We start from the raw sequence: 57,671 nt of genomic DNA, 5'->3' as shown, positions 1-57,671 counted from the left end.
CGGCTTCGGCGGCAATCAGGCGATTTTCGCCCTCGAAGGGCAGATGGACCGACTCGCGGAAGCGGCAGGCCTCGACCCGTGGACGTTCCGCGAGCTGAATTTGAAGCCGGCGGCCGACGGAACGGGGCCGTTCGGACAGCCGATCGCGAAGACAGACGGCGCGGAGCGGGTATGGGCGGCTTTGCGGGACAGCAGGCTGTGGCGGGAGCGTGCCGCCGGCGCTGCCGGCGTCGGCAATGATGCCGGTCAGCCTCCGAACTCCCTGAAGCCTTGGCTGCTTACAGGCATCGGCGCGGCGATGGTCATGCACGGCGCCGGTCTCGGCTTCGGCATACCGGATCCGTCCGGCGGACGGCTGACGTTTCGCAAGGATGGCCGAATCGAAGCCGCCTTCGGCTTCGAGGAATGCGGACAGGGGCTGATCGCGACGCTGGAGCAAATGATGGTCGAACGTCTCGGACTTGCGGGAAGCGACGTGCGCATCGTCATCGGGGATACCGACGCCGTGCCGAACAGCGGCTCCAGCACGGCGTCGCGCGCCACGACGATGATGTGGAAGTCGCTCGAACTGCTTCGCGAGCCGTTCGCCGACCTGGTGCTGGCCGCGGCCGGGCAAGCGGCCGGCGCCGGACCGGAGCTGCTTCGGCTCGGAGAAGGAGGCGTGCGATGGCGGTCGACGGGGGACATGGCCGTCGCTTATGCCGATTTGGCTGCGACGCTTGCGGAGCCGATCGTTTGCGAAGCGGCCGTCCATTACCCGACTTCCGGCACGGAAAGGGTCGGCGCCCATTATTTGTACAGCCATGCGGCCGTTGCGGTCAAGGTGGAGATCAACCGGCTGACGGGAAGGGTCCGCGTGCTCGATCAGTATCACGTTGTTGCGGCGGGGCCGGTCATGAATCCCCAGGGCTATCTTGGCCAGATCGAAGGCGGCAGCTCGATGGCGCTTGGCTATGCGCTGCTGGAGGAAGCGGTTATGGAGGGCGGGCAGTACGTGACGAAGAATCTCGACACCTATCTCGTGCCGACGATCGCCGACCAATCCGGCGCCGTCGAGGTGCTGCCGATCGAGGATTTGCCCGAAGGAGACGAACACGGGCCGAGAGGCATTGGCGAGATCGGCTCGATCGGACTCGCGCCGGCGATCGCGTCGGCGGTCAAGCACGCCGCCGGCCGCTGGATCAATCGCCTGCCGATCGATCCGGCACTGCTGCAGGAGGCGTTTCCCATTCGGCGCTTGGAGGCGATGAACGATGAAGGATGAAGCATTGCCGTTGCGGAAGTTTGCGGCCGTTTCCGATTGGACGGCCGAGGTGAACGGCCTCCCGGTACGGCTGGCGATCGCGCCGGCCAGGCGGCTGCTCGACGTGATTCGCGACGATCTGGAGCTGACCGGGACGAAACGGTCCTGCGAAATCGGCCGCTGCGGCGCCTGCATGGTGCTGATCGACGGCCGTCCGGCCAATGCCTGCCTGACGATGGCGTATCAGTGCGAGGGTAGGCCGATCCGAACGATCGAGGGCATCGCGGACGGCGCCATGCACCCTGTCCAGCGCGCTTTTCTGGAGGAGGGCGGTTACCAGTGCGGGTACTGCACGCCCGGGATGGTCGTGTCCGCAACGGCGCTGCTCGACGCGAATCCGGACCCTTCTCCGGAAGAGGTGGAGGAGGCGTTATCGGGCAATTTATGCCGGTGTACCGGCTACGGGGGCATCATTCGCGCGGTGCGGCGGGCGGTCGAACTGAGGAGGGAAGGTAACTGAAGAGGGAAGGCGGATGAGCGACTCCGAGTACGAGGGGATATCTGCGCAGGCACGTCGCGATCGCGAAGCGGGCGACTCTGTCGGCCGGCACGTCCCTCCGTTGTCCGCTGGCGGGACTGGGCGGTGCCGAGCTCCGGGAGCAGGACATCTTCCAGATCGAGGAAACTACGTGCGGCAATCATTTCGATGTGCGAGGAGAACTGGACATGAGCAATTTCATTGGCGGAAGAGTGACGATCGAGCAAATCAACGGCATGAACGAAGCGCGCTTCACGGAACTGCTCGGAGCGGTCTTCGAGCATTCGCCCTGGGTTGCGGAACGGTCGTGGAACGAAGGGCCGTTCCGCGATTCGGGTCATCTGCACGAGACGATGATGCGGCAAGTAGAGGAGGCCGCGCCGGACGAGGTGTTGTCGCTGCTGCGCGCGCATCCCGATCTTGCGACCCGGCTCAAAGTTACGGCGCTGTCGGCCGCAGAGCAGCAGGGGGCCGGTCTGGACGCGCTGACGCAGGAGGAATACGACTATTTTGCCGAGATGAACCAGGCTTACAAAGAAAAATTCGGCTTTCCGTTCATTCTCGCGGTCGCGGGTCGGACGAAAGCGGACATCGCCGAGGCGATGGGCCTCAGAGTCGAAAGCTCCCGCGAAGCCGAAAGGAAGCGGGCGCTGGCCGAAATATCCCGCATTGCCGAACATCGTATTTGCCGCATCGTCGGCTGAGTTGACAGAGAGAAAGGACGGGATTGCCATGCTGAAACTATCGTGCGGACGCACGCTTTATTATGGAAAAGGCGATGTTCTCGTATACCGAACCTATGCCGGGCCGCTCGAAACGCCGCCGATTCCGGAATCGACGTTCTCCGAATCGCGCAACGTCATTTTCGCCCATAACGTCAAATTCGCCGTCAGCGGCGAATCGCTGCTGACCTCGTTTACCGAAGGGGACAACCGGCAGATCGTCGCCACGGATTCGATGAAAAATTTCATTTTGCGCCATGCGGCATCGTTCGACGGGAGCACGACGGAGGGGCTGCTCGCCTTCCTGGCCGAACGGTTTCTGGCGGCTTATCCGCATATCGACCGCGTGGAGCTGAGCGCGGACCGGATTCCGTTCGAGTCGCTCGTCGTCCCGGGACCGGGCGGGTACATGAACAACGATCTCGTGTACCGGCGTTCCCACAACGATCACGCGAGCGCCGGCATGGAAATCGTGCGCGGACCTTCATTCGGCGCGGAGATCGCCTCGCATTGGTGCGGATTGTCGGAACTGCAGCTGATCAAGATAAGCGGCAGCTCGTTCGCCGGCTTCATACGCGACGAATATACGACGCTGCCGGAAGCGCATGACCGGCCGCTGTTTATTTTCCTCGATCTGCTGTGGCGCTACGAAGATCCGGAGGACGCCTTGCGGCCGGAGAGGGGGCGTTACGTCCCGGCCGAGCAGGTGCGCGACATCGCGCATAACGTGTTCTACGAATTCGCGACGCCGTCCATCCAGTATCTGATCTGGCTGATCGGCCAGCGGCTGCTCACCCGGTTCCCGCAACTTGCCGAGGTGCGGTTCGAATCGAACAACCGGACATGGGAAACGATCGTGGAGCCGAAGGGCGGCGATGCGCCCGGGGTGTTCACGGAGCCGCGCCCGCCGTTCGGCTTCCAGGGCTTCTCGATGACGAAGGACGATCTGCTGGCCGTCCGCGACGAAGCGGCGGAGGCACAGGCATGAGCGGGGGGCAGCTGACGACGCATGTGCTGGACATGTCGCGCGGACGGCCCGCCGCCGGAGTCAAGGTGCAGCTCTGGCGGCTGGACGGAACCCAGCCGGGCGTGCTGGTGACGGAGGCGGAGACGAACGCCGACGGCCGGCTCGACCGGCCGCTGCTTGCGGACGGCCTTCTGGAACGGGGCGTGTACGAGCTGTTGTTCCATATCGGCGGTTATTTCGGAGGGCTGATCGATAGCGGCGGCGGAGCCGGCGCAAGGACCGCGAATGAGGACGGTCCGGCGGGCGCGCAAACATCCGCACCGGCGCAGCTGCTGGAGCAGGTGCCGGTGCGGTTCCGGATTACCGATCCCGAGGCGCATTATCATATTCCGCTGTTGGCGGCGCCCGGGGGCTATAGCACTTATCGGGGGAGTTGAGCGACATGGGGGAACGCTACGATTTGATCATTAAGCGAGGGACGGTCGTGCTTCCGTCCGGGGCGAAGGCAGCGGATATCGCCGTCAAGGACGGGCGGATCGCGGCCATCGCGGCTGCGGGCTCGCTCGACGGCGCCTGCGAGGCGGCGGAAACGATCGATGCGGACGGCCTGCTCGTCATGGCGGGCGCCGTCGACGTTCACGTGCATTTCAACGAGCCGAAATTCGGCCATTGGGAAGGCTTCGCGACCGGCTCGGCGGCGCTTGCGGCCGGCGGCTGCACGACCTACGCGGATATGCCGCTGAACGGCAATCCGCCGACGGTCGACGCGGGCGCTCTGGCGCTGAAGGCGTCGCTCGCCGAGGGCGCGTCCGCCGTCGACTACGCCTTCTGGGGCGGGCTCGTTCCGGGCAACGCGGATCGCCTGGAGGAATTGGCGGCCGCCGGCGTCGTCGGGTTCAAGGCGTTCATGTCGAACCCGGGCGGCGAAGGCGAAGGGCGATTCCGCGAAATCGGCCGCGAGGCGCTGCGCGAAGGGATGCGCCGGATCGCCGCGTTCGGCGGCCTGCTCGCGCTGCATGCGGAGAGCGAGGCGATCACCTCGCGGCTCGCGGCGAAATTCGCGGACGAGGGCCGGACGGGGGCGCGGGACTTTGCCGCATCGCGTCCGGCCGTGGCCGAGCTGGAGGCGGTTTACATGGCGCTGGAGCTGGCGGCGGAGACATGCTGCCGTCTTCATTTCGTCCATATCAGCACGCCGGAGGCGATCGACATGATAACGGCCGCCAAGCGGCGGGGCATCGATGTCACTGCGGAGACGTGCCCGCACTATTTGACGCTGACGGAGGACGACATGGCGCTGATCGGTCCGGCCGCAAAGTGCGCGCCGCCGCTGCGCGGCGAAGACCGGCTGGAAGGATTGTGGACCCGCCTGCTGGAAGGGGCGATCGATCTGGTCGCATCCGATCACTCCCCGTGCCCGGAAGCGATGAAGACGGCGGCGGGCCTGTCGTTTATCGATGCGTGGGGCGGTATCGCCGGCGCGCAGAATACGCTGGAGCTGATGCTGGAGGAAGGATGGCGCAAACGAGGCGTGCCGCTGCAACTGCTGTCCGCGGCGCTCTCGGCCAATCCGGCGCGGCGTTTCGGCCTTTACCCGCGCAAGGGAGAAATCGCGGAGGGCTTCGACGCCGATCTGGCGATCATCGACCCGAACCGGACGTACGCGTTGGCGCGCGAGGATCTGTATCATCGGCATAAGCACAGCCCATATATCGGACGCCGATTCACGTGCAAGGTCGTTCGCACGCTGTGCCGCGGGAAGACGGTCTACGCGGAAGGGGCGGGCGTTACCTCCGGAGGAGGGGTCAGGCTGACGGTTCCGGCATCGAATGTGCCAGCGGTCGATGCGCTAGATGCGCAGGCGGCATTAGGCGCTGCGCATTTGTCCGCCGGCCTGACGCGCACGCCGGGTTCGGCTTCGCAGCAGTGCCGACCGTCTGCGCCCTCGTTGCCGGTCAACGGGGTGCAGCCGTCATGAGGCCGCTGCTGGACATGGGAGCCCTCGCGGAACTGCCCGGCCTGCTCGACGAGCTTGCCGGGTTCGGAGCCGAGGAAGGCGGCGGCGTCACCCGCCTGCTGTATACGGAGCCGTGGCGCGCCGCGCAGCTGTTCCTTGCGGAGCGGATGCAGGCTGCCGGACTCGAGACGCGCTTCGACCGGGCGGGCAATCTGTACGGACGGCTGCAAGGTTCAAGCCCCGCCGAGCCGGTCGTGCTGACCGGCTCGCATATCGATACCGTCCGTTCCGGCGGCCGGTATGACGGGGCGTACGGCGTGGCGGCCGGGCTGCTCGCGATCGCCGCGCTCAAGCGCGTCTGCGGCACGCCGGTTCGGACGCTCGAGGTCGCTTCGTTCTGCGAAGAGGAAGGAAGCCGGTTTCCGCTGGCCTACTGGGGCTCCGGCAACGCGACCGGCGTCTACGATATCGGCGGCGGCGAAGACATTGCCGACGCGAACGGGATTACGCTCGGAGACGCGATGCGCGCAGCCGGGTTCGGCCTGGTGCTGCAGCAACCGTGCCTTCGCCGGGATATCGGCGCCTTCGTCGAGCTGCATATCGAGCAAGGCGTCGCGCTTGAACGCACGGGCCGGCAAATCGGGCTAGTCGAGGCGATCGTCGGCCAGCGCCGCTATGCCGTCACGCTGGTCGGGGCGAGCAACCATGCCGGTACGACGCCGATGTCGATGAGGGCCGACGCGCTGGCAGGCGCCGCCGAGATGCTGGCGCTGCTTGAGACGCGGGCGAGGGCGGCAGGCGATCCGCTAGTCGCCACCGTCGGCCGTCTCGAGACGCTGCCCGGCACGCCGAACGTCATCCCCGGCGAGGTGCGGTTCACGCTCGATATCCGGCATGACGAGGAAGCGGAGCTGGACGTCTTCTGCCGGGAGACGCTCGCCGCCTTCGAGTCGGTCGCGAGAAGCCGGGGACTCGGCTTCGAAGCGCGCTGCTGGCTGGCGACGGAGCCGGCGCCGATGGACGCCGGGCTGACCCGCCTGCTGGAGCGCGCCTGTCTGGCGCGGAACTTCTCCGCGCGAAGGATGGTCAGCGGAGCGGGGCATGATGCCCAGTTGTTCGCGCCCGTTTGCCCGACCGCGATGCTGTTCGTGCCAAGCCGGGGCGGCGTCAGCCATTCCCCGGGCGAATATTCAACCCCCGCGCAACTGATGGCAGGCGCCGCCGTTCTGGCGGACTGCCTGTACGAATTAGGCTATGAACAGGAGGGACGGCAATGAACGCATTAAACGGCCTTGCGCCTTTCAACCGATCCGCTTATGCGGAGTTGTCTCCTTCCCCGCGCATCATAATGACCCCAGGTCCCGTCGAAGCCGAACCGCGCGTGCTGCGCGCGCTCTCGTACCCGATCCTCGGCCAGTTCGATCCCGAGTTCACGCTGCTGATGAACGAGACGATGGAGCTTCTGCGCTGTCTATTCCGAACCGGCAACGAATGGGCTTATCCCGTTGACGGCACGTCCCGTTCCGGCATCGAGGCGGTGCTGAACAGTTTGATCGAGCCGGGAGACCGCGTGCTTATTCCGATCTACGGCCGGTTCGGCCATCTCCTGCATGAAATCGCCCAACGCTGCGGCGCTGAAGTCATCGTCATGGAACGGGAATGGGGGAGCGTCTTCGACCCCGGCGAGATTGCGGCCGCCGTCAAGCGCGAGCGTCCGAATCTTGTAGCGATCGTGCACGGAGAGACGTCGACCGGACGCATGCAGCCGCTGGAGGGCATCGGCGCCGCATGCCGCGAGGTCGGTGCGCTGCTCGTCGTCGACGCGGTGGCGACGATCGGCGGCGTGCCGGTGGAGACGGACGCGTGGCAGCTGGACGCCGTCATCGGCGGCACGCAGAAATGCCTGTCGATTCCGTCCGGCATGGCGCCCGTCACGTACAACGCCCGGGCCGAGCGCAAGCTGCTGGCGCGCAAACGGATCGAGCGCGGCCTTCGCGCCGGCTCGGAAGACCCGCCGACTTCGCGGCCCGTGCAAAGCAACTACCTCGACTTAAGCCAGCTTCAGGATTACTGGAGCCCGGCGAGACTGAACCATCACACCGAAATGACCTCGATGCTTTATGCGCTTCGCGAAGGCGTGCGGATCGCGCTTTCCGAAGGGCTGGATGAGCGCTTCGCCCGTCATCGGCTGCACGAACGGGCGCTGACGGCAGGCCTGGGGGCCATGGGGCTTGCGCTGTATGGCGATCCCGGCTGCAAGCTGCCCGTCGTCACTTGCGTGAACGTGCCGGAAGGCATCGACGGCGAACGGGTCCGCGAGCGGCTGCTGCGCGTCTTCGGCGTCGAAATCGCCAGCTCGTTCGGACCGCTGAAAGGGAAAATATGGCGGATCGGCACAATGGGCTACAGCTCCCGGCAGACGAACGTTCTGCATCTGCTCGGCGCGCTGGAAGCGTCGCTGCTGCGCGAGGGCTATCGCCTGCCGGCAGGCGAAGCCGTGCAAGCGGCGCTTGCTGTTTACGATCCGGCTTGAACGCGAATCGCCAAGGGGAGGTACGGGAATGACGGAGAAATTGATCTATAACGGGACGGTGCTGCCGATGGACGAAGCGGGCAGCGTGCTGAAGCCCGGCTACGTGTATGTATCGGGGGACGAAATCAAGGAGGTCGGTCTGTGGCGCCCGGGCGACGAACGGCTCGAAGCGCTTCGCGAGACGTGTCCATACGTCTTCGACGCGGAAGGCAAGGTCGTTATTCCGGGTCTCGTCAATGCCCATACGCATCTGTTTCAGACCTATATGCGCGGCGTGTCCGACCATCTGCCGCTCGCGGACTGGCTGCGCGAAATCATCTGGCCGCTCAGTCTCGCCATGGAGCCGGAGGATTTCTATTTGGCTGGTCTCATCGGCTGCATCGAGAACCTGAAGTCCGGCGCTACCTATCTGATGGATCACCATTACATCCATACGTCCCCGGACAATACGTCCGGCGTGCTGCGCGCGTTCGTCGATTCCGGCATCCGCGGGCATCTCGCCCGAGGCGGAGCCGACCTCTCCGGCGAGCATCGTCTGCGCGAAACGGCGGAGCGCGTGTTCGCCGCGACGGACGATCTGCTGGACGATTGGGAAGGCGCGGCTTCGGGGCGGGTGAGCATCGCGCTCGGTCCGCTTAACTTGTACGGCTGCTCGCGCGAATTTCTCGAACGAGCGGCCCGTTACGCCGAAGAGCGAAGCCTGATCTCCCATGTGCATGTCGCGGAGACGAGCGGTCAGATCGTCAACACGATGGAACGGTTCGGGCTGCGCAATCTCGAGCTGCTGAGCGAGGTCGGTTTGCTCGGCGAGCGCACGCAGGTCGTACACGGCATATGGCTGGACGACGGCGAGCTGGAGACGATCCGCGACCGGAAGGCTTCGGTGGTGCATTGCCCGATATCGAACATGTATCTCGCCTCGGGCGTCGCGCGCGTGCCGGAAATGCGGCGCATGGGCATCAACGTGGCGCTCGGCACGGACGGGCCCGGCAGCAACAACTGCCAGGACAATCTCGAGGTATTGAAATTCACCGCCTGCCTGCACAAGGTCGACGCGATGGACGCCACGCTGCTGCCGCCGATGGACGTGCTGCGGATGGCGACGATCGGCGGCGCGAAGGCGATGGGCCGGGAAGCCGATCTCGGCAGTCTGGAGCCCGGCAAGAAGGCGGATCTTGTCGTCGTCGATCTGTTGAAGCCGCACATCAGTCCGGTTCATCGCGCTTCGTCGGCCCTCGTATATAACGCGAATGGCAACGACGTGGAGCTTGTCATGGTCGGCGGACGCATCGTCGTCGAGGACCGGCGGTGCGTCCTTGTCGATGAACGGGAGCTGCTGCGCCGCGCCCAAGCGCGCGTCGACGCGCTTCGCGCCAAGCTGGCGGCGCGTTATCCGGTGTTCGCCGCTTGCCAATAAATAATATTTCCCCCGAAGGACGGTGTTGTGACAATGGAAAGACTGCATGATCCGGTTCTGGAAAACGATTGGCATGCCGTATATTTGACTTCCGAACTGAAGGAGAAGCCGGTGGCCGTTACGCTGCTCGGCGAAAGGGTGGTCCTGTACCGGAATAGCCGCGGCGTTCAGGCGCTGCGCGACCTGTGCATTCACCGCGGCGCGATGCTGTCCAAGGGCTGGGTGAAGGACGATGCGATCGTTTGCCCGTATCATGGCTGGCATTACAACGGCGAAGGGCAGTGCGTCTGCATCCCGGCCCAGCCGGCGGGGGAACGGATTCCGCTGCGGGCGAAGACCGCAGCCTACGCGTGCGAGGAGAAGTACGGCTTCGTCTGGATTTGTCTCGGCGAGCCGACCGGGCCTGTGCCGCATTTCGAGGAATTCGCTAACCCGGCGTTCCGTCCGCTGCCTTGCGGACCGTACAAGGTGAAGGCGGCGGGGACGCGGGTCATCGAGAATTTCACCGATTTCGCCCATCTTATGTTCGTGCATCAGGACTTGCTCGGCCATCCCGACTATGCCGAGCTGCCGGACATTCAGGTGATCAAGGAGAAAAACCGGATCTATATCGAGAACATTCCGATCTTCCAGCCGGTCGCCCATTCAGGCTCGGACAAGAGCGAGGGGACGACGTACGTGTACCGCAAAGAGGTGTACCGGCCTTTGTCCGGCCGGTTGTCGAAGACCGACCCGGGCAACGGCCAGACGCTATGGATTCTGCTGACCGTCGCGCCGGTGGCGGCGGACGAGTGCCTCGTGTTCATGATGGTCGCCCGCAATTACGGGTTCGACGTGGACGACGAGAATTTCATCCGCTTCCAGGACATCGTCTTCGACCAAGACGCGCAGGTGATCGAGTCGCAGAAGCCGGAGCTGCTGCCGCTCGACCTGCAGGCGGAGCTGAATCATCGGGTCGACGTGTTTTCGGTCGCCTACCGCCGTTGGTTGAACGAGCTCGGGGTTAAGGTAGGAACGATCTGATTTCTAGCGGCTCTTCATGTCAGGTAAGAGTTATAAATAGTCGAATATGTGAGGTTTTCACCAGGTCGTAAGTTCGTTTGACAATCAAAACTCCGAATATTGTGCCGGATTACAAACTTAATGTTAGGATTATTGACCTTCATGTAACATCTGAACTATGATGAGCCTAGCAACAGAAAAACAAATAAAGAAGCTTGTCGGAGGGGAGCATGACCATGAAAACTGTGAATGCGAAAAGAGGCACTGCTTTTACCGCGATTATGGCTTTATCCGTCGTCTTGATGTCCGCGTGCGGTTCGGACAACAACGCCGGCAGCGGGAACGAGTCTTCCGCTTCGGGCAACGCGACCGCGAACGCCGGCGGTTCGTCCGGCTCGGAAACGAAGGAACCGGTCAAAACGACGCTCGTGCTGAACTGGTTCGCGGAGCCGGAGCATGGCGGCAATTTTGCCGCGCAAGAGAAAGGCTTCTATAAAGACGGCGGCCTCGACATGACGCTCTTGCCGGGCGGTCCGTCGGTTTCGGCCACCCAAATCGTCGCATCCGGCAAAGCGGAGTTCGGCATGGCGAACGCCGACGACATTCTTGTCGCGCGGCAGGAAGGCATTCCGGTCGTGGCGATCGGCACCGCGTTCCAGAAAAGCCCGCAGGCGCTCTTCTACCACAAGAATTCCGGCATCAACGGCTTCGGCGACCTGAACGGCCACAAGGTCTATGTCGCCTCGACCGCAAGCTTCTGGCTCTTTATGAAAAACAAATATAAACTGGGCGACGCACAGGAAATGAAATATACCGGATCCCTCGTCAATTTCGTTAACGATCCGAAGGCGGTCACGCAGGGTTACGTCACCTCGGAGACGTACACGCTCCAAGAGCAAGGCGTCGACTTCGATGTTCTGCTGAACGCCGATTCCGGCTACAACATTTATGCGGGGGTCTACTTTACGACGGAGGACATGATCAAGAAGCATCCGGACGAGGTAAAGGCATTCATGGCGGCGACCGTAAAGGGCTGGGACTACTACAAGGACCACGCCGATGAAATCAATCCCGCCATTCAAAAGCAGAACCCGGACATGAGCCTCGACATGATGAAGTTCAGCGCCGAGAAGGAGATGGACTTCGCGTTCGGCGGCGACGCCGCGACGGAAGGGACGGGGACGATGAGCGAAGCGCGCTGGACGGAACTGCAGCAGCAGTTGATGGACGTAGGCGTGCTGAAGAAGAAGGAAGACATCGCGAACGTCTTTACGAAGGATTTTTTGCCCGGCAAATAAACGGATTATAACGAAATGGCTGCCTGCCGGACGCATCCGCGGGCAGCCGTTCTGCTAATGGGACTCTTGCTTGTGATATCGGAGAGGAGCGGTCGACATGTTTCAGACGCAGCAACCCGTATTGAAAAAATTTTATTATCCGGTCATGCCGGCGTCGATGTTGGCGGAGGGGCCGCGGAGCGTGACGATGTTCGGCGAGCCGGTCGTGCTCTGGCTGGACGAGGCCGGCAGGCCGTCCGCTGCCGTGGACCGCTGCTGCCACCGCACCGCCAAGCTGTCGAAGGGGACGGTAAATCGCGGCAGCATCGTCTGTCCGTACCACGGCTGGCAGTTCGACGGGACGGGAAAATGCACTTATTTTCCGCAATCGGAGCTGGAGAACCCGCCGAAGGTGTACAAAATCAAAGCGTACCATTGCGAGGAGCGTTACGGCCACGTCTGGGTGGCGCTGGACGATCCGATCGCGGACATTCCGGCTTTCAAGCGCGCGGGCGAGCCCGGCTTCCGGCAAATCGAGGAATTCTATCACCCGATCGGTTGTTCGGCGCTGCGGCTGATGGAGAACTCTTTCGACAACGCGCATATTGCGTTCGTGCATCACAATACGTTCGGCGAGAACACCGATCCCGTTCCGGCGGAGATGAACATCGTGCCGTTTGACGGCGGGTTCGACATGTATGCCGAAATCCGAGTCACGAACAAGCTGAACAACGTCGTCAAGGTCATCGACACGGAGGAGACGGAGACGGTTCGTAGGACGCATTCGCGCTGGTTCATGCCGTTCATTCGGCAGACCGACATTACTTATCCGACGGGACTCGTCCATTCCATCGTCACCTGCGCGACGCCGATCGACGACGAGAGCTGCATGCTGACGCAGTTCGTCTTCCGCAATGATACGGAGGCGGACGTGCCGGCGGAGAAGGTCATTGCCTTCGACAAGGCCGTCGTCGACGAAGACATGGCCGTTCTCGAATCGACCGAGGCGAACGTGCCGCTTGACCTGAAACTGCGGATGGAAACGCATATGCACTCCGACAAGCCCGGAATTCTCATGCGGGAAATGCTGCTGGACCTGCTGGAGCGCTACGGCGAGCGGGAGGTGCTCCCGCAGTTCGGCACGCCTCAGGTCTACAAGATTGAACTGAAGAAGTAGCGCAGCCTGCGCGGATCGTAATGAATCGGGGGACAAGAACATTTTCTCATTAAAGGCCGCGTATATCGCGGCTTTTGTGTTGTATGGGATAAAGTTCTTGTCTAAACCACCCTAAAATACTAAAAACCTATGTAATTATGAAACATTGTTGACGTTACGAAGGGGAATTACCCATCATGACGTTATTCCGTTTATAATAAAGTCGTGGACGTTATGGAATGTCTATTGTTAACCTGTAATGAGGTTTGAACATTGGTACACGGACAGCAAGTATTTTACTATTCTAAGGACAACGATTGTTCTGGTAGGCATAGAGGGGTTTTAAGGATGAAAGAAAACTTTTGGCGCGATTTACCACGACCTTTTTTTGTACTAGCACCCATGGAAGATGTGACAGATGTTGTGTTTCGCCATGTGGTAAGCGAGGCAGGCAGACCGGATGTGTATTTTACGGAGTTTGCGAATACGGAGAGTTATTGTCACCCGGAGGGGAACAAAAGCGTACGCGGGCGCTTGACTTTTACCCCGGATGAACAGCCCATCGTAGCGCATATCTGGGGTGACAAGCCGGAATTTTTCCATGAAATGAGCATCGGCATGGCGAAAGAAGGATTCAAAGGCATCGATATTAATATGGGCTGTCCAGTGGCGAACGTAGCAGAGAATGGAAAGGGCAGCGGCCTGATCTGCCGTCCTGAAATCGCAGCGGATATCATCCAAGCCGCCAAAGCCGGAGGACTGCCAGTCAGCGTAAAAACAAGGCTCGGTTTTAGTGACGTAGACGAATGGCGTGACTGGCTAACCCATATTCTGAAACAAGACATTGTTAATCTGTCCATTCATCTTCGGACCAGAGAGGAAATGAGCAAAGTAAGAGCGCATTGGGAACTGATTCCGGAGATAAAGAAGCTTCGCGATGAGGTGGCGCCCGATACGCTTCTGACCATTAACGGGGATATCCCAGACCGTCAGACCGGCCAGCAGCTTGCCGAGCAATACGGTGTCGACGGTATTATGATTGGACGCGGTATTTTTCAAAATCCATATGCGTTCGAGAAAGAGCCGAAGGAGCACAGCAGCGCGGAATTGCTTGACTTGCTGCGGCTCCATCTGGATCTGCATGATCAATACTCAGAAGTGGAACCGCGTTCGTTTAGTGCGCTTACCCGTTTCTTCAAAGTCTATGTCCGCGGGTTTCGAGGGGCAAGCGAACTCAGAACCAGCTTGATGAACGCCAAATCAAAAAGTGAAGTGCGTGAATTGCTGAATACATTCAGAAGCATGGAGCATGATGGGGCTGAGGAACCTGGAAATTAACAAGCGCAACACTAACGCTCTACAGGAATCCTAAAGGGACACGCTAGTTGTATAAATGACGAGGAAGAAGCTGCCGGCGTGAATCGGCAGCTTCATTATGTTAACGGGATAATATCGCAAGTTTAGGATTAACTTTCCTATGAAAGGTTCACCTACTAAGAAACTGATTCGGCTTCACAATAACGACTAGACTGGACAACCAGGAAATTGGCTGCTATACGCGAGAAGTATCTGAATTATGCGTTTTCGGTCGGGTTGTTGCCTTGCGCTTCGTTCGATACAGCCTCCCATGCTTCCCAAGCGGCTAATCGATCCGCATAAGCTCCGCGTACTAAAGGCAACACCCCAGCGCCGACCGCAAAACGCAGAGGAGGTTCTTGGGCATCTGCGATTTGAAGAATCGCTTCGGCTGTTGCCCGAGGGTCGCCTCGACGTTCAGTCGATAAACGGCCAAACACATCCCTTCGAAGTTCATCATAGACTTCCAATCCCTGTGATCTCTTCATGGACAAGGGACTTCCAAAATCAGTTGCATAGGCGCCGGGCTCGAGCAACGTAACCTTAATGCCGAAGCCTTTAACCTCTTGCGCGAGGCTATCGTGCAGTGCTTCGACCGCCCATTTGGATGCACAATAGAAGCCGATTAGAGGCGCCGCAACAATGCCCATGGCGCTTGAGACTCCGAGAATGTGCCCGCTGCCCTGCAGTCGAAGCAGAGGCAGCGCAGCTTGGATAACACGAAGAGTACCAAAGTAATTAGCGTCAAATAGCTCGCGGACGTCGGATTCGTCAGCCTCTTCAGTCGTGCCAACCAACGTGTATCCGGCATTGTTAAGGATGACGTCCAGCCTGCCGAAATGCGCATGTGCCAGCTGAACGACATGTTCGACCTGACGGGCATCCGTCACATCAAGGGCTAAGGGTAGAACGGCGTCTCCAAAACGTTCCTTAAGATCGGAAATGCTTTCCGGTGTGCGAGCAGTCGCGGCAACTTTATCCCCGCGCGAGAGAGCGGCCTCGGCCCAAATACGCCCTAATCCGCGAGAGGCTCCTGTAATGAACCAGACTTTGTTTTCCATCGTTTTCTCCTCCAATATTCCTGCGTGTAGTGTTTTTTGTTCTCTGTCGTTCTTGTCTAATGTTACGGTTTAACTGCTTGATAAGGAACTTCAAATAGGTTAGCATGGTGTGAACGATTGGTTTATGCAAATGGAGGGGCTTTCTGAATGAATGAACAACTGAAGACGTTTGTTCAAGTGGCGGAGACTGGGAGCTTCTCTAAAGCAGCCGAAAAGCTCTTTATTTCTTCAACCGCAGTGATGAAGCAAATGAATGTATTGGAAAAGCAAGCCGGAATCCCTCTATTGAACCGTACCAACCACGGTGTCAGGCTCACGGAGGCAGGAGCAGCCTTTATCAAGGATGCGAAATTCATGCTGCAATATTATCAAGAATCTCTGATCCGCATGCGTCAGGCCGCGCAAGCAAATCGGTATATTGTTCGGGTCGGAACTTCTATGCTTAACCCATGCAAGGTTTTGATTGATCTGTGGAATGGAATCAGCAGCTTGTCCCCGCAATTCGGAATAAGTATCGTTCATTTCGAAGATGACGCCCATACACTCCCGGCCACTTACCGTACGATCGGTCAATCGTTCGATATCATGGTAGGGCCATTTCTTGCAGACCGCTGGAAGGCTCACTACCGGATGCTCGAATTGGGGAGTTACCGTTTGTGCTTTGCCGTATCTCGGCACCATAGGCTGGCTTCTAAGAAGACAATTTCTGTAACGGATTTGTATGGGGAAAGATTGGCTGTGGTGAATGGAGGGAACTGCTCGGTCATACATGAGATTCGTGATTTCCTGATAAAGAATCATCCTCAAATACGAATGAAAGAGGTGCCGCGGCTCTACGACCTTGATGTATTTAATCGCTGCGAGGAAAGCAATACGGTTATGCTGACGTTGGAGGCGTGGGCAGATATTCATCCATCCTTGGTGACGATCCCCAGTGATTTGGATTTTGCACTTCCATATGGATTGCTGTATCCATTACATCCATCGGAGGAACTCCATCAATTCATAGCACTCATACAAGAAATGAACGTTGACAGACTGGGCGAACCAAAGTAAGAAAAAGCAGATGGGAAGCACTGTCGCCAGTATTTCTCCGTCTGCTTTTTTTCTCGTTTGCAAATACTGGACTTATCGTTCCAGAAAAGGATATACTATACCCACGGAAACGGAGGGAGAACCATGGGACGCTATAAAGAGTTTGATAAAGAAGCCGTGCTTCATAAAGCGATGCTCGTTTTTTGGAAGAAGGGCTACGAAGCGGCTAGCATTCCCGATTTGCTGGAAGCCATGGAGCTGAGCAGATCAAGTCTCTACGAAACGTTCGGGGACAAACAAACGCTTTATATCGAGGCGTTCAACTGGTACAAGAAGTGGAAGCAAGCCAAACGGGACATCCTTCTGAATGCGACATCCGCAAAATCGGGAATCCGGCAGTACTTCGAGGTCCACATCGATTCCGCTTTGGACGGCGAGACGCCGAAGGGCTGTCTCATTACTAACGCAGCAATCGGCATGGATTCGCCAGATGAACAGCTGAATGCGTTGGTCAGGGAACGGTTCGACGAGTTGGAGAAATCGTTCCACGAGCTGCTGCGTAAAGGTCAGGAGACGGGAGAAATCAAGCCTGAGAAAGATATCAAGACGTTATCATATCTGCTCTCGAACCTGAATCATAGTATAAATATCGTCGCGAAGGTGCAAGGCGACCGCAGCAAGATGCAGCAGATGGTAGACATGGTGATGGAAATGCTATAAAACAATTTTTTTTACACATTCCGGAACGATTGTTCCGGAAAATTTCCGATAAGCAAAGGGGACTTTCTATGCATTCATCTTCCATTCCAAAGGAAAAATCGGTTTCGCCAGCGCTGATTATTATCCTGGCAGCCGCTTGCGGCATCATAGCGGCAAATCTTTATTATGCTCAACCCTTGATAGGCTCGATCGGTTCGGCCATCGGGCTCTCCTCCGGGGCTGCCGCACTCATCGTTACGTTGACCCAAGTCGGCTACGGGATCGGCTTGCTATTTATCGTGCCGTTGGGAGATATCCTGGAGAATCGCAAGTTGATCCTTTCATCACTGCTCCTTACAGCCGCCGTATTGACAATTGCCGCAGTAGTCAAAAGCGCCATCCTGTTCCTCACCGCTTCACTCGCGATCGGAGTAGGTTCCGTAGCAGCACAAATCCTTGTGCCGTATGCGGCTCATCTTTCGCCCGAAGCCGTCCGCGGTCGCAATGTGGGCAACGTCATGAGCGGGCTGCTTCTGGGGATTATGCTCGCGCGTCCCGTTTCAAGCTTGGTGGCTGAGTATATGGGCTGGCGCGCCATATATTTCATCTCCGCAGCATTGATTTTCGCGCTGGCACTTGTATTGGCAAAGGCACTACCCTCAAGGAAGCCTTCGACCGCCACAGCTTACCCGGCGTTGCTGCACTCCATGGTGCATCTGCTGAAGGCGACACCGTCATTGCGCCGGAGAGCAATTTATCATGCTTGCGTATTCGGAACGTTCAGTTTATTTTGGACTACAGTTCCGTTGGTATTGACAAGTCCTCAATTCCATTTTACTCAGAAGGAGGTCGCCCTGTTCGCATTGGTCGGGGTAATGGGGGCAATTGTGGCTCCAGCGGCGGGCCGTATGGCAGACCGTGGATGGGTTCGCCCGGCTACAGGATGGGCATTGGGCATCGTCATCTTATCCGGGCTGCTTCCCTTGCTGGTTCCATCAAGTTCCGCACTCGCGGTTCCCATCCTCGTAGTTGCGGCCATTTTACTTGACATGGGGGTTTCCGCCAACATGGTTCTCGGACAGCGGGTGATTTTCTCTTTAGGAGCGGAATTTCGCAGCAGGCTTAACGGTTTGTATATGGCCATTTTCTTTTTAGGGGGCGCTATCGGCTCAGCGGCAGGTGGATGGGCTTACGCAGCCGGGGGCTGGGAGGCGGCACTGCTGATCGGAATCGCCTTACCGGCCATCGCCATGGCGTATTATGCGACGGAGTTTTCGAGATTAAGGAAGGAAGATCTTGAAATCCATTAAATCTCTTTCAATAAATAAAGAATGAAGATATGTTTGTGACTAATTTGTCCTGCGTTATCCTTTTTATGCAGATTTTTCTAAACCTAAAGGCCTCAAATTCTGCATAGTAAACATACAAGGTGGACATCTTACCCATGAGGAAAGGGGTGTCTTTTTTTGCCAACATGGGTTGAAATTATGCTGCGCACGCTATCTGCCGTATCCATACTGTTCATTATGACGAAGATACTCGGCAAACGGCAAGTTTCACAGCTGTCACTGTTTGAATACATTACGGGTGCTTCTCTCGGTAATATCTCGGCATACATCGCACTAGATAGCGATCAAAAATGGTATCTGGGTGTGCTCGCGTTAGCTACATGGGTTCTTGTATCGGTACTCATGGAGTACGCAACGCTTTGGAGCAGATGGGTTCGCGGCATTGTAGACGGAAAGGGAACAGTGTTAGTCGAGAAGGGGACTATAATCAAGAAAAACATGAATAAGGTTCGCGTAACGCTCGACGAATTCATGATGCAAATGCGCGGCAACAGTATCCAACAGCTCGCCGATGTAGAGTATGCAGTCATGGAAGCTAACGGCGAAATCACGTTTCTGCTTACAAAAGAACAGCAGCCGCTCACTGCTAAAACACTTGGTTTAACGGTACAGCCAGAACGTGAGCCGCAAAGCGTAGTCATGGACGGTTTTGTGATCGAAGACACGCTTCGCCGTTCGGGATTCAATCGGATATGGCTCAGCAAACAGTTATCCGAAAATGGTGTGGACCTCGATGAGGTCTATCTTGCGCAAGTTGATGACACAGGCAAAATCACGATACAAACCGGAGACCGTGCGATACCGTAGATGTGCTTGGCAGGTGATGTTTTTATAAAAGGCGCCCTTGTGGCGCCTTTTTGTTTGGAGACGCAAAGCACCTTTAGATGGTGTTTTTTTGTGTTTTCAAGGATTTTTTACTGGTGCAGTACATGTAACATTCAGTGATTTATTTCGTCTTGAAGGTAAATGTAGGTTAAGTGGGGGATTCTTGTTGAAGTATTTAACATGTTTAGCACTGCTATTCGTATTCTTGGGTGCTCAGGTTATTTATGCATGTGATCCGGGATGGGATTCCGATGAAATGTCCGAAAAGTCCATTGCTATGATTAAAGGGACAGTAATTAGCACTGACAACCATGGCAGAATTGCACACGTGAAAGTTATTCAATATATAGGACCCGGAGACGCTCCGAAGCTTGTACATTTTCCAGCTACAACACCAAGTGCTGTAGGGATTTGTGAAGACATGTCGACCCGTTATAAAGCAGGAAAGACATACTTCTTCTATTTAAAGAAAGTGGGACCGGATCCGGAAGTTTTATTTCCAGGTGCTAAATCGGCTTTGCCGGTAGAGGATAATAATACTGTGAGGGTCGATATCGCACATAATGAATCTCCCTCCGCTGTAGCGCAGGAGTTTGCTTCAGCCCACCATGAAGAGATAAAGACACCAGGTCAAGCTGCAGAAGTATGGGGAAAAGACAATTCGTTGAGTCGATTAACTATCGTCTTATTGTCTTCTGCCGGATTCATTATCGTGCTATTAGTCGTTGGAGCGATAGTATTCCTCAAGCGCAAAAAATGAAAAGACGCATTGCTAAGTTGGAGCTTGCTGCTTATTCGACATAACTGAATCGCTGGTAGAGTGACTATTGACACGCGAATATTCGGCTTGTAGACCGTTGAAAGAAACCGGTCTCATTGGTGGGGCCAATATCCTGCCTGTCCTATTCGGATACGCCTCGAAGGAACAAGAAGCACACATCACGGCGCTTGTCGAAGAGCATATCGATCCATTCCAGCGTTTCCCTACGTTCCTTGCCGCTCATATCGATCAGTATACGCAAGCCGAGATTGGCGACGGAGGTCCCTATGATTTATGCGCAGCGGGACGTTATTGGTGCTGGGATGCTGCGTACTGGACATGGAAGAACAATCGGAAAGTATTGTGGGTCAGTTAATGCGCGTGGCGGAGCAAGCTGCCAAAGAAGGCTATGTCATGGGCGAGCGGTATGATATGAATTATGTTTATTATATCGACGACAAAGATTGGCATGGAGCAGCGCATTATTACGAATATCCGTGCGTATATTCCTGGGTCCTTATCCATGAATACTTAAGCATTCGCCAGACGTTCGAGGCTGATTTGCAGATCTCTCCACGAGTGATGAATTACGGCAGCGTCGTTCTTGAACAGAGCGGCTACCAGTTAAGTTACAGATACGAGGAACAGGCCTTCCAGCTGACGAATTTGGGGTCGGAGACCCGTTCCTTTGAGGTTGACTTGACGGCGATTTATCCGGCATGCAAGAAATGGAAGTTTTCTTGCGAAGGCGTTGAAGGCGTAGTTGAGCCGGGGTCTATCGTAACGATAGACGGGGGATTGACAGGTACATGGGGGGCAGACATTGTAAATCTTGAAACATCGGCCTTATTTGCAGCCTGTGAATCGTGCAATATTGCGAGTACTTGGATTGGCTTCATTAGCGATTGTTTAGTAGATGAAGTTTGGGATGATTGGCACATTGATAGTTTAGAACTATCAAATATTGCGTCAAAAATCTGTCTCGAAGTAATTAGAACCATTTTTGAACGTAATAATAAGGATCAAGTTACATATAGTTCCTGAATCGTAGAGATTTTAAGACCTTATGGGAGGCAAAGCATGACAATGAGGATTGACGAAGTGAAAATAATAATTGATAACCTCTAGCAATACCTTGACTTGTACAACAGCTACGAACCCAATGGTGATCTGATTAAGCAAACCTATAAATATTACGCTGAGATCGGGAACACAGCGAAAGTCACAGAAAAGCTAAATGATGAGGGTTTCCGATTGACTTCCGCTATAAAAACGCCGACAGAATTGAGGAAAATTAAGGTAGAAGATGTCTCTGAAATGCTCCGACGGCAACCTGAGGATGAGTTCCAAAAGCTCGTGCGTAACGTTTTCCAAGCGAATTATCGCAAATCAATGCAGATTTGAGGCTAATAAACAAAATGGAGGTTCACTTAGGATTCAGTCGCTATTACGGTTGTGCGTACCAGCCGAGGCTTTAACCAATAGCGGTTACTCGGTATTGCCCATACAAAAAACGTATTAAAAGCCTAACGAGGTTCTATAAATTCATTGATGATATGCGGCAGCTGGTCAAATGATCAGCTGCCGTTTTCATTAAAGAATTGGGAGTTCAGCGCAACGGCTATTTTAAATGATCAAACATTTCTGAATACGGTAGAGTATCTTGCAATAAAGACTCATACTTTCCATCTCGAAGTTCCGAGCTAATTCCTTGGAGTACGGCAGTGATCTTTCTAAAGGGAGCAGAACCGGTACTTAATCGAGCTACGCCTATCTGTGTTAAGGCCTCTTGACTTGGTGTGTTTTTTCCTAGCAGGAAATTTATCGGTCCATTTATTCGGGAAATCAATTGTTCCATTAACTTTGGGTCGTCAACCGAAGGGATAAATATACAATCTGCTCCTGCAGCAAGATATGAATTCGCCTTTTCAATCGTGTGTATGAATCTATTCTCTTCAGAGAGTACTTTCAGCCAGTAGGTATCTACGCGTGCGTTAATAAACATAGGCTCGCCTATTCGGTTACTATGCTGTTTAATTGTCTTTATTCGATCTACCATACTAAAGACATGTTCACTCTCACTATCTAAGTAATGAAACCCATCCTCAATATTAATTCCTACGGCTCCAATTTCAATTAAACCGTTCATATTCTGAAGCAACGTTTTATCATCCTGGGCATAACCCTGTTCAATATCAACTGTAACTGGAATAGATAAAGATTTAATCATTCTACTTGCGATGCCTAGAACGTCTGCAAAAGGAATTTGTTCTCCATCCGTATAGCCAAGAGCTGCGGAGATTCCAGCACTTGTCGTACCGAGTGCTTTGAAACCAGCGGCCTCAAACAATTTTGCACTATTTACATCCCATGCGTTTGGCAAAATAAACGTGCTGGCTTGATCATGTAACTCTTTAAAGAGCTTAAACTGGTCTTTTCGGATATTCATGCTATATCACTCATTTCTTTTAAATTTGCAAGTTGAATATGTGGTGACGGATTCAGTATTTATCCCTCGCTACTCCTATTATAGATTGAAATATTGCAGATGAGGTTGCAAATGCAGCTGGTATTTTCATTTTCATTTCAGAATTCACTGGTATATTTGTAATCGATGAGCGTTTTTGAAAAGGGGAAGTGACTGTGCGTATTTTACTGGCTGAAGATGATGAAACGCTTGGGGAACTAACTGAGCATCAATTGAAACGACAGTATCATGTTGTTGATTGGATGAAGGATGGCCTTCAAGCTAGAGCGGCGATTTCAGCTGGTCGTTATGACGTATACGTTCTTGATTGGATGCTGCCCGAGATGACAGGCTTAGAGCTTGTAAGGGAGATTCGCAGGAAGGAAGATCATACTCCGATTCTCCTGTTAACGGCACGAGATGCCGTTCAAGACAGAGTGGAAGGTTTACGAGCCGGGGCAGATGACTATATGATAAAGCCTTTTGCATTTGAAGAGTTGGAGGCTAGGCTAATCGCCTTATTCCGAAGGCAGGATCGGGGCTACCAATCGTCGGATATGCTTACACTAGGAGATGTTTCTGCGCATTTAGACCGGTTTGAGGTGAGCCGAAGAGGAACCGCGATCCTACTAACAAGACGAGAGTTTCAGTTGCTCATATGTTTGATGCGCCATGCAGGACAAGTCCTTTCGCGCGAACAGCTGCTTGATCATGTATGGGGACTCGCTTCGGATGTGACCTTAAACGTTGTCGATGCTACAATTCGTTTGCTGCGAAAGAAAGTGGACGGGCCATATGAGACAAAATGCATCCAAAGCGTTTATGGCGCTGGCTATAGGTTCATTATAGGTGGAGAGTGAGATCCATGTTCAAACGGACGCGAACAAGACTAACGCGAGAATTCTCGCTTACCATTGGCATTATACTGATGATCTCTGCCTTCTTTTCTTTATGGATGGTTCAGCAGATGTTGACTTCTACAGAAGATAATCAGCTCACATCATTGACCGGTCAGTATAAGGCTGAACTGCAGAAGTTGATTGAGTCGCCAAAAGGGGCTGTTTTGTTCGATCCAGCGTTCGATAAGAATAAGCTAAACTCATTTTATGAACCAGGCGGGCTGCAGCTAAACCAAATGGCGTGGTTGTTCGATCCTAATGGTGAAACGGTCTTTCAATCCTCGATTTCCGACAAGAACCCGCTAGGCGTGAACTTTCCGCTTAGCGCCCTCTTACCTAGCATGCACGGGGATCCAGATAACGAATATAGAAACATTAACGCTGATGGACGAACATTCCGTGTTGGCGGAACAATCATTACTACTGGTAAACTTATGGATTACAAAATTGTCGTCGCGCAAGAAGTGACCAATGATTACAAGCTGATTACCCAATTGCGATGGGCTTTCGCAGGGTTTGCCTTGCTCATGCTGGCAGCTGGGGGTGCGGCTGGTTTCATCTTGGCCGGACGTGCGATGGGTCCAATCGCGCAGGCATTCCACCGGCAGGAACAGTTTACTTCAGATGCGTCGCATGAATTGAGGACACCACTTAGTATTTTGAAAGCGGCATATGAAGTCCTGGATGAAGAGCGCGATAAACTTCCCGATTTCCACCGTAACGTATTGATGAAATCTAGTCGTGAAATCCATCATATGAGCCGATTGGTCGAGAACTTACTTGTTCTTGCCCGAAGCGACAACGGCCGTCTTGACTTGGTTACCTCTGAATTTCCCCTTCGGCATGCGATCCGTCAAGTCATGGAGCAATTGCAGCCGATCTCTGCTTCAAAGCAAGTGGAGTTGAGGTGGGAGGACAATCATAACTTATCAGACGATGATAAAGCATGGATTCAGGCAGACGAAGTGCGGATTCGGCAACTCATCTTGATCCTGATCGAGAATGCGATACAGTACAACCGAGAAGGCGGTAATGTCACAGTCTCGTTATTAAGGAATCAGCAGAACATCATCCTTATTGTTAGCGACACCGGGATAGGGATAGAGGAAGAGCATCTTCCACGTATCTTCGAACGATTTTATCGAATGGATAAAGCCCGGACTCGCCGTTCGGAAGGAACCGGCCTCGGTCTTGCGATTGCTAAACAAATCGTAGATGCTCACCGAGCAAAGATAGAAGTGTGGAGCACCCCTCAGGTTGGCACAACATTTCGTGTCATACTTCCGATCATTTCAGATTCTTTTCAGAATGATACCTTAACTTAAATGATGTAGGCGCCTTCTTCATTTAGAAGGGAAATCCAAACAAGGAAGGGATATCAATGAAGAAGAATTGGAAACTTGCAAGCGCGGCTTTACTAATTGCCATTGCAGTGCCGGTAACTGCATATGCAGCAGACAACCTGAGCGGTAAATCTAGTCAAGAGGACAAGAAGGCAAGCATTGTTGCCGGGGAAGCGGCACCAGCTGGTAAGCAAGGTGAGAAGCCGTCTCCTAACAAAGACGGCAAATTGCAATTAGATTTACAAACCATTGCAAAAACAAAGCTTGGTTTGGATCAAACTGCTTTTGAACAAGCGCAGAAAGCTGGCAAGTCGCTAGCTGATATCGCGAAAGAGAAGCGTATTGAACTTCAACCGCTGATTGATGAGCTGACGAAGGAAATCAATGATGAAATTCTGGTCAATCTCGACTCCAAGACGCTGACGGATGAAGAGAAAGAAAATGTGAAGAAGAAGGCATCCATGGAAGCAGAACGCATCTTCACAGAACCGCTGAATAAAGAAAGTACACGGCAAGAGGGTAGCGATTTGAATTTGGCTGCCGCACTTGAACTGCTCGGAATCGACAAGGCGGCTTTCGCTGATCATGTTCATGCCGGTAAATCGTTAGTCGACATTGGGAAGGATCACAACGTAACTCGCCAGCAGTTGATTGATGCCCTAATATCCACCGTTTTTCTTAAGCTCGATGAGCTTAAGAAAAACGGTGATGTAACGCAAGTGCAAGCAGAAGAGAAAAAACAGGCAGCTCTCCAAGATGTAGAGGATTTCGTCGATCATACGCCGGAGTTGTTTAAGAAGAAGGAGAGCTTCGAAGGTAAGCCAAGTAAAGACGCAAACTCCGAAGTCGAAATGAAGCTAGATTTTCAGCAAATCGCCACAGACAAGCTTGGTCTAGATAAAGCTGCATTTCAAAAAGCGCTAGAGGCTGGGAAGTCGTTAGCTGACATCGCAAAAGAGAAGCACATCGAAGTCCAGCCCCTTATTGACGAATTAACAAAGGAAATTAGTGACGAAATTCAGGCAAAGAGCCCTAACGGACTTACGGATGAGCAGAAGGAAAACGCACACAAGAAGGCAGCTGTGGAAGCAGAGCGCGTCTTCAATACTCCGCTGAACAAAGAGCAAGAAGTGAGAAAGCAGGGTATTGGCGAGTATAACATGATGGCTGCTTTTGAATTGCTCGGTATTGACAAAGCGACTTTCGCTGAACAGGTTCAAGCTGGCAAATCGTTTGCAGACATTGCAAAGGACCATGATGTATCCCGACAAAAGCTAATCGATACGCTCATGTCTGACATCAGTGCAAAGCTAGATGCTGTCCAAGCAAAAGGTGACATCACGCAAGAACAAGTTGACCAGAAAAAGCAGGCTGCACAGAAGGAAGTTGAAGATTTCATCGATCATACTTCATCGATGGTTGAGCTCAAAAATAAGAAGTAGGATTATGAAAAAGGCTGCCGACTTGAACTGCACTCCGTCAAGTAGACAGTCGAAATAATTAAAATCAATTAAGCGGCCTTCGTCCCGTATTCCATCGGACTGAGGCCGTTTAGTTTTGCCTGAAATCGCTCGTTGATGTAAGAATAGGGGTCTAGTAGGGGGTGAACAGATTAAGCTTTGAACATTACATAATAGATGATATGGTGGCAGAAATTGATGTAGCATACCGTACGATTTCAAGCAAGAAGATGAGATCGGTGGCTGGACTATCCATGGGTGGGTACGGGGCTGTTATGCTTGCTCTGCGCAATCCGAATGTGTTTGGGGCAGCAGCCAGTTTATCTGGGGCACTCAGTTCGTTTAATCACATAGAGAAAGAGGTGTTCGATAGTTTAAATTTCCCCCAAATCTTCGGTCCTCATCGAGGTTCTTATGCGAATTCATATGATTTGCATGTTCTTGCAGAGCTACGAAAGAAAGATGCTAAGACAGATTTTCCTGACATCTATATCAACTGTGGTAAAGATGACCGGTTGTATAACTTTAACGTTGAATTTCATGATTATTTAACTAAAATCAATTATGATCACGAATATGCGGAATTTCATGGCGGTCATACATGGGAATATTGGAGCGAGCATTTGAAAGATGTCTTGTTATTCTTCGAGAAAAGGTATAATAAATAATAAGAAAAAAGTCTGAGAACAGGCTGCCGATGCCGCTGAGTAGATTAGGAGGGATATATGATGTTAGAAGAAGTGGATATAGAGGGTTTGCTTGGTTCAGAAAGAGATCCTGAAAAGTCTTTAGTTATATTAATGTGCGGAATAGCGGGATCGGGGAAAACTACCTTCTCTCAAAAAATGGAGGAGTATGGGTATACTCGCCTTTCTATTGACGAGGAAGTATGGTCCGCTAACGGACGATATGGAATCGATTATCCCATTGAAAAGTATAGGGAATTCTTAAATGAAGGACATATTAGATTGCGCAATAAGATCGTCCAGCTCATTCAAGATAAAAACCGGGTGGTGGTTGACTCCAGTTTTTGGAACAAGTCGGAAAGAAATGAATATAAGCGGCTGATTGAGAACGCCGGAGGTACATGGAAACTCATTTACTTGAAAGTGCATCCTGATGAATTGCGAAAGCGCCTTAAGATTCGAAGCCAACGTTTTGATGCAAATGCTGCCTTTACGATTACAGAGGAGTTGTTAACGACTTTTCTCAATGGGTTTGAAGAACCAACGGATGAAGGAGAAATTGTTATAGATAACTAGTACAAAATCGCTGACGCCTCAGATTCGCGTTCGCTAGAGCATAAAGCAGGACAAGGGTCTGAACTAACTTAAAGAGAAAAGAAGGAATGGAAGATGAAGCTTATCGATTTAAGCGTTTCGATCAGCCCGCGGATTCGTGAGCCGCTGCCGGCGAAGATCGAGTACGCCAGTCATGAAGACGGAGCAAGGCAGGCCGCGGCCGCGCTAGGTCTGCATGCGGACGACTTCCCGGATAGCAAAGCATGGGCAACCGAGACCGTAACCTTGAATACCCATGCGGGCACGCATATTGATGCGCCATGGCATTACTGGCCAACCTCGGAAGGAAAGCCCGCACGAACGATCGACGAAATGCCGCTGGAGTGGTTTTTCGGGGACGGCGTTCTGCTGGACTTTAGCGCGAAGCCCCCAGGTTACGAGATTACGAAGCAGGACTTGATAGCGGCGCTCGAACGAATCGGGTACACCTTGAAGCCCTACGATATCGTCCTCATCCGCAGCGACGCGGATAAGCATCTGTTTCATGAGCATTATGCGTTTCTGCATGCGGGCGTGTCTGCCGAAGCTACCGAATGGCTGCTGGACCAGGGCATAAAAGTAGTGGGCACGGACGGCTGGGGCTGGGACATTCCGCTCAACCTTCAAGCTGAAGCGTACCGGAAGGAGCCGAGGGAAGGCGTGCTATGGGCTGCGCATTACGTCGGCAAAGACCGAGAATATTGCCAGATCGAGAAACTCGCGAATTTGGAGCAGATCCCGAAACCGTTCGGTTTTAAAGTATGCTGTTTCCCGATCAAGGTGGAACGAGGCAGTGCGGGTTGGTCAAGACCAGTGGCCATTATTGAAGAAAATTGATGATCGACAAAAACCAAAGGATAGGGTCTGGTGAGGGAGAAGAAGATAATCTTACCGGAGGATAAGTAACTAGAAGAGGAACGTTAGTTCGATATAGGTCCGCCAACCGGAAGTTCGAGTGGCACAATGAGAAAGAGATCGCCATACACCAATCAAGCAGGTGCAGGCGATCTTTTTTAGAATTAATTAAACCCGCCGTTCACGCGAATCGTCTGTCCGGTAATCCAACGAGCTTTGTCGCTTACAAGCAAATCTACGGCATTAGCTATATCGTCTGGTTCCCCAAGGCGTCCAAACGCATTCATCCGGCGGAACGAATCAACAAGCTCCTCGGATTTGCCGTTCAGGAACAACTCGGTCGAAACCTGTCCAGGTGCTATACAATTGATAATGATATTCTTTGGAGCGAATTCTTTGGCCAGTTGACGGGTTAACTGCTCAATTGCGCCTTTTGTTGCGGCATAAACACTATAGGTCGGGAGCATGGCACCGGATACGGATGTCGAGAAATTGATGATCGTTCCGCCGCCTGCCATATGTCTCATCGCTTGCTGACAAGCAAAGTAGGTCCCTTTGACATTAATATTGAACTGCCGGTCAAACATCTCTTCCGTCACATCCGTAATCGGCGTCGTTTCCATAACACCTGCATTATTTACTAAGATATCTACGCGTCCAAATTGTCCAAGCGACTCCGAGAACAAGGCTTCGACCTCGCTCAACTTGCTGATATCGCCGCGAATGGCCGCTGCTTCACCGCCAGCTTGCTCAATCAGCTTTACAACTTCATTTGCTTTATCTTGATTGGAGGAATAGTTAATGACAACTTTTGCGCCTGCTTGCCCCAAATGAATGGCGATTTGACGGCCAATTCCTCTCGAAGCTCCAGTAACGATTGCGACTTTTCCTTGTAAACCCATTTTAAATCTCTCCTCTTTAAGTTCATTCTGATGTTCTATTAGGTGATTCCAAGTGACTGTCTACAATATAAATTATATAAAGTAAAGGATTACAACCGGTAGAACATAACCGTTCGTTCCTTGCCTAATTCTCTTTCATCCAGCTACAATGACATAAACCACTCTTTAAGAAAGGAATTCACGAGCCATGGACGAAACTTTGCGTTTGGAGCAGGCGTTACAGCAAATGTCGGATTTGATACAATGCCACGCTCCAACGAGCGGCACGTTTCCTACTTCTGTTCCTAACTTGTCACTGATGCATGCTACGCAATTGCCAGAGCCGCTGGAATCCGTATATAAGCCTTCCATATGCCTGGTAGCGCAGGGGGCGAAGACAGCTACATTAGGAAATGAAACTTACAGGTACGACCCTATGACTTATGTGGTCATTGCCGCTGATCTGCCGATCATCAGCAAAATTGTAGAGGCAACACCTGACATTCCGTATTTAAGCATGAAGCTGAGCTTCGACCCCGATGTGATTCTGGATATTGTAAAAGAGAGCAGTCTCCCGGTTTCCTCTGAGGCTTCACGCGGCATAACGATGAATCGGATCTCTCCGGAATTACTCGAGGCCTCCATACGGCTCCTGCAATTGCTAAACAAGCCGAAGGACATTCCGATACTTGCTCCGCTCATTATCCGAGAGATTTTGTACCGCGTGCTTCAAGGCGAGCATGGCGCGCTTATCCATCCGTTTGCGATCATCGGCAGCCATTCACACCGCATTGCTCAAGCGATTCAGATGATTAACCAGCAATACGATCATCCGCTCGCAGTCGAGCAGTTGGCAAAGTCAGTAAACCTTAGCACATCGGCCTTTCACAAGCATTTCAAACGTGTCACGGCGATGAGCCCGCTTCAATATCAGAAAACGCTGCGCTTGCAGGAAGCTAGACGATTGATGCTTACCGAAACGGTTCAAGCCTCCGAAGCCGCCTTCCGCGTTGGATATGAAAGCCCCTCCCAGTTCAGCCGGGAGTATACCCGGATGTATGGACTGCCTCCGAAGCTGGATGTCCAAGAGCAGCGCGCAACAGCAGCAACAGGGCCATGACGATGAATCGCCACGGCCCTGTTTATTGTTTGATCTTATAACGATTTCGGAAGAATCATTTCAGTTATTTGATATTTGTTTCACGCTCCTCATTTAAGGTCGCGAAAATCGCGGATTTTTTTATTTATGGGATCAAGTTCTGTCCAGCGACACAAAATTGCCCACTATAAGAATAAATAAAAACCTTGAAATTCAGGCTTTATTTTTATATGTAGGTAAACTTGGACAATACGGTTGCAACGGAAGGTCTATATAACAAGAAGATGCCCATTAATTTCAATCGATCCTAAAATTTTATGGGGCAATTCGACATGGGTGGACAACCATTATCCAAAGTGGCGAAAGCCCGAACTACTGGCTACGGAAGTTATGCCGGTCGTTCGCAGAGAAATCCGCAAGAAACAACAATAGCTTTAATGGGTACTCTAAATGGACAGCAGGCGGCGAATGAGAGGTTATTGTACTGTAATTTAAGGGCAGTATGTAGCTGTCCTTTTTGTCTTATTTAGTGCTACAAAGTAGGCAGAAGTCTATGGTAAAATTTCCTAGAGGGTTTAAGTTATTAAACTGATGAAAGAAAAAAACTGGAGGTGGCGGTTAAGGTAGAAGAAGCTTGGTGATGTGTGGGATATGTTGGATACATAACTTTGACATTTAGTAAGGATATGAATCAAAGGAATTGGAAAGTAGATCGAATGTTCTATAGGAGGAATAAGGTGTGACCAAACCATTATTTGACCAAATGAAACATCCCGATTGGCCCCCACCGCAAACGGCTGAAAAGTATCGTTTTGTTGCCGAAAATACCCAGGATTTAGTTGGTATCGTGGATATGGAAGGTATAGTTCTATACGCCTCGCCGTCCCATGAATTGGTTTTGGGGTTTCCGTCCAGTGAATTTGAAGGGAATTCTGCTTTTTATTTCGTTCACCCTGACGATCTTGCGTACGTTAAGAGGCAATTCGATGACATGGTTACATTAGAATCAAAGTTTGATTTTGAGTGGAGGTGTAAAAAAGCAGATGGCAGCTGGGTATATATCGAGACCAGGGGCACTCCTATACTTGATGAAAATCGTAAAGTAGTGAAATGCGTGTACGGGTCTCGTGATATTTCGGAACGAAAGAAGGCAGAAGAACTCCTTCTACGAACTGAAAAGCTTTCGATAGTAAGTCAAATGGCGGCAGGAGTTGCACATGAGTTTAGAAATCCTCTAACATCGATCAAGGGATTCGCCCAGCTGTTACACCAAGGTAACGAAAAACCTGAATATATTGAATTGATTCTCTCTGAGGTTCAGAGATTGGAAGCTATATTATGGGGATTTCTAACACTCTCCAAACCTCAAGCTCCGAAATTGAAGGAAGTTGATGCGGAGGTAATTTTACAACAGGTGGTGTTGATATTCAGTACACAATCCATATTATACAATATTGATATTATTGAAGAGCACGACTCGGAAGTACCACGTATCTACTGCGATGAGAATCAAATCATGCAAGTGTTTATTAACATACTCCAGAATGCGGTTGACGCTATGCCGAACGGCGGAATCATCAAAACGCAGATTCTATCCCACAATTCAGAGTATATCAAATTTCGATTTATAGACCAGGGAATTGGCATTTCGCCGGAACGAATGAAATCCATAGGAGAACCCTATTATAGTTCCAAAGAAAAGGGGACTGGATTAGGCCTAATGCTCAGCAACAAGATTGTCCACGAACACGGAGGGAGTATTCATATCGAAAGCAAAGTCAACGAGGGAACCATTGTTGATGTGATTTTACCCATCTGCAGTCTTTGAACAAGATTCCAACTTCTTATTTCACCTTTGTCAGAGGCTCCAAATGTAGCCGCACTTTTACATTAATCTTCATAGTAGACCAATGCCGATCCCAAGTATCTCTGGATATTGGTTTGGAGAACGGCTTAGTAGTCATCCCCCCGATTTGAAGGGGGTCAATCTGCAATTTTTGCATTTGGGATAGCAAACGGATGACTTTCTCCTCCAAGTACCGTTCGATTTTTTGTGTGAGAGCGGCAAATTGGAAGGTATCCTCGATTCTTGCGAGCGAATTCAATTCATCAATTCTTCCCTTCACGTCGATATCGATGGTCAGGGATGATAAATCCGGGTTTAGTTTCTTACTGGTATGCGCGCGAATATGCCCTAGTGTAACCGCGAGGTCAGGAAGGACTAAATATCGTACGAATCTGTCCCTATACAACAATTGGTTGATTTGATCGTCCTTTCCACGTATCTCCGCAACCATACTGTCCCGGTCGAAAAAAGCTGTCCCTTCGTACAAGAACTGTTCGCCTTCCGCCCGAAATACGGGTAGCTGGGGATCGGAAACCTGGGAGTATAGCATTTTCATAAACTGATGCAAATTGACGACTGTAATTTCGCCTTGTTTTTTCTTCTCGTAATGTTTGAACATGCGATAAAGGTAATAATCGATATTATCTGTTTCACCTAAGTGCTTGGCGAGGAATTCGTTAAAGTTGCCTTTCGTAATGACTAAGTACAGCCGTTGCGAAATGTTTGGATCGGTAAGAACGGTATTGATGAGACGGGCTAGTCCCCGTTTCGCATAAGCTTCGTCGACGAACAGCAAGCGGATTTGACCGGCCTTCAGTTCGTTATAATAGGTCAAATTAAACCCCTTGTTGCCTTCATTCAATAGAGAGACCTTAAGGGAAAGGACTCGCTTCTTCTCCTTGATAAGAGGAGGGACGAGCGTGCTGATTGTGATCTTTCCGTCTTCTTCTCCTCCACCCTGTACAGCCCAGAATATGATCGGCGTGATTTCTTCAATCATATTGTTTTCCGGTAAGAGGTCGCAACCGCACACGAGTATTAACATAGAAGTCGATAGTAGTACAATCGTTGTTCGAAGGATATATTTCATGACGTAGTCCTAGTTTTGCGCTTGATCGCGATCCAGACGAGAAGAGGCACTAACAAGTAAGTGGCGGACCCTGTCCACATTTGCAGGTCGAGCCAAAAGTCCTGTTGGAGCCCGGGCTCCCAAAACCATTTACTGATCGTAAGGGTGACGGCCATCGCCGCACATCCGCTAACGATTAGCCCAATACGCGTAGTGCTTGTCCTCATCTTGACTAACAAACGAGATGCGCCATATATCATTAACACGAACAAGGCGATCGAGTAAAGGAAGCTGAACATATATGCAGAGATCAGGATTATATCGACCCTTTCGAATATAGGAGATTGCAGATATCGCCCAATCTCCACGTTCGGATATTTGATGGTTGGCAAGTATTTGGAGCCGAAGAAGAGCAAGGACGCAATGGATATAAAGAGATACTCGCCGATTGAGATGGCGTTAGCTATCGTCAAATATTTGAGCATTTTCCGTTGCGGATTCAGCCAATATGAAATAGCGATTAAAAATTCAGGTCCGGAGAACGACGAAAAAACGATCAGTAGGGACTTCCATGCAAACGGCTCAGGTCCAACCGGGATGAGAGGGTATAGATCGTGAATCGAATTAGATTGCAACAAAAAATACGGAATATACATAAAGAAGATCCAAATCGTTCCAATGAACACGACCGTTACGAACCGTACCATGTTTTCCATTCCAAATAGCGCCAAATAGCAGCTAAGGATAAAAGGAAACACGATGTGCCATTCTCGGTCCATAGAAGGAAAAACAAATTGGTGCATGATTTCGGCATAGCTGATAGAAATGAAAGAGATCTTGAGCAGAAGGAGCGGCAAGCTTGCCAAAGCTAATACTTTGATGCCTGTTTTTCCGAATAATCGTTCATAGCCCTGGTACCCTTGGGCAGAGCAGGGGGTTGCGAACCACTTGGACAGCATATATAGGCATAATTGGGAGGCTACGCCCATTGCTACAATCGCCAACAACATATACGGTTGAACAAGGGCTGAGGGCATGACAATCATGTAATAAAGCATTTGAAGCCTATTGGTGAGGAAGAGCGCGTAAAAACCGCTTTCTTGGTGTGAAGTTTTTCGAAATAGCGTTAGAGCTTGCATGGGTTCATTTACTCCTTCGGTTCATACGATACTTGTTCAAAGGGCGCAATGCTTCAGGACGATTGCGCATAGCGTGTAACGGCCCTCGGACGAAGAGATCGACCCAATCTCTCCAATAAAACGGAGAAACCGGCGCCAAGTAGGGCTGGTTCAAGGACGTAAGCCCGTTCAGATGGGCAAACATGGCGACGAGTCCAAGCAAGATACCGGGAACGCCCAAATAGGACGCGAGAATCAAGAATATGAATTGAAGCAGTAAACTGGATTTGGTGACCAGATAGTTTGGAACGAGAAAAGTGGAAATCGCTGAAATGCCTGCCAATACGATTAGCACTTTGCTTGCGAATCCGGCTTCAACCGCTGCTTGTCCTATAACGATTCCTCCAATTACCCCCAAGGTTTGGCTCGTTTTGGTCGGCATTCTTAGGCTGGCTTCCTTGATGATTTCCAGCGTAATAAGAATTATTAACGCTTCCCAGAAGGGGGATAGTGGCAGTTTGCTACGAGACTCGATGATTACATATAAAATTTGAAGGGGAAGCATTTGATAATGATGAGTCGTTAATGCTACGTAAAGGGGTATTATAGTAATGGAAAGAAGGAAACTGAGATAGCGTAACGGCCTCAAGAAGCTAGCTACCAACCAACGGTTTATATAATCCTCCGGCGACTGAAACAAATGAAACAGCGTAATCGGAGCGATTAGGGCGAAAGGCGTGTTATTGACTAAAATGACCAATTTTCCGATGCCTAGTGCATACGCGCAGGAATCCGGTCGATCGGTCTGGAGATATTGAGGAAAGATGCTGTGATAATGGTCTTCCATAAACGCTGCAACGTGCGAAGAGTCCAAGAACATATCGAAGTCGATGCTGGAAAGCTTTTTTTTCGCGACCGCTACAAATTCTGGATTGATTAGTCCATCGATGTACATAAGGACTACGGTTGTTTGGGTTAAGGAGCCTACGGAGTATCTCTCTGTTTTGAGCGCTGTTAAAGGAAGCCTTCTTCTAATCAGCAAGATATTTTGCTCCAGCTGCTCGCTGAAACTGTCTTTCGGACCGAACATTATTGTTTCCGTCTCCGAGGTTTCGATGGACCGGCCAAGAGAGTTGGGGAGCATAATAGCGTTCCATCGCCCGCTGGATGAGTCGTGAATAAGCACTGAACCCTTCAGGAGATACTGGAAGGCTTGCGCCAAATTGGATAAAGATGATATTTTGGCGGTGGTTAGGCTTTTTTCCACCGAACTTTGGAATGATCGAACGAGAGGATCAAGAATCGATTCGTTAAGACGCTCTTGATCGATCAAGGTTCCAAGATAAATAAATGTCAGACGAAGCCCGTCGGTAGTCTCTCGATCTATTATCTCCGCGTCCTCCATTAGGGTGAGGCGCTGCTTTAAAGCTTCTAAAGATATTTCTGTCATCGCTCCCTCGTTCCCTCCTGAATCAGCGCGCACTGAGATCTCCTTTATTATGCTTTTCTGTATCGCGATTTATACTAACGATTGGAAATTCTCGAAACGAAGACATTCACCCTTAATCATGGAAACGGCAGTCTGCTCTTTACTCCGAAAGGCGTATAAGTCCTTCAGCCGCATGCGTCAGCTGTCTCCGATCTCCTTTAGTACTTTTTTTCACTAATCAACTTGGAATCCTCGCAAGTCAAAATTCATGCAAAAAGAAGATATTGCAGAAGATTGTCGAACCATGGCATAATGTGGTAACAATTGAAATGGCAAACCCCGATCCATTCATCCACAATACCACAGGTACTTTGTCATCTCATCAACTACACGAGTAGGGGAATGTAAAATGGGGCTTCAACAATTAGAGAAAGATTTAAGAGGAGCACTGGAACGTCAAGAGTTCCAACTGCACTATCAGCCAAAATTGGATTTGGCTTCGGGGAAAATCACAGGCGTTGAAGCATTGATCCGATGGGAGCATCCATTACAAGGACTGCTTACTCCAACACACTTTATCCCCCTCGCAGAAGAGACTAATCTGATCTCCCTTATCGGGGAATGGGTGTTGCGAACCGCTTGTACTCAGAGCAAGGCATGGCAGGATGCAGGTGTTCCAACACTTATAATGGCAGTCAACCTCTCTGTAGCTCAGCTGTATCAACCAGATTTTGTGGAAAGTGTAGAAAACATTTTGCATGAGACAGGGCTTGTTCCATCGTATCTGGAGCTTGAAATTACGGAGTACATGACGATGGAAATTATCAAAATTGTTCCAATTTTAAGACGTTTAAAAAATATAGGTATAAAAATCAGTTTGGACGACTTCGGGATAGGGTATAGTTCCCTGTTTAATTTCAAAGAATTGCCGATTGACATTATAAAAATTGATCAATCTTTTGTGAATAACTGCCTGATGGACCTAAAGGATGCAACGATTGTCAAGGCAATTATTGCTCTAGGGCATGAATTAAATGTTGAGGTCGTTGCAGAAGGGATCGAATCGAAAGAGCAATTGATATTTCTCCAACAAAACCTCTGCGATTTAGGTCAAGGTTATTTTTTTAGCAAACCTTTGCCGCCATCGGAATTTCTGGTGGCATTCCATCAAATAGAGAAGATTATTAGCAGAGATGGAATACCCGCAGCATTATGCAGAGAAAAACGGTTACAAGAAGCTTTGTACAAAACAAAGCAAGAATTAGCAGATACATTGAGATACCAGCAAGGTATGACTTTTAAGTTGACACGGCTTGATGGAAAATATATACATACTTTGTGTGATGGTGAATTGTTATATCGCATGGGTCTAACACCTGAACAAGTCGTAGGAAAGGAGCCTCATGAATTCCTCCCACTCCATGATGCTGAAAGGAAGTCTCAGTATTACAATAGAGCTTGGAGTGGCGAGGAGAACGTCACTTACGAAGGTCAATACAACGGAATTTGGTATTTGGCTTCCTTACGCCCTATCCATAGAGGGGGACAAGTGGCAGAGGTAATCGGCTCGGCTGTCGATATAAGTGATCGTATCAAAAAAGAAAGGGAAGCGTCTCTCCTCACACAATACCTCGTGGAGCAAGAGTCAAAGTACCGATTGATTACGGAGAATTCACAAGACCTGATTGCCATCATGGATACAAATGGCGTATTACAGTACGCTTCTCCTTCCCACATTCGGGTGTTCGGGGGGGATGCTTCCCAATTTGAAGGAAACTACGCTTTTCCTATGGTACACCCCGATGATCTTGCACTCATCAGAGAACGTCGGGATGAAATGATATCCACCAAGGCTTCGGTACGTCTTGAGTGGCGATTCGTTAAAGTAGACGAGACCTGCATTTGGCTCGAAGGCATAGGGACTCCCATTCTTACGTCCGATGGTAAGATTGATAGCATCTTGGTAACTGGTCGGGAGATTACAGAACGCAAGATACAGGAACAGAAACTCCGTGAGAGCGAACAACGGTATCGTGATATCTCTGAACGTCTCGCTGAAAAAGAGGAAAAGTATCGTTTTATTGCCGAAAATACCCAGGATTTAGTCGGTGTCGTGGATATGGAAGGTATAGTTCTATACGCCTCGCCTTCCCATGAATTGGTCTTGGGGTTTCCGTCCAGTGAATTTGAAGGAAATTCTGCTTTTTATTTCGTTCATCCTGACGATCTTGCACACGTTAAGAGGCAATTCGATGACATGGTTACTTTAGAATCAACGTTCGATTTTGAGTGGAGGTGTAAAAAAGCAGATGGCAGCTGGGTATATATCGAGACCAGGGGCACTCCTATATTTGATGAAAATCGTAAAGTAGTGAAATGCGTGTACGGGTCTCGTGATATTTCGGAACGAAAAAAAGAACTCCTTCTATGGACTGAAAAGCTTTCGATAGTAGGTCTGGCCACAGGGGTTGCGGGTTGCACATGAGTTTAGAATCAGTTTAGAAAAACCTCGATCTGGTGGAATGACACTAATCCCGAAATCGATTAAGAATATGAATGGTCGTGACACAAACTTTATTACAGTAATTTAAGGGCAGCATACAGCTGTCCTTTTTGTCTTATGTAAAGCTATTGATTAGGCAGCATTTTATAGTAAATACTGTGACATATGGGTAAGACTAGTGTCCTCTGGTCCAATTCTACTCACTTTTTAAAGTTCTTTTCGATCGTTCCCGAAGCAGAGAATTAATTGATTTCACTTTGAATTACTCAAAAGAAGGCCTGTTGTGCCATGAAATAGCCGTCGTCGCCCGTTTACGCTGTATCAGTCTGAACCGATTCACTTTCGAATACGCCCCGAATGATGCCCAGCAGGGATGGATCATCTTCCACAGCGAGAACCCTCATTTGAACTCAGCCCCCTTTTTATGGATATCCGTTTAACTGGTACGACTGTTTTTTAAAATTATTTTAAGCTTGCAATTTTATAATAAGTCTTACACTCATCAATGTGAAGTTAGTGAACCTTGTCCAAGAACGGAGGCCTTATAATGGCGAAAATGAACAAAAAGTGGGTGGTGCTATGTTCAACAGCGATTGCTGCTGTATATGCCGCTGGATATTGGACGACGGAGATCGATAACCCTAACATGCTGGCGAACACGGCATTTAGCAGTCCACACGTTTCAGGCAGTACTTCGGAAACAAGCCGTACTTCGGAATCCGCAACAGCGCAAGTGTCAGATTCCAACAGCCAGGTATCCTCCAAGTATAACGACGGAACCTATACGGGAATGGGAAGCAATCGTCGCGGCATGATTCAGGTGACGGTCGCGATCAAGAGTGACCGCATCACGGATGTCGAGATCAGTGATTTCGCCATGCACTATTCGATCGACGATGTTGTGGGGATGCCGGACGAGGTATTGAACATTCAAAACGCAAACGTAGAAAACGTTTCCGGCGCGACCTATAGTACTCGTGCATTCTCGGATGCCGTGCAGGATGCTCTGAATCAGGCGCTTCGAGCATGAGGCAGCACCGATGAAGAAAGCCAAATTATTCATGGACACGATTGTAAAAATCGAAGCTCGACGTGGCAATACGATGTCCGAAGAAGAACTCGATACTTGCACCAGCAAGGCATTCGATGCTTTTCGGCTAGTCGAACAGGCGTGCAGCCGATTCAGTCCAGAGAGTGAGTTGATGCAAGCATGCCGCAGGATCGGCGAAGTGACGACAGTGAGCCCTTTTTTGTTCGAGCCGCTCAGATTCGCACTAGAAATGGCCGAATGGACGGACGGTTTATTCGATCCCACCATTGGTCGGCTATTGGAGGCGAAAGGGTTTAACCGCCATTATTTGACAGGGGAAAGGACGAACAGCATTGTCGACAGCTCTGCCACTTATCGGGACATCGAGTTAAACGAAACGAATCGCACCTTGTGCTTGTACAAGCCGCTTATTCTGGATTTAGGCGCCACTGCCAAAGGGTTCGCCATCGACTTGGCAGCCAGAGAGCTCAGCGGCTGTGCTGGATTCGTGGTAAACGCAGGAGGCGATTTGTATGCAGGTGGTACGAACGAACAAGATGACAAGTGGACAATCGGCATCCGTAATCCGGCGATGGCAAACGGCATCCTGGAGTTGCTCTCCATTACCGATGCTGCAGTATGTACCTCAGGAAGCTATGAGAGAAGAAGCGAAGTAGAAGCAGGTGATCATCATATCGTTCGCCCCGATACAGAACAGTCGCCGAACGAATGGATTAGCTGCAGCGTAATTGCTCCTTACGCTATGATGGCGGATGCATTTTCTACTGCAGCGTTTGCGATCGGTGGAGAAGAAGGGGTCGCCCTGATTGCGGATGCAGGCTTGCAAGGCTTGATCCTGACGTCGGACTTACGCATCAAGAGGATCGGAGGAATTTAGAATGAAAACGACCCAATGGATCAAATCGCCTAAAGCTTATGTACTTATCGCCATCGTGGTCAATCTCTCGATCGCTTCTTGGGCGACGCACAGCCTAATCGGCATTGAAAATGGAGGAATTGCAGCTGGAACAGCAGTAGTCGTCGACGTCATATTCGCACGCGTCAAGAAGCGGAAACGCATTATGCCGGACGGGGCTGCAATTACAGGGCTAATTGTCGCTATGATATTAAGCTTGAATACCGCTTGGCCTATCATTGCAAGCACGGCAGGCCTTTCGATTATTTCGAAACATCTTCTTGTATATAAGAAAAGAGCTATATTTAATCCAGCAGCATTCGGACTGTTCTTGTCTATCCCATTCTTTCATACCGAACAGAGCTGGTGGGGCGCCTTCGGGGACCTTCCCGGCTGGTATATCCCGCTGCTGCTGATCGGAGGATATATAGTAACGAGTCGCGTGAATAAGTATCCTCAAGTATTCGTATTCTTCATGACCACATTTGCGATGCTGCTGGCAATGGCTTATTTTCATAAAGGAGATGCATTCGATGCACTCCGACCGCCATTCATCAATGCGACTTTATTCTTCGGTTGCTTCATGCTGACTGATCCTCCTACGTCACCCGCCAAGCTCAGGGATCAAGTCGTGTTCGGAGTAATAGCTGCTATTACGGGATCAGTCATATATGGGCTTTATGGCGGCTTAATGTATCTCTTTATCGGGCTTTTAGCCGGAAATGTCTTTCATTTGCTGATGCAGCGTTTAACCGCGAACCGGCCTAAGTCGTCCTCGAAACCAACATCAAAACAGAATTCGAAACCTATATCCACTTAACAGAGGTGACTGCCATGAGTAAAAGTAAAAAAGTATGGATTCCTGCGGCCATCGCCCTCGTCGCAGCAGTAATTCTTGTCGTCTGCTATTACGTTTATGCTCCTTCTAGGGGAGGGTTACACTCACGATTTCCACAAGGCGGTAAAGGTGGAATGCCTCCAGGTGGGGGACAGCAGCCGGTAAGAGGAGAAGGAGGTGCATTAGAAGGTTATTTTTCGACTTTCGGCACGATCGCTTTATTCGTCGGAGCAGCGAGCTTCTCCTGGTTTTGGTTTAAGAAAAAACGGAAGTCGCCGTCGATGCTTGTAAGGCAGGCTGGGAAGCTCTTTTATTCGCTCCATAAGCTGCTTGGCTGGGGAACGTTTATTCTGGTTGCGGCCCATGGGATCTATTTCATCTTTACCAAAATCAATGATGAGCATATCCTTTCGGGTCTTGCGGGATTTGCAATCTTACTCGGTTTGGCTGGTTACGGTTATTTCATCAATAAGATCCGGAACAAATGGATGCGAACTGTGCACCGAATACTCGGCGTACTTTGGGTTCCGGTGCTCTGGCTGCATGCCGGAGGCTCAGCTTTCCTTGCCACAGCGGCAACCCTCGCAGTGGGCGGTCTCGTTTATCTGCTGGACAGATCGGCGAATCGTGTAAATCAGACCGTGCAGGAACGATAAAAACCGAAGATTATGCAGCATAATATTGATGTAAACTTATTTAGACTTGGAAACCGGCGCGCTAAAGTAAGGAGAGAATCGATTTGAACCATTTGGAAAATGCTACGCATCGTGAACATCATTTCACCGCATCGGATGCCATTCGAGACATCGTGATTGGAATGTCAGATGGGCTAACGGTTCCGTTCGCTCTTGCCGCCGGACTCTCCGGTTCTGTTTCTGGTACTAATATCGTCGTGATCGCCGGTCTTGCCGAGATCGCGGCAGGTTCGATTGCCATGGGACTTGGAGGGTATTTGGCTGCGAGAACGGACCGAGAGCATTACATGAACGAATTGGAGAGAGAAAAGCGAGAAATCATTGAAGTGCCGGAACGTGAAAGGGAAGAGGTGGCCGAGGTTCTACGGGGCTGGGGGCTGCAGGAGCAAAATGTTGAACAAGCGGTAAGAGAGATAAGCGCTGATCCGAATCTTTGGGTTACCTTCATGATGAAACACGAGCTTGGACTTGAGAAGCCCGAGCCAAAGAGAGCTAGGAACAGTTCCTTGACGATCGGTGTATCTTACATCGTGGGTGGAATTATTCCGTTAATTCCATATATGCTCATCCATCGTGCTTTTTCAGCTTTATTAGTCTCCGTTGTCGCAACCTTAATGGCTTTGTTTATTTTTGGTTATGTCAAAGGAAAATTTACGGGTTCAAAACCACTCAAAAGCGCCATTCAAACTTCACTAGTCGGAGGAGTAGCAGCGGGAATCGCCTTTTTGGTTGCCAAGATTATTTCGTGAATAAAATTCAATATTAAATGCCGGCATGAATGAAATCATTCATTCGGCATTTTTTTTGTTCTTAATCGATAAAAGACAACGGGGATAATTGGGAGGGTTGCAGCCAAAAATAAAAGCATGACTAATTTCCATAATGGCGGAAGGTTAGTCCCCGCAAACCGGCTATATAGATTTCTATGCGGATGGACTAAATAAACCGCTGGAACTATAGTAACCAAGGGTGGAACGAAGCAACGTAACGATGGGAGCGATTCATTAATGTTCCATTACACGGTGGAAACGAGCAAAACACCTGAGCAAGTAATTGAAGTGCTCAAGGAAAACCTGAAGGCTGAGAAGTTCGGCGTGCTCTGGGAGTTGGATTTGAAGGAGAAGCTTCAGGAGAAGGGCGTCGATTTTGACATGCCTTATCATATTCTGGAAGTATGTAATCCGGAGGAAGCCAAACGAGTTTTGTCTGAGAACGCACTCGTTGGATATTTTCTCCCATGTAAGCTAGTCGTATATATTGAGCATGGTGTGACTAAAATTGGTATGCCGAAGCCATCAGCGTTAATTGAACTTGTTGAAAATGAAATCTTGGTGCGTATGGCATCCGATATTGAGAAGCGATTAACAACTTGCATAGATAAAAGTAAATGAACTGACTATTAAAACGAAACAAACCCACATGGTCTTCTGTACCATATGGGTTTGTTTCGTTATTAGATCAGGAATGTAATCATCACACCTGTGTATTGGACCAAGAATTCGACCGATAATGTGCCGGAGCTTGTAATGAGGTAAATGCTTGCGAGTCATTATATACATTACCTAAAAAGGATAAATTAGAATAGCGCTGAGGAATAATACACTTAATCTTGAAACGGAGGGGCTATCTATGAATGATAAGGAAAATATGAAGCAACAGCAGTTGGCTGACTATCGTGTTACAGATAAAGGCGAGGCACTAACGACGAATCAGGGATTGCGGGTCGAGGATGACGAACACTCCCTTAAAGTTGGTCCGCGCGGGCCGACTCTAATGGAGGATTTTCACTTTCGGGAGAAAATGACGCATTTCGATCATGAGCGTATCCCTGAACGTGTCGTTCATGCGAGAGGCTTCGGCGCCCATGGCGAATTTGAGCTGTACGAATCGCTCGCTGAGTATACAAAGGCGAAGTTTTTAACCGATACGTCGAAACGGACTCCTTTGTTTGTTCGATTTTCCACAGTGGCGGGTTCAAGGGGATCAAGCGATACGGTACGAGACGTACGCGGTTTTGCAGTTAAGTTCTATACTGAAGAAGGTAACTACGATCTCGTCGGCAACAATATGCCAGTTTTCTTTATACAGGATGCGGTTAAGTTTCCCGACTTCATACATGCTGTTAAACCAGAGCCGCCAAACGAGATTCCGCAAGCTTCATCGGCACATGATACATTTTGGGATTTCGTAGCTACGAACACTGAATCTGCTCATATGATCATGTGGGTGATGTCAGGACGAGCCCTTCCTCGAAGCTTTCGCATGATGGAGGGTTTCGGTGTCCATACGTTCAGATTCATTAATGAGCAAGGCAAGTCACATTTCGTTAAGTTCCATTGGAAGCCGAAGCTGGGCGTACACTCGCTGGTATGGGATGAGACTCAGAAGGTAGCCGGCAAAGACCCAGACTTTAATCGCCGCGATCTGTGGCATGCGATCGAGCAGGGGAACTATCCTGAATTCGAGCTCGGCGTTCAAATCTTGAAAGAAGATGATGAATTCAACTTCGACTTCGATATATTGGATGCGACGAAACTATGGCCGGAAGAGATTGTCCCGGTACGAATCGTTGGGAAAATGACTCTGAACCGGAATACCGATAATTTCTTCGCTGAGACGGAACAGGTCGCATTTCATGTAGGCCATCTTGTGCCGGGCATCGATTTCACGAATGATCCATTGCTACAAGGGAGGCTATTCTCTTACACCGATACACAGCTGCTTCGCCTCGGAGGGCCGAATTTTCCGGAAATTCCGATTAATCGTCCGATCGCGCCTGTACATAACAATCAACGAGACGGCATGCATAGGATGACAATCAACCAGGGGCAGACGAGCTATCATAAGAACAGCCTGGCAAACAATGATCCGGCGCAAGTGCCTCCGAGTGAAGGCGGTTATCGCCATTACGAGGAAAAAGTGGAAGGGCGGAAGATCAAAGCGAGAAGCACCAGCTTTGAAGATCATTTCAGCCAAGCTTCGATGTTCTGGCACAGCATGTCTTCGATAGAGCAAAGTCAGATCGTGGACGCATTTCGGTTTGAGCTCGCTAAAGTGACGATTAAAGAAATTAGGCAGCGCGTGGTGGATGTATTCAGCCAGGTGGCAGAGGATCTTGCGGAGCGGATAGCCGAAGGCATCGGAGTAACTCCAACCAAGGGCGTCGCTGCTACGCCGACAGCCATATCTCCTGCGCTCAGCATGATGACTAAAGCGAAGACAGCTGCTACACGTAAGGTGGCGGTGATGCTCGGAGCGGGTTATCACACAGCAGAGATACAAGCATTGCTAAAAGAGTTGGCAGCATCGAAAGTAACTGCGGAGATTGTGAGTACAACACTAGCTCCAGTAAAAGGAGCTGACGGTACGATTATTGAGCCTCAGCAATCACTGCTATCAGCTGCATCCGTGTTGTATGATGCTGTCTATGTCACCGGCGGAGCGAAAGGTATGGACGAGCTGCTTAGCGACGTTACATCAACTGGATTCGTTCGTGAAGCGTTCCAACATTATAAGACAATTGCGGCTGTAGGCGAAGGTGTGCGTCTCCTTACTGCTGCAGGCGCTATAAATCTTGCGGGGGAGAAAGAGGCGTCGTCGAATGGCATTCTGATTGCCGAAGAAAAAAACGCAGATACTTCATTCTTCACGTCATTCATTAGAGCGATCGCACAGCACCGACATTGGGATCGGAAATTGCAGTCTCATTTGGGAAAGTAATCTTATCTAAGCAGCCCGCACATTGATGTATAGTGTGGGCTAAATTACGTTACCGGATTATTTTGTGGGAACAATCGCGAAAAATGTGTCGGGTGACAAGAACATTACCTCATTAAGTGTCCGCGTATATCGCGGCTTTTTTATTTATGGGATCAAGTTCTTGTCAAAATCAAATGACAAGAACTTGATCCCATTATCGAAATTGACAAGAACTTGATCTCATTCCCGCGAACAGCTTGGAATTCGCATTTTTAAAGCATCGAGCTAGAAATAACGGCTGTGCTACGTTGAACTCCTAACGGGACACGCTAGTTCAACGTACCAAGAAGCAGCACGCGATCCGCAGCTGCTTCTTTTCATTAAGCTATTCGGCAGGATAGTGAGTGACAGTATTTTTGAGTTGCCGAGGGTCTGAGTGGAAGGATATAATTGGAAAAATAATATTCAAGAAGACTTTATCATCACATAATGGATGGGAGAGTATTATGTATCCAATTAAATTGGTTTTGTTTGATCTAGATGATACACTTTTACACTTTGCCGACTATTGGGAAAATAGTGTTAAGGACGCGTTCAGAAATCATTTTTTCACCAGTGAAATGAATAGTAACGATTTATTTGAAGTCTTTAGTAATGTAGAACAACTCTTAGTAAAGAAATTAGATAGCAAACAAATTTCTTTTGACGAATATCGGACTAAACGTTTTCTCTATTCTATGGATCAAATGGGGAAAACAACGGATGTAGAAACGGCAATTAACTTTGAAATGTTCTACCAATTAATAAGTAAAAAGCATATGAAGCCTAATGTGATGATAAACAAAATTATTGAGGATCTTAGTAATTATTATCAAATAGGAGTATTGACGAATGGAAGCAAAGGTTGGCAGAATGATAAATTACAGGCAATCGGATTAGATGGTATCATTCCAAAAGAGTATGTGTTCATATCCGAAGTTATCGGCTATGAAAAACCAAGCCCAGAAATTTATTATTACGTTCTAAGTATGTCTTCATTACCACCAGAACAGGTACTTGTCGTGGGTGACTCTTGGACAAATGATGTTGCGGCTCCAATACAAGAAGGGTTGCAAGCTATATGGTTAAATAAAAAGAATTATCAAGTACCTCAAGAGCCTCGCCCTCTAGCAGTGATTACCGATATAGAGGAGTTACGTGCCATTTTGTTGCACACGTAGGGGACAGTCCCCTTGATCGAGTACCTTGTTCTCGCTATTCCGCTAACGGGAGACGATAGTTGAATATATACTCAACGGCAGCCGTCCACGTGATATTCCCCCCTTACGATAACAGGATTTATTATTTCACCTGTCTACCGTATGGGAGCATATCAACGATTGGCTGCCGTCGTTGTGCTAAAGGGCAGCGTCCAACTTAAAACGGAGATGAAACGAAGTTGAGAAAATACGCTCTCACTGTACCCAACACTTCCCATGAAATTAAAAAAATCATGATATATGAAACCGCAGATAATGGAGTATATCTCTTTGTTTATCAGACACAGAAGGATGAGCCATCGCATAATGATTTTTGGTTTGACCATGTAGAAGATGCAGAAAATTTCAGCGAAGCGTATTTCCGAACATCGGAAAATGGATGGGTGCAAATTGATGATCCCGTTGAAGGTTGCCAGCATGATTTAATCAGACCGATAAGGCGCATAGATAATACTTATGAAATACTTGAAAAGAGCGTTTGGAAGAAGATCGAGCTATAAAAACAATGCCTTGTTAAGCTATCGGGAGGATAGTTCCATCACTTATTGAATACTTCATGTAAACAGGCTCGTTATTAATTTGGTAATTGCAAGTGGGTCGTTACTATCTACTTCTGATTATATTGAGAGGGTGTCTATAATGAGCGAAATCAGATTAATCGAAGACCATGATTGGGATTCCATTAAAACAATTTACGAAGAAGGAATTCGAACAAAGAATGCCACATTCCAAACAGAAGCACCTACTAAGGAGCATTGGTTTACTAATCATATTCCTAGTTGTAGCATCGTTTATGTACTAGATGGCATGGTCGTTGGCTGGGCTGCGTTAAGCCTAATATCCTCGAGATGCGTTTACGCAGGTGTCGCGGAGGTAAGCATTTATATTTCCGAGCGCGTCAGAGGTCAGAGAATCGCAACAGCTCTACTCGGCAGACTCATTGACATATCGGAGCAGAATGGCTTCTGGACGCTACAGGCGGGCATATTTCCCGAGAACATTCCTAGTATGAAGTTGCATCTCAAGCACGGGTTCCGAGAACTCGGGAGAAGAGAACGCATCGGTAAACTTGGTGACACTTGGAGAGATGTCATGTTAGTTGAAAGGCGTAGCAGAGTGGTGGGGATCGACTAACTTACACAAGGAAGCACATTTAGCTACCCAAACAGCAGGAGATCGAATATTCAACTAAACGGGAAACGTTAGTTGAACAAAAACACGGAGCAGATCTGTCACGCGGCAGCTGCTTCGTGTTTTATTAAGCTAAAGGGCAGGTTAATTGAGCATTCGAACCGAATTTGTTATAAATGGAAAATGATTTGGAGGGGTAGTTTTTTTGAATATAAGACATATTGAACCAGAAGATTGTAAAGCAATATTGGAGGTAGCCTCAAATTGGTGGGGGAGCAACTATTCGAGTGATATGTTCTCAAAATGGTATATCCAACACTTTCGTGATACTTGTCTTTTAGCTGAAGAGAACGGGAGAATGATAGGGTTTATTATGGGATTTTTGTCACAATCTAAATCAGATGAAGCTTATATTCGAATTGTTATGATCGATTCAGTATATCTTGGTAAAGGTGTTGGACGAGCGCTATATGAGGAATTCTTTAAATGCGTCGGAGTGAAGGGTAGAAACGTAGTTCGATGTGTAACAGCCCCTAGAAAGAAGGATTCTGTAGCCTTCCATACGCGCATGGGATTTGTTATTGAACCTCAGAAACAAGAATTTGAAGGTTTGCCTGTGTGCGTTGATTATGATGGCCGCGATGGTGTTAGGGTAGTCTTTAAGAAGGTTCTTTAATCGTAAGGGATTAAACTCCCTCGGGCAGCAGTTTAAGATTAGTCGCTGAACTGTAACACAAGTAGCGGCGAGAATTACTTCTGATTACTTCAAACTAATCGCAACTCAAGATAGATTGGAATAACTGACTGTATTTGTCAGTGATGTGTGATTATAATCAATATGAGTTCGGAGTTAATTCGGCACAGTTCTTGGAAAGAAGGCTTAGACGATGACGAAATCGGACAATATGTTATCGATTCTCTGGATGCTGCGCTCAGGCAAGCGGATGACTGCGAAGCAGTTGGCGGAAGAGCTGGAGATTCACGTGCGGACTGTCTATCGCTGCATCGATTCTCTGTGCGCCAGCGGGGTTCCAATCATTGCGGATTCGGGCCCAAACGGCGGCTATAGCATCCTAAGCCGGTTTACCGATTCACCGCTCTTCTTCGATATCGAGGAGCAGAAGGCGTTGATCCATGCCTCGATATTTGCCAAGGAGGCCGGATACCCCTATTCAGATCATTTAACCCGAGCGATGGACAAGATGATGCGTTACGCCAACGAGAAGCAACTGAATCATCTTAAGAGTCATAGTACTGCCTTATCCGTCATTTATCCACGAACGGACGGAGAGCTCCAACTCTATCTTCAAATGCTGGAGGCGGCGGCAGGACAGGGACGGACGGTGGAAATGCAATATGACCGGGGCAAGGGTGAGGCCCCTCTTCCACGACTGTTCGACCCTTATGGTATCGTCTATTGGAAAGGGAACTGGTATACGGTAGGGTATTGCGGTTATCGGGAGGAGTTGCGGAATTTTCGAGTGGACCGTATTCGCTCATTGCGGGAGACAGAGGGACGTTTCGAGCGTCCGGCGGGTTTCTCGGCTAAGGATCATCTTCTCGATCATCTGCTTCCCAATCCAACCCGACCCGCACGATTCGAGACTGTGCGGATCAAGGGGAAAGAGCAGGTTCTTAACGAGTTGTGCCATCACTGGTTGTTCGGGCACACGCTCGTGGAGCGTATGCCCGAAGAGGCCGTGTTCCAGTTAGAACATTCGAAGTTGCAGACGTATGTACCTTATTTTTTGATGGCGTACAGTACAGCCTTGCAGATTGAGTCGGAGCTGCTTGTCGGGAAGATGGTGGAGGCAAACGCTCGAATGCTTGCGCATTACGAAGCCATGTTGGCAAATTCCACAAGAAGAAAGGAAGATGAACGATGAGCAAGTTCGCCATGTTTGGAAAATTAACGGCCCACGAGGGGAAACGGGAAGAGCTCGCGGAGATGATGCTGGCATCCAGCGCGACATTGAACGATATGGAGGGCTGCATCTATTATATCCTGCATGCGGCTGAAGAAGATCCTAACGATCTTTGGATCACGGAGCTATGGGAGAGCCAGGAGTTTCATGCCGCGTCTTTGCAAAACGAGAAGGTATTGGAGCTAATCGGGCGTTGCCGGCATTTAATCGCAGGGGGCAGTGCCGTAAAGGTTCGGCCGCTCGGAGGAAAAGGATTTTAATTAAATCGATGAGCGGTTCTATACCTGATTCAGGAGGAATGAGGTTGGACTGGAATTACTATGATACGTTCATTACCGTTGCCGCGGATTGCCCCTCAGAGACCGGAATAAAGCCCCTGGACAAGAAAGACGGGAAAACAAAGCCGGGTATCGAATTTGAGTTACTCGCGAATAATCCGTATGGCTATACGCAGGAGGAGCTCCTGTACATCGTACATATCCGACATAAAAACATTCCGGAGGAGGAGTTAGCTGAGAGAGGTGACCAGATTCGAGACGAATTTTTCATGAAACCGAAACCATGCTTGAGAGCATCGATGCTCCCGAAAAAATACGGATGGGGTATTCATTTCAATGCGAAGGGGAAAATCGCGATCGTTCCGATGGAATCCCCAGAATATAGGCGTTTCGTGGAAGGAGCCAATGGGAATGTGAAGCTGCTCGCCGCTATGAGAAACAAGAAGAAATGATTGCAATCACAGGTTCAGTAGACACATTTACGCAATCGAACGAGAGCTTATCAATGTTCGAACGGTTCCCGGTTATCCGAGTGGTCGTCGAAGATCTGCTTGTTGATGGCGATTAAGCTGCGAGTCGCACAAGTATTCAGGGAATCAATATAGCGGATTCTGAAAAACAGCCGATGATTATTGAACTTATCCGCGTAGAAAACCAACGAATTGCCGAAGTATGGGGCGTACGAATATGGGAGAGTTTTTCGGGGAAAAGCGTAAGGGCTAACCTCAATAGATAATTCGTTATCCGGATAGAAGGAGCCATGTACCATCAAATTCAGCAACAGAGCGCATGCGGGAACAGAAGGGGCGAGTTTTCGCTCCTTTTTTATTGCTCTTTTGCACGCTGCTCCACGTACCTCCGGAGGCTTTCACTCCCATTTCTCGACGGGTCGATGCCCTTTCATTCCTTCGTTACGCCTACCCGGTGGGTGGAGGCGGGTTTCCTAACGGTACGGGTCTGTGCCCTTTTGTTGAACGCAATCCGGTACTCCGTGCAGTCTTGAGATCCCGCGAATAAGCCAGTATTCGTGTTCATTAAGCAGCAATTAAGCACGTCGATTACCTGTTGAACGGTGAGTTTTTGAAGATCGGCAGGCGTTGGAAAGAGACGCAGGACTGCTAGCGAACCGGAGCCAATGAGGTGCTTGTATACCTGACGCAGCGTTGTTAAGTGAACTATATACGAATTTTGAACAACCGACGCAGGTCGGATCAATGCGTTTTTCCAAATGAACAAAACATTGCTTAAAGATAGGATTGTTCTCTGACACCCAGCCGATGTTTTGTTACAATGAAAGAGTCTCGCACATATTTTTCCATATTAGGAGGAGGGAATTTATGAACAACAAGCAAGTTTCATATGAAGAAATCAAAGGGCGCCTGCAGACCGGGGATCTTCTGTTCTGCCACGGCATCTTTGCGGAGGCTCTTCAAGTGGAGGCGATGCAAGGCTCGCCATGGTCGCATATCGGTATGGTTGTCAGACTGCCGGGATTCGATGAGCCGCTCTTCTGGGAATCTACCACGACGCAAACGCTCGGGGACGTGATGGAACACCGTATCAAAACAGGGCCGATGCTCGTAACGCTCAAGGAGCGAATTGCCACGGACGTAAGTGACGGCTACGATGCGTTGTTCGCATTTCGCCTGCTAAATGGAGCACGGAACGATGACATGTTGGCTAAATTGAAGGCGTTTATCGAAGAAGTACACGATGCCTCGTTTCCATCGCTCGAGCGGATGGCGTTCGAATTGCTCGAAGGCAAGCTGCTCCGCGCGCAAGCGGGCTATAAAAGCTTCTTCTGCAGCGAGCTGGTAGCGGAAACGTACATGCGCCTTGGCATCATGGACAGATCGATGCCATCGAACAGCTACCGGCCGGTCGACCTCTCGAACAGAACCGACCTCCCGCTGATCAACGGATATACGCTCGCCGACGAACTGCTGACCTTGCAGGATGTCTAGAAAGGCACGTTTGCTGTCGCTGATCATGCTCGTTATGATTGGACTTGCCTGCTGCGGCGAGAGCAGGGCTGGCGCGGAGCCGAACTCGACTTCGCGGGCGGTTCGCGGCAGCCTGGATCTGACGGGCTGGGATTCGCGGCAGGACGGAATCGTTGCACTGAACGGCGAATGGTCGTTTTACTGGTCGACATTATTGACTCCGGAAGACTTCCGCAGCGGCAAGGCCCCCCGGACATCCGGCTATTTTACGATGCCTGGCTATTGGAATCATCATGCGGCAGGCGCGAATTATCCGGCCGATGGCTACGCGACCCTGCGCTTGAAGGTTCGTCTGGCGCCGCGGGACGGCGTTATGGCACTCAAGGTGAACAACATTTTTTCGGCCTACCGCATTTGGGTCAATGGCGAAATCGTCGCCTCCGCGGGGAAGGTGGGCAAGAACAAGGCAAGCACGGTGGCGCGGCAAATCGTGCAGACGGCGCCCTTCCCCGTAACGACGGGCATGCAGGAACTGGAGATCGTCGTTCAGTTCGCCAATTACAGCTATACGAAGAGCGGCTTCCAGAACGCGATGCAGCTGGGATCGGTTGCGCAAATCGAAGCGCTCTACAGGCGGAACATGGAAGGAACGTTCATCGCCTTCGGGGCTTGCACGATCATGGCGTTGTACCATCTTGTGCTCTTCGCCCTGCGGCGCCGCGAGTATTCCGCGTTGTACCTGGGCTTATTCTCGCTGTTCGTCGCCATTCGCATTCCGTTCGTGAACGATCGTTATGTTTACAATTGGTTCCCGAACATGAACTGGGAGCTGTTCTGCAAGATACCTTACGCCGTGTTCTTCTTCTGCATGATCATGATCGCGATGTTCGTGCAATCGCTTTATGCGCGCTACTTCGCCCGGCCGATCGTCATTGCGGTGCAAGCATCCGGAGCCGCCGCCACGTTGTTCTGCCTGCTCACCCCGCAGCGATGGTACGATAAACTGCTTATTCCTTACGAGCTGATGACATGCTGCTTCATCGCTTATACGTTGTACGTGCTAATCCGGGCGATGCGCGATCGCCAGCCGGGAACGCTGACGTTCCTGATCGGCTTCGCCGGACTGTCCGGCACGATCATTCACGATTTCTTGTACATGAGCGAGAAAACGCATCTCGGGTCGCTCGCTCCTTACGGGTTGCTGATATTTATCGCCATGCAATCGCTCATTCTGGCAGGGCGGTTCGTGCGCGCGTTTACGGAAGTCGAACAGATGTCCAGCCGGCTCCTTGCCATGGATAAAACGAAGGATGAATTTCTGGCCCAAACGTCCCACGAACTGCGGACGCCGCTGCACGGCATGATCGGACTGTCCGAATCTCTGATCGACGGTATTGCCGGGGAGCTGCCGGAGCAAGCCGTTCGCAACCTCCAGCTGGTCGTCTCGAGCGGCAGGCGATTGGCTGCGCTCGTCGGGGATGTATTGGATTATGCGCAGCTGAAACACAAGGATTTGAAACTGTTCCGCTCGGATATCGATCTGCGGAGCGCGGTCGACGTCGTGCTGCAGCTGAACGAGCCGTTGTTAAGCGGCCGAAAGGTGCGGCTGATTAACGACGTGCCGGGACGATTGAACGTATCGGCCGACGAGAACCGGCTGCAGCAAATCCTTCATAATCTCATCGGCAATGCCGTCAAGTTTACGGATGCCGGAAGTATCACGGTATCGGCCTCCGAAGCAGGAGACGACGTAGAAGTTCGGGTGACCGACACGGGCGCCGGCATTCCGGACGAAATCCGGGAACGCGTCTTCGACGCCTACGAGCAAGCCGATGGGGTCCGGCGGGAAGGAACGGGCTTAGGTTTAGCCGTCACGAAGAAGCTTGTCGAGCTGCATCGCGGGTCGATCGGCATCGAGACGACGCCGGGCGGCGGAGCCTGCATCGTCTTTACGCTTCCTCGGCTGACTCGGCCTTCGGCTCCGCCGCTGCAAGAGGCGGCGGGCGTCATTCGTCAGGAGGGCGGATTTGCCGGCCAAACGGCCTCGGATACCATGGACATGACTGCGATGGGCGATCTGGAAGCGGAAGAGGGTGACGCCCGCCGCGTTCCCGGAGCACGCATTCTGATCGTGGATGACGAAGCGGTCAATTTACAGGTGCTCCGCAACCACTTGATGATGGATGGCTACGATGTTATCGAGGCCGCCGATCCAGCCGAAGCGTTGAGACTCCTGGAATCCGGATCCAAGCCGGACCTTGCGGTCCTCGACGTCATGCTCCCGCATATGTCGGGTTTCGAACTATGCGCGCGCATCCGCGAACGGTATGCTGCAAGCGAATTGCCCGTCATCTTTCTTACCGCGAAGCCGCTGCACGCCGACGTGATCGAAGGCTTCGACGCCGGGGCCAACGATTATTTGACGAAGCCGGTCGTCAAACGCGAGCTGCTGGTCCGTATTCGGCTTCACTTGCAACTGGCGCACTGGAACCGCGCGCTCGAGCGCCGGGTAAAGGAGAGGACGGAGCAGCTCGAGGAAGCGCTCGCTTCCCTTCATCAGGCTCACGACAGACTGATTCAATCGGAGAAGCTCGCTTCTCTGGGCGAGCTCGTCGCGGGCATCGCCCACGAAATGAACAGCCCCATTGGAATCGGGGTGACGGCCTCTTCTCACCTGGTCGAGCGAACGAAAACGCTGTCGGAACGCTACGTCCAAGGCGCGCTGCGCAAGAGCGAGCTGGAAGCGTTCTTGGCCGAATGTTCGGAAACCGCGGCCATCCTGCTCGGCAATTTGCAGCGAACCGAGCGGCTGATTACCAACTTCAAGCAGGTTGCCGTCGATCAGACGTTCGAAGAACGGCGGTCTTTCCGGGTGAGGGAATACATGAACGAAATCCTGCTAAGCATTATGCCGAAGCTGAAGCAAAGCCGTCACCGCGTTGTGCTCCACATCGATCCGTCGCTCGAAATTATCGGTTACCCGGGCGCGTTGTATCACATCATGACCAACCTGCTGCTCAACTCGTTGCTGCATGCTTACGACGCCGGCCCGGAAGGGACGATCGTCATTCGTGCGGAAGCCGACGCGAAAGCGCTGACCGTTACCTACTCGGATGACGGTAAAGGCATCGAGCCGGAGCTGATTCCGCGGATCTTCGATCCGTTCGTGACGACGAAACGAGGGCGGGGCGGAACGGGCCTCGGACTCAGCGTCGTCTACAACCTGGTCGTGCAAACCTGGGGAGGAACGATCGTATGCGACAGCGTGGCAGGTCACGGAACGGCATTCCAGATGGTATTGCCATTACAAAACGGTGCATTGGAGGGGACGGGATGAACGATAGCATGATCGACGCGTCCGACAGGCTGCAGTTGATGGCCGACGACGACGCCGATGATGAAACGGTCTTGTATTGGAAATTTCTGATCGTCGACGATGACCCGGATATTCATACCGTCACGAAGCTGGTGTTGGAAGGCCATACGTTCGAAGACGGCAAACTGCAATTCTTCAGCGCCTATTCGGCCGTAGAGGCGATCCTGCTCCTGGAACGGCATCCCGACATCGCGGTCGTGCTCTTGGACGTCGTCATGGAAGAAGACGATGCCGGACTGAAGCTCGTCAAGCGCGTGCGCGAGCAGATGGGTAACCGGCTCGTTCGGATCATCCTGCGGACCGGACAGCCCGGGCAAGCGCCCGAGCATACGGTCATCCGGTCTTACGACATTAGCGATTACAAGGAAAAAACGGAGTTGACCAGCACGAAGCTGTTCAGCACGGTCTATACGTCGATCAGGACGTATCGGTATTTGAACAGCATCGCAGCCGCCCACGATACGCTGGAACGGCGCGTCCGCGAACGAACGCAAGAGCTGGAGGAGCGGGCGCGCGATTTGCACGCGTCCATGCGGCATACGTACGAAGCGATGATGGAGGTTTCGGTACTGGAGGAGCGCAACCGGATCGCGAGAGACATTCATAACGTTGTGGGCCATACGCTCACCGCCGCGGTCGTTCAGCTAGAAGCCGGCAAACACCTGATTAACCTGGATACCGAGCGGGCATCCGAGAAGATGGACCTGGCAAGCCAGCTCGTCCGCAAAGGGCTTGACGAAATCCGAAGCTCGGTCCATCAATTGGCGGATGAACGGGAAACCGTCGATTTGCAGCGGGATCTCGCCAGACTCGTCCGGGAAACGGAAGCCCATGCCGGCGTTTGCATCCATTGCGAGATCGAACCGATGCCGAAGCTGAGTTTTTTCCAGATCAAGCTGCTCTGCCATGCCTTGCAGGAGGGACTCACGAACGGCATCCGCCACGGCCGGAGCACCCGTTTCCATTTCAGGCTTGCTTATGCTTCCGGCGATCGCCGCATCGCGTTCGCCCTGCGCAACAACGGCCTCGTTCCTCGCGCGCTTGCCTTCGGCTTCGGCCTCGGCGCGCTGCGTGACCAGGTCGAGCTCGCGCACGGAAGCTTATGTTTGGAGCCGGTGCCGCATGAAGGAATGGAATTGCGCATCATCTTTCCAATCGCGGGGGCCGTTACGGGATCGGAGCTGCTGCCATGAAGAGGCTGCGCTTAATCATTGCCGACGACCAAGCTTTAATGAGAGACGGCCTTCAGACCATATTGGAGCTGCAGCCCGACTTGGAGGTCGCGGGTACGGCGGAGAACGGGCAGCAGGCGCTGGAGATGGCACGCGAGATGAAACCGGACCTGGTGCTGCTCGATATCGAAATGCCGGTCATGAACGGGATCGAATGCACGCGGCGGCTGAAAGAGGAGGCTCCTGACACGGTGATTCTTCTGCTGTCCACCTTTGCCGAAGACAAGTACATTCTCGACGGGCTCTCGAACGGCGCCAGCGGCTATCTGCTCAAGGATATGGAAGGGCACCGGCTCATAGAAGCGGTGCGCGACGCCGCGAGCGGCAAGCTGATGATGCCGGCCGTAATTGCCGCGAAGCTGGCTGCCACCTTGACGCGTCGTTCGGCGGAGGCCGAACTGGACGCGGAGGCGCGCGGCGATCTTCGCCGGGAACTCCGCCTCACCGAACGCGAAGCGGAAATCGCCAAGCTGATGGCACAGGGCATGACCAACAAGCAAATCGCCAAAGCGCTGTTCATGCACGAGGGAACCGTCCGCAATTATGTGAGCGTCATCTATTCGAAAATCGGCGTAAGCGACCGCGCCAAGGCGCTCCTTGCCTTGCAGGATTGGCTGTCGCGGCCATAAGTTCGCCAGCATCCGAACCGGAAACGGTCGGATGCTTTTTTTGTCATATGACAAAATCGACGACGGGCGTAACTGCCGCCATGACAGTCATTCACGGTATAACGAATATAGCAAGACCATTCTCGCAGGGAACATGAAAGGAGGAGCGCAATTGGGAAAAGGACTCGATACGACGGTCAATTGCCATTCGCTCGCAGGAAGCATCAAGGAAGCCGGTTACGATTTCGTATGCAGGTATTACAATCGGAACAACCCGGGCAAGAATCTGACCCGCGAAGAAGCGGCAGCGCTGTCGGGTGCAGGACTGCATGTCGTCGCGGTATGGGAGAACGGCTATCCGACGTCGCCGGATTACTTCTCGTACGAAGCCGGAAAGAAAGACGGACATGACGCGCACCGTTACGCACGTTCGATCGGCCAGCCGGCGAATACGCCGATTTATTTCACGGTCGATTACGACGCGTCGCTTGCGGACTTATCCGGCGTCATCAATCGTTACATGCGCGGCGTCATCGATGCCTTCCAAGAGGAAGAACCAGCCGCAGCCGGCATCCGTTATGACGTCGGCATCTAC

General features: G+C 51.1%; 54 protein-coding genes (2 of these 54 cut by a window edge). 48 read left to right on the top strand and 6 right to left on the bottom strand.

Features of this window, described 5'->3' with window-relative positions; translation table 11 throughout:
* From pucD to GZH47_RS00480, 13 genes are all read left to right on the top strand, one after another.
* Positions 1-1,264, top strand: the 3' portion of a protein-coding gene (gene pucD / locus GZH47_RS00540) for a xanthine dehydrogenase subunit D (RefSeq protein WP_162638035.1). Its footprint begins 1,055 nt before the window's first position; the window shows 1,264 of its 2,319 coding nt (coding positions 1,056-2,319); its start codon lies off the left edge, out of view; the stop codon is at positions 1,262-1,264.
* Complete coding sequence (locus tag GZH47_RS00535) at positions 1,254-1,763, top strand: (2Fe-2S)-binding protein (protein WP_162638034.1); 510 nt, start codon at positions 1,254-1,256, stop codon at positions 1,761-1,763. Before pucD ends, GZH47_RS00535 begins: the two co-directional genes overlap by 11 nt.
* A gap of 206 nt (positions 1,764-1,969) precedes the next feature.
* Positions 1,970-2,485, top strand: a complete 516-nt coding sequence (gene uraD / locus GZH47_RS00530) for a 2-oxo-4-hydroxy-4-carboxy-5-ureidoimidazoline decarboxylase (protein WP_162638033.1) — start codon at positions 1,970-1,972, stop codon at positions 2,483-2,485.
* 28 nt (positions 2,486-2,513) lie between these two features.
* Positions 2,514-3,491, top strand: coding sequence for a factor-independent urate hydroxylase (pucL, locus tag GZH47_RS00525; protein WP_162638032.1), 978 nt, complete (start codon positions 2,514-2,516; stop codon positions 3,489-3,491).
* Positions 3,488-3,907 (top strand): hydroxyisourate hydrolase, encoded by a 420-nt coding sequence (locus tag GZH47_RS00520; RefSeq protein WP_162638031.1) that lies wholly within the window; start codon positions 3,488-3,490, stop codon positions 3,905-3,907. Before pucL ends, GZH47_RS00520 begins: the two co-directional genes overlap by 4 nt.
* 5 nt (positions 3,908-3,912) lie before the next feature.
* A complete protein-coding gene (gene allB, locus GZH47_RS00515; protein WP_162638030.1) occupies positions 3,913-5,448 on the top strand; it encodes an allantoinase AllB in 1,536 nt (511 codons plus the stop codon).
* Positions 5,445-6,704: a Zn-dependent hydrolase gene (locus GZH47_RS00510; RefSeq protein ID WP_162638029.1), complete on the top strand. Its 1,260-nt coding sequence runs from the start codon at positions 5,445-5,447 to the stop codon at positions 6,702-6,704. Before allB ends, GZH47_RS00510 begins: the two co-directional genes overlap by 4 nt.
* Complete coding sequence (locus GZH47_RS00505) at positions 6,701-7,960, top strand: pyridoxal-phosphate-dependent aminotransferase family protein (protein ID WP_162638028.1); 1,260 nt, start codon at positions 6,701-6,703, stop codon at positions 7,958-7,960. The genes GZH47_RS00510 and GZH47_RS00505 overlap by 4 nt, the downstream gene beginning before the upstream one ends.
* A 28-nt stretch (positions 7,961-7,988) precedes the next feature.
* Positions 7,989-9,377 carry an amidohydrolase family protein gene (locus tag GZH47_RS00500; RefSeq protein ID WP_162638027.1) on the top strand — a complete coding sequence of 463 codons (1,389 nt, stop codon included), beginning with the start codon at positions 7,989-7,991 and terminating at the stop codon, positions 9,375-9,377.
* A 33-nt stretch (positions 9,378-9,410) separates the two neighbouring features.
* Positions 9,411-10,400, top strand: a complete 990-nt coding sequence (locus tag GZH47_RS00495) for an aromatic ring-hydroxylating dioxygenase subunit alpha (RefSeq protein ID WP_162645003.1) — start codon at positions 9,411-9,413, stop codon at positions 10,398-10,400.
* 215 nt (positions 10,401-10,615) lie between these two features.
* Positions 10,616-11,677 carry an ABC transporter substrate-binding protein gene (locus GZH47_RS00490; RefSeq protein ID WP_162638026.1) on the top strand — a complete coding sequence of 354 codons (1,062 nt, stop codon included), beginning with the start codon at positions 10,616-10,618 and terminating at the stop codon, positions 11,675-11,677.
* A 97-nt stretch (positions 11,678-11,774) separates the two neighbouring features.
* Positions 11,775-12,833, top strand: coding sequence for an aromatic ring-hydroxylating dioxygenase subunit alpha (locus GZH47_RS00485; protein WP_162638025.1), 1,059 nt, complete (start codon positions 11,775-11,777; stop codon positions 12,831-12,833).
* A 327-nt stretch (positions 12,834-13,160) separates the two neighbouring features.
* The gene (locus tag GZH47_RS00480; protein ID WP_162638024.1) at positions 13,161-14,150 is read left to right on the top strand and encodes a tRNA dihydrouridine synthase; all 990 of its coding nucleotides are present in this window, start codon (positions 13,161-13,163) and stop codon (positions 14,148-14,150) included.
* Positions 14,151-14,386: 236 nt separating this feature from the next.
* Here GZH47_RS00480 and GZH47_RS00475 read toward each other — a convergent pair whose 3' ends face one another.
* Entirely contained in the window at positions 14,387-15,229 is an 843-nt protein-coding gene (locus GZH47_RS00475; protein WP_162638023.1) for an SDR family NAD(P)-dependent oxidoreductase, read from the bottom strand.
* Positions 15,230-15,376: 147 nt separating this feature from the next.
* Here GZH47_RS00475 and GZH47_RS00470 point away from each other — a divergent pair, with 147 nt between their 5' ends.
* From GZH47_RS00470 to GZH47_RS00445, 7 genes are all read left to right on the top strand, one after another.
* Positions 15,377-16,285 (top strand): LysR family transcriptional regulator, encoded by a 909-nt coding sequence (locus GZH47_RS00470; RefSeq protein ID WP_162638022.1) that lies wholly within the window; start codon positions 15,377-15,379, stop codon positions 16,283-16,285.
* A gap of 123 nt (positions 16,286-16,408) precedes the next feature.
* Positions 16,409-16,984, top strand: coding sequence for a TetR/AcrR family transcriptional regulator (locus GZH47_RS00465; RefSeq protein WP_162638021.1), 576 nt, complete (start codon positions 16,409-16,411; stop codon positions 16,982-16,984).
* Positions 16,985-17,052: 68 nt separating this feature from the next.
* Entirely contained in the window at positions 17,053-18,273 is a 1,221-nt protein-coding gene (locus tag GZH47_RS00460; protein WP_162638020.1) for an MFS transporter, read from the top strand.
* 156 nt (positions 18,274-18,429) lie between these two features.
* On the top strand, positions 18,430-19,119 hold the full coding sequence (locus tag GZH47_RS00455) for a DUF421 domain-containing protein (RefSeq protein ID WP_162638019.1): 690 nt from the start codon (positions 18,430-18,432) through the stop codon (positions 19,117-19,119).
* 184 nt (positions 19,120-19,303) lie between these two features.
* Entirely contained in the window at positions 19,304-19,897 is a 594-nt protein-coding gene (locus tag GZH47_RS00450; RefSeq protein ID WP_162638018.1) for a hypothetical protein, read from the top strand.
* A gap of 97 nt (positions 19,898-19,994) precedes the next feature.
* Positions 19,995-20,273: a hypothetical protein gene (locus GZH47_RS33825; RefSeq protein WP_192043569.1), complete on the top strand. Its 279-nt coding sequence runs from the start codon at positions 19,995-19,997 to the stop codon at positions 20,271-20,273.
* The gene (locus GZH47_RS00445) at positions 20,237-20,941 is read left to right on the top strand and encodes a hypothetical protein (RefSeq protein WP_192043568.1); all 705 of its coding nucleotides are present in this window, start codon (positions 20,237-20,239) and stop codon (positions 20,939-20,941) included. The genes GZH47_RS33825 and GZH47_RS00445 overlap by 37 nt, the downstream gene beginning before the upstream one ends.
* 577 nt (positions 20,942-21,518) lie before the next feature.
* Here GZH47_RS00445 and GZH47_RS00440 read toward each other — a convergent pair.
* The gene (locus tag GZH47_RS00440) at positions 21,519-22,346 is read right to left on the bottom strand and encodes an isocitrate lyase/PEP mutase family protein (RefSeq protein ID WP_162638017.1); all 828 of its coding nucleotides are present in this window, start codon (positions 22,344-22,346) and stop codon (positions 21,519-21,521) included.
* Positions 22,347-22,540: 194 nt separating this feature from the next.
* Between GZH47_RS00440 and GZH47_RS00435 the strand changes: the two genes are divergently transcribed.
* The 6 genes from GZH47_RS00435 to GZH47_RS00410 all read left to right on the top strand — a co-directional run bounded on the left by GZH47_RS00435 (position 22,541) and on the right by GZH47_RS00410 (position 28,183).
* Positions 22,541-23,224, top strand: coding sequence for a response regulator transcription factor (locus tag GZH47_RS00435; protein WP_162638016.1), 684 nt, complete (start codon positions 22,541-22,543; stop codon positions 23,222-23,224).
* A gap of 5 nt (positions 23,225-23,229) precedes the next feature.
* Positions 23,230-24,588: a sensor histidine kinase gene (locus GZH47_RS00430; protein ID WP_162638015.1), complete on the top strand. Its 1,359-nt coding sequence runs from the start codon at positions 23,230-23,232 to the stop codon at positions 24,586-24,588.
* Positions 24,589-24,644: 56 nt separating this feature from the next.
* Positions 24,645-26,048 carry a hypothetical protein gene (locus GZH47_RS00425; RefSeq protein WP_162638014.1) on the top strand — a complete coding sequence of 468 codons (1,404 nt, stop codon included), beginning with the start codon at positions 24,645-24,647 and terminating at the stop codon, positions 26,046-26,048.
* Between the two features lie 161 nt (positions 26,049-26,209).
* A complete protein-coding gene (locus GZH47_RS00420; RefSeq protein ID WP_162638013.1) occupies positions 26,210-26,734 on the top strand; it encodes an alpha/beta hydrolase in 525 nt (174 codons plus the stop codon).
* A gap of 57 nt (positions 26,735-26,791) precedes the next feature.
* Entirely contained in the window at positions 26,792-27,328 is a 537-nt protein-coding gene (locus tag GZH47_RS00415) for a P-loop nucleotide/nucleoside kinase family protein (RefSeq protein WP_225446306.1), read from the top strand.
* Between the two features lie 93 nt (positions 27,329-27,421).
* Complete coding sequence (locus GZH47_RS00410; RefSeq protein ID WP_162638012.1) at positions 27,422-28,183, top strand: cyclase family protein; 762 nt, start codon at positions 27,422-27,424, stop codon at positions 28,181-28,183.
* A 182-nt stretch (positions 28,184-28,365) separates the two neighbouring features.
* Here the strand turns inward: GZH47_RS00410 and GZH47_RS00405 are convergent, their stop codons facing one another.
* Positions 28,366-29,103, bottom strand: a complete 738-nt coding sequence (locus tag GZH47_RS00405; protein ID WP_162638011.1) for an SDR family oxidoreductase — start codon at positions 29,101-29,103, stop codon at positions 28,366-28,368.
* Between the two features lie 187 nt (positions 29,104-29,290).
* On the opposite strand from GZH47_RS00405, the gene GZH47_RS00400 reads away from it, so the two are divergent.
* Together GZH47_RS00400 and GZH47_RS00395 are read left to right on the top strand one after the other, a co-directional pair.
* Entirely contained in the window at positions 29,291-30,202 is a 912-nt protein-coding gene (locus tag GZH47_RS00400; RefSeq protein WP_162638010.1) for an AraC family transcriptional regulator, read from the top strand.
* A 718-nt stretch (positions 30,203-30,920) separates the two neighbouring features.
* Positions 30,921-32,009, top strand: coding sequence for an ATP-binding protein (locus tag GZH47_RS00395; RefSeq protein ID WP_162638009.1), 1,089 nt, complete (start codon positions 30,921-30,923; stop codon positions 32,007-32,009).
* A 16-nt stretch (positions 32,010-32,025) separates the two neighbouring features.
* Here GZH47_RS00395 and GZH47_RS00390 read toward each other — a convergent pair whose 3' ends face one another.
* From GZH47_RS00390 to GZH47_RS00380, 3 genes are all read right to left on the bottom strand, one after another.
* The gene (locus GZH47_RS00390) at positions 32,026-33,027 is read right to left on the bottom strand and encodes a Ger(x)C family spore germination protein (protein WP_162638008.1); all 1,002 of its coding nucleotides are present in this window, start codon (positions 33,025-33,027) and stop codon (positions 32,026-32,028) included.
* Between the two features lie 86 nt (positions 33,028-33,113).
* A complete protein-coding gene (locus tag GZH47_RS00385; RefSeq protein ID WP_162638007.1) occupies positions 33,114-34,235 on the bottom strand; it encodes a GerAB/ArcD/ProY family transporter in 1,122 nt (373 codons plus the stop codon).
* 4 nt (positions 34,236-34,239) lie between these two features.
* Positions 34,240-35,664, bottom strand: a complete 1,425-nt coding sequence (locus GZH47_RS00380) for a spore germination protein (protein ID WP_162638006.1) — start codon at positions 35,662-35,664, stop codon at positions 34,240-34,242.
* A 388-nt stretch (positions 35,665-36,052) separates the two neighbouring features.
* On the opposite strand from GZH47_RS00380, the gene GZH47_RS00375 reads away from it, so the two are divergent.
* From GZH47_RS00375 to GZH47_RS00280, 20 genes are all read left to right on the top strand, one after another.
* On the top strand, positions 36,053-38,128 hold the full coding sequence (locus GZH47_RS00375) for an EAL domain-containing protein (RefSeq protein WP_162638005.1): 2,076 nt from the start codon (positions 36,053-36,055) through the stop codon (positions 38,126-38,128).
* A 565-nt stretch (positions 38,129-38,693) separates the two neighbouring features.
* Positions 38,694-39,176: an FMN-binding protein gene (locus GZH47_RS00370; protein ID WP_162638004.1), complete on the top strand. Its 483-nt coding sequence runs from the start codon at positions 38,694-38,696 to the stop codon at positions 39,174-39,176.
* A gap of 10 nt (positions 39,177-39,186) precedes the next feature.
* A complete protein-coding gene (locus GZH47_RS00365; protein WP_162638003.1) occupies positions 39,187-40,074 on the top strand; it encodes an FAD:protein FMN transferase in 888 nt (295 codons plus the stop codon).
* Between the two features lies 1 nt (position 40,075).
* Positions 40,076-40,912, top strand: a complete 837-nt coding sequence (locus tag GZH47_RS00360) for an RnfABCDGE type electron transport complex subunit D (RefSeq protein WP_162638002.1) — start codon at positions 40,076-40,078, stop codon at positions 40,910-40,912.
* A gap of 14 nt (positions 40,913-40,926) precedes the next feature.
* Positions 40,927-41,586 carry a hypothetical protein gene (locus GZH47_RS00355; RefSeq protein ID WP_162638001.1) on the top strand — a complete coding sequence of 220 codons (660 nt, stop codon included), beginning with the start codon at positions 40,927-40,929 and terminating at the stop codon, positions 41,584-41,586.
* Positions 41,587-41,669: 83 nt separating this feature from the next.
* Entirely contained in the window at positions 41,670-42,374 is a 705-nt protein-coding gene (locus tag GZH47_RS00350; RefSeq protein WP_225446305.1) for a VIT1/CCC1 transporter family protein, read from the top strand.
* A 258-nt stretch (positions 42,375-42,632) separates the two neighbouring features.
* Complete coding sequence (locus GZH47_RS00345) at positions 42,633-43,016, top strand: DUF302 domain-containing protein (RefSeq protein WP_162638000.1); 384 nt, start codon at positions 42,633-42,635, stop codon at positions 43,014-43,016.
* 238 nt (positions 43,017-43,254) lie between these two features.
* Positions 43,255-45,345, top strand: a complete 2,091-nt coding sequence (locus GZH47_RS00340; protein ID WP_162637999.1) for a catalase — start codon at positions 43,255-43,257, stop codon at positions 45,343-45,345.
* Between the two features lie 485 nt (positions 45,346-45,830).
* The gene (locus GZH47_RS00335; protein ID WP_162637998.1) at positions 45,831-46,544 is read left to right on the top strand and encodes an HAD family hydrolase; all 714 of its coding nucleotides are present in this window, start codon (positions 45,831-45,833) and stop codon (positions 46,542-46,544) included.
* A gap of 218 nt (positions 46,545-46,762) precedes the next feature.
* The gene (locus GZH47_RS00330) at positions 46,763-47,083 is read left to right on the top strand and encodes a hypothetical protein (protein ID WP_162637997.1); all 321 of its coding nucleotides are present in this window, start codon (positions 46,763-46,765) and stop codon (positions 47,081-47,083) included.
* A 139-nt stretch (positions 47,084-47,222) separates the two neighbouring features.
* Positions 47,223-47,717, top strand: coding sequence for a GNAT family N-acetyltransferase (locus tag GZH47_RS00325; RefSeq protein WP_162637996.1), 495 nt, complete (start codon positions 47,223-47,225; stop codon positions 47,715-47,717).
* Positions 47,718-47,919: 202 nt separating this feature from the next.
* Entirely contained in the window at positions 47,920-48,390 is a 471-nt protein-coding gene (locus tag GZH47_RS00320; RefSeq protein ID WP_162637995.1) for a GNAT family N-acetyltransferase, read from the top strand.
* Between the two features lie 211 nt (positions 48,391-48,601).
* A complete protein-coding gene (locus tag GZH47_RS00315; RefSeq protein WP_162637994.1) occupies positions 48,602-49,600 on the top strand; it encodes a helix-turn-helix transcriptional regulator in 999 nt (332 codons plus the stop codon).
* The gene (locus GZH47_RS00310) at positions 49,597-49,899 is read left to right on the top strand and encodes a putative quinol monooxygenase (RefSeq protein WP_162637993.1); all 303 of its coding nucleotides are present in this window, start codon (positions 49,597-49,599) and stop codon (positions 49,897-49,899) included. Before GZH47_RS00315 ends, GZH47_RS00310 begins: the two co-directional genes overlap by 4 nt.
* Positions 49,900-49,943: 44 nt before the next feature.
* Positions 49,944-50,369, top strand: coding sequence for a DUF6157 family protein (locus GZH47_RS00305; RefSeq protein WP_162637992.1), 426 nt, complete (start codon positions 49,944-49,946; stop codon positions 50,367-50,369).
* A gap of 885 nt (positions 50,370-51,254) precedes the next feature.
* On the top strand, positions 51,255-51,881 hold the full coding sequence (locus GZH47_RS00300) for a C40 family peptidase (protein WP_162637991.1): 627 nt from the start codon (positions 51,255-51,257) through the stop codon (positions 51,879-51,881).
* The gene (locus GZH47_RS00295) at positions 51,874-55,197 is read left to right on the top strand and encodes an ATP-binding protein (protein ID WP_162637990.1); all 3,324 of its coding nucleotides are present in this window, start codon (positions 51,874-51,876) and stop codon (positions 55,195-55,197) included. The genes GZH47_RS00300 and GZH47_RS00295 overlap by 8 nt, the downstream gene beginning before the upstream one ends.
* Positions 55,194-56,429 (top strand): ATP-binding response regulator, encoded by a 1,236-nt coding sequence (locus GZH47_RS00290; RefSeq protein WP_162637989.1) that lies wholly within the window; start codon positions 55,194-55,196, stop codon positions 56,427-56,429. The genes GZH47_RS00295 and GZH47_RS00290 overlap by 4 nt, the downstream gene beginning before the upstream one ends.
* Entirely contained in the window at positions 56,426-57,097 is a 672-nt protein-coding gene (locus tag GZH47_RS00285; RefSeq protein ID WP_162637988.1) for a response regulator, read from the top strand. Before GZH47_RS00290 ends, GZH47_RS00285 begins: the two co-directional genes overlap by 4 nt.
* A gap of 151 nt (positions 57,098-57,248) precedes the next feature.
* A protein-coding gene (locus tag GZH47_RS00280; RefSeq protein ID WP_162637987.1) for a DUF1906 domain-containing protein crosses the window boundary here: on the top strand, positions 57,249-57,671 show its 5' portion. Its footprint extends 216 nt past the window's final position; 423 of the gene's 639 nt are visible here — the first part of the coding sequence; its start codon is at positions 57,249-57,251; its stop codon lies off the right edge, out of view.

The sequence above is a fragment of the Paenibacillus rhizovicinus genome (assembly GCF_010365285.1).
Classification (GTDB): domain Bacteria; phylum Bacillota; class Bacilli; order Paenibacillales; family Paenibacillaceae; genus Paenibacillus_Z; species Paenibacillus_Z rhizovicinus.
The sequence above is the reverse complement of the archived record's forward strand: the minus strand, read 5'-3'. Positions and strand labels throughout refer to the sequence as shown.

Coding starts and splice junctions, on each gene's coding strand:
- GZH47_RS00295 (WP_162637990.1), top strand. CDS start 51,874: ATGTCTAGAAAGGCACGTTTGCTGTCGCTGATCATGCTCGTTATGATT.
- GZH47_RS00500 (WP_162638027.1), top strand. CDS start 7,989: ATGACGGAGAAATTGATCTATAACGGGACGGTGCTGCCGATGGACGAA.
- GZH47_RS00300 (WP_162637991.1), top strand. CDS start 51,255: ATGAACAACAAGCAAGTTTCATATGAAGAAATCAAAGGGCGCCTGCAG.
- GZH47_RS00445 (WP_192043568.1), top strand. CDS start 20,237: ATGGAAGAACAATCGGAAAGTATTGTGGGTCAGTTAATGCGCGTGGCG.
- GZH47_RS00375 (WP_162638005.1), top strand. CDS start 36,053: ATGGGGCTTCAACAATTAGAGAAAGATTTAAGAGGAGCACTGGAACGT.
- GZH47_RS00415 (WP_225446306.1), top strand. CDS start 26,792: ATGATGTTAGAAGAAGTGGATATAGAGGGTTTGCTTGGTTCAGAAAGA.
- pucL (WP_162638032.1), top strand. CDS start 2,514: ATGCTGAAACTATCGTGCGGACGCACGCTTTATTATGGAAAAGGCGAT.
- GZH47_RS00520 (WP_162638031.1), top strand. CDS start 3,488: ATGAGCGGGGGGCAGCTGACGACGCATGTGCTGGACATGTCGCGCGGA.
- GZH47_RS00285 (WP_162637988.1), top strand. CDS start 56,426: ATGAAGAGGCTGCGCTTAATCATTGCCGACGACCAAGCTTTAATGAGA.
- GZH47_RS00290 (WP_162637989.1), top strand. CDS start 55,194: ATGAACGATAGCATGATCGACGCGTCCGACAGGCTGCAGTTGATGGCC.
- GZH47_RS00430 (WP_162638015.1), top strand. CDS start 23,230: ATGTTCAAACGGACGCGAACAAGACTAACGCGAGAATTCTCGCTTACC.
- GZH47_RS00315 (WP_162637994.1), top strand. CDS start 48,602: ATGACGAAATCGGACAATATGTTATCGATTCTCTGGATGCTGCGCTCA.
- GZH47_RS00360 (WP_162638002.1), top strand. CDS start 40,076: ATGAAAACGACCCAATGGATCAAATCGCCTAAAGCTTATGTACTTATC.
- GZH47_RS00490 (WP_162638026.1), top strand. CDS start 10,616: ATGAAAACTGTGAATGCGAAAAGAGGCACTGCTTTTACCGCGATTATG.
- GZH47_RS00365 (WP_162638003.1), top strand. CDS start 39,187: ATGAAGAAAGCCAAATTATTCATGGACACGATTGTAAAAATCGAAGCT.
- GZH47_RS00440 (WP_162638017.1), bottom strand. CDS start 22,346: ATGAATATCCGAAAAGACCAGTTTAAGCTCTTTAAAGAGTTACATGAT.
- GZH47_RS00355 (WP_162638001.1), top strand. CDS start 40,927: ATGAGTAAAAGTAAAAAAGTATGGATTCCTGCGGCCATCGCCCTCGTC.
- uraD (WP_162638033.1), top strand. CDS start 1,970: ATGAGCAATTTCATTGGCGGAAGAGTGACGATCGAGCAAATCAACGGC.
- GZH47_RS00535 (WP_162638034.1), top strand. CDS start 1,254: ATGAAGGATGAAGCATTGCCGTTGCGGAAGTTTGCGGCCGTTTCCGAT.
- GZH47_RS00340 (WP_162637999.1), top strand. CDS start 43,255: ATGAATGATAAGGAAAATATGAAGCAACAGCAGTTGGCTGACTATCGT.
- GZH47_RS00385 (WP_162638007.1), bottom strand. CDS start 34,235: ATGCAAGCTCTAACGCTATTTCGAAAAACTTCACACCAAGAAAGCGGT.
- GZH47_RS00470 (WP_162638022.1), top strand. CDS start 15,377: ATGAATGAACAACTGAAGACGTTTGTTCAAGTGGCGGAGACTGGGAGC.
- GZH47_RS00495 (WP_162645003.1), top strand. CDS start 9,411: ATGGAAAGACTGCATGATCCGGTTCTGGAAAACGATTGGCATGCCGTA.
- GZH47_RS00410 (WP_162638012.1), top strand. CDS start 27,422: ATGAAGCTTATCGATTTAAGCGTTTCGATCAGCCCGCGGATTCGTGAG.
- GZH47_RS00460 (WP_162638020.1), top strand. CDS start 17,053: ATGCATTCATCTTCCATTCCAAAGGAAAAATCGGTTTCGCCAGCGCTG.
- GZH47_RS00345 (WP_162638000.1), top strand. CDS start 42,633: ATGTTCCATTACACGGTGGAAACGAGCAAAACACCTGAGCAAGTAATT.
- GZH47_RS00405 (WP_162638011.1), bottom strand. CDS start 29,103: ATGGGTTTACAAGGAAAAGTCGCAATCGTTACTGGAGCTTCGAGAGGA.
- GZH47_RS00400 (WP_162638010.1), top strand. CDS start 29,291: ATGGACGAAACTTTGCGTTTGGAGCAGGCGTTACAGCAAATGTCGGAT.
- GZH47_RS00390 (WP_162638008.1), bottom strand. CDS start 33,027: ATGATTGAAGAAATCACGCCGATCATATTCTGGGCTGTACAGGGTGGA.
- GZH47_RS00310 (WP_162637993.1), top strand. CDS start 49,597: ATGAGCAAGTTCGCCATGTTTGGAAAATTAACGGCCCACGAGGGGAAA.
- allB (WP_162638030.1), top strand. CDS start 3,913: ATGGGGGAACGCTACGATTTGATCATTAAGCGAGGGACGGTCGTGCTT.
- GZH47_RS00425 (WP_162638014.1), top strand. CDS start 24,645: ATGAAGAAGAATTGGAAACTTGCAAGCGCGGCTTTACTAATTGCCATT.
- GZH47_RS00485 (WP_162638025.1), top strand. CDS start 11,775: ATGTTTCAGACGCAGCAACCCGTATTGAAAAAATTTTATTATCCGGTC.
- GZH47_RS00505 (WP_162638028.1), top strand. CDS start 6,701: ATGAACGCATTAAACGGCCTTGCGCCTTTCAACCGATCCGCTTATGCG.
- GZH47_RS00475 (WP_162638023.1), bottom strand. CDS start 15,229: ATGGAAAACAAAGTCTGGTTCATTACAGGAGCCTCTCGCGGATTAGGG.
- GZH47_RS00325 (WP_162637996.1), top strand. CDS start 47,223: ATGAGCGAAATCAGATTAATCGAAGACCATGATTGGGATTCCATTAAA.
- GZH47_RS00380 (WP_162638006.1), bottom strand. CDS start 35,664: ATGACAGAAATATCTTTAGAAGCTTTAAAGCAGCGCCTCACCCTAATG.
- GZH47_RS00465 (WP_162638021.1), top strand. CDS start 16,409: ATGGGACGCTATAAAGAGTTTGATAAAGAAGCCGTGCTTCATAAAGCG.
- GZH47_RS00370 (WP_162638004.1), top strand. CDS start 38,694: ATGGCGAAAATGAACAAAAAGTGGGTGGTGCTATGTTCAACAGCGATT.
- GZH47_RS00510 (WP_162638029.1), top strand. CDS start 5,445: ATGAGGCCGCTGCTGGACATGGGAGCCCTCGCGGAACTGCCCGGCCTG.
- GZH47_RS00335 (WP_162637998.1), top strand. CDS start 45,831: ATGTATCCAATTAAATTGGTTTTGTTTGATCTAGATGATACACTTTTA.
- GZH47_RS00480 (WP_162638024.1), top strand. CDS start 13,161: ATGAAAGAAAACTTTTGGCGCGATTTACCACGACCTTTTTTTGTACTA.